The 55,520-nt window shown below is 68.2% G+C and carries 54 protein-coding genes and 1 tRNA gene (1 of these 55 running past the window's edge); 26 read left to right on the top strand and 29 right to left on the bottom strand.

The genetic code is table 11. From position 1 onward, the window contains the following. The 4 genes in view from ACZ7KI_RS38205 to ACZ7KI_RS38190 are tightly spaced (at most 33 nt apart) and all read right to left on the bottom strand, a layout consistent with a single transcriptional unit that may run on beyond the window. Positions 1–954 carry the 5' portion of an MFS transporter gene (locus tag ACZ7KI_RS38205; protein ID WP_470277888.1) on the bottom strand. Its footprint begins 393 nt before the window's first position, so the window shows 954 of its 1,347 coding nt (coding positions 1–954); it begins with the start codon at positions 952–954; its stop codon lies beyond the left edge, outside the window. Then, positions 951–1,301: a VOC family protein gene (locus ACZ7KI_RS38200; protein WP_470277887.1), complete on the bottom strand. Its 351-nt coding sequence runs from the start codon at positions 1,299–1,301 to the stop codon at positions 951–953. The genes ACZ7KI_RS38205 and ACZ7KI_RS38200 overlap by 4 nt, the downstream gene beginning before the upstream one ends. Then, entirely contained in the window at positions 1,298–1,465 is a 168-nt protein-coding gene (locus tag ACZ7KI_RS38195) for a CopG family transcriptional regulator (RefSeq protein ID WP_470277886.1), read from the bottom strand. Before ACZ7KI_RS38195 ends, ACZ7KI_RS38200 begins: the two co-directional genes overlap by 4 nt. 33 nt (positions 1,466–1,498) lie before the next feature. Then, the gene (locus ACZ7KI_RS38190) at positions 1,499–2,629 is read right to left on the bottom strand and encodes a BTAD domain-containing putative transcriptional regulator (protein WP_470277885.1); all 1,131 of its coding nucleotides are present in this window, start codon (positions 2,627–2,629) and stop codon (positions 1,499–1,501) included. 71 nt (positions 2,630–2,700) lie between these two features. Here ACZ7KI_RS38190 and ACZ7KI_RS38185 point away from each other — a divergent pair, with 71 nt between their 5' ends. After that, positions 2,701–3,738, top strand: a complete 1,038-nt coding sequence (locus ACZ7KI_RS38185) for a hypothetical protein (protein WP_470277884.1) — start codon at positions 2,701–2,703, stop codon at positions 3,736–3,738. After that, positions 3,738–4,970: a hypothetical protein gene (locus tag ACZ7KI_RS38180; protein WP_470277883.1), complete on the top strand. Its 1,233-nt coding sequence runs from the start codon at positions 3,738–3,740 to the stop codon at positions 4,968–4,970. The genes ACZ7KI_RS38185 and ACZ7KI_RS38180 overlap by 1 nt, the downstream gene beginning before the upstream one ends. A gap of 1 nt (position 4,971) precedes the next feature. On the opposite strand, the gene ACZ7KI_RS38175 is transcribed toward ACZ7KI_RS38180, so the two are convergent. From ACZ7KI_RS38175 to ACZ7KI_RS38160, 4 genes are all read right to left on the bottom strand, one after another. Beyond that, positions 4,972–6,354, bottom strand: a complete 1,383-nt coding sequence (locus tag ACZ7KI_RS38175) for a serine/threonine-protein kinase (RefSeq protein WP_470277882.1) — start codon at positions 6,352–6,354, stop codon at positions 4,972–4,974. A gap of 53 nt (positions 6,355–6,407) precedes the next feature. After that, positions 6,408–7,052 (bottom strand): DUF2238 domain-containing protein, encoded by a 645-nt coding sequence (locus ACZ7KI_RS38170; protein ID WP_470277881.1) that lies wholly within the window; start codon positions 7,050–7,052, stop codon positions 6,408–6,410. Positions 7,053–7,115: 63 nt separating this feature from the next. Beyond that, on the bottom strand, positions 7,116–8,039 hold the full coding sequence (locus ACZ7KI_RS38165) for an SMP-30/gluconolactonase/LRE family protein (protein ID WP_470277880.1): 924 nt from the start codon (positions 8,037–8,039) through the stop codon (positions 7,116–7,118). Between the two features lie 80 nt (positions 8,040–8,119). Next, complete coding sequence (locus ACZ7KI_RS38160) at positions 8,120–8,761, bottom strand: TetR/AcrR family transcriptional regulator (protein ID WP_470277879.1); 642 nt, start codon at positions 8,759–8,761, stop codon at positions 8,120–8,122. Positions 8,762–8,837: 76 nt separating this feature from the next. Between ACZ7KI_RS38160 and ACZ7KI_RS38155 the strand changes: the two genes are divergently transcribed. Then, on the top strand, positions 8,838–10,625 hold the full coding sequence (locus tag ACZ7KI_RS38155; protein ID WP_470277878.1) for an AMP-dependent synthetase/ligase: 1,788 nt from the start codon (positions 8,838–8,840) through the stop codon (positions 10,623–10,625). A 306-nt stretch (positions 10,626–10,931) separates the two neighbouring features. Here the strand turns inward: ACZ7KI_RS38155 and ACZ7KI_RS38150 are convergent, their stop codons facing one another. After that, positions 10,932–11,711, bottom strand: coding sequence for an isocitrate lyase/PEP mutase family protein (locus ACZ7KI_RS38150; protein WP_470277877.1), 780 nt, complete (start codon positions 11,709–11,711; stop codon positions 10,932–10,934). Between the two features lie 151 nt (positions 11,712–11,862). Here ACZ7KI_RS38150 and ACZ7KI_RS38145 point away from each other — a divergent pair, with 151 nt between their 5' ends. Next, positions 11,863–12,198 (top strand): effector-associated constant component EACC1, encoded by a 336-nt coding sequence (locus ACZ7KI_RS38145; RefSeq protein WP_470277876.1) that lies wholly within the window; start codon positions 11,863–11,865, stop codon positions 12,196–12,198. Between the two features lie 318 nt (positions 12,199–12,516). Here the strand turns inward: ACZ7KI_RS38145 and ACZ7KI_RS38140 are convergent, their stop codons facing one another. After that, the gene (locus tag ACZ7KI_RS38140) at positions 12,517–13,761 is read right to left on the bottom strand and encodes a PucR family transcriptional regulator (RefSeq protein ID WP_470277875.1); all 1,245 of its coding nucleotides are present in this window, start codon (positions 13,759–13,761) and stop codon (positions 12,517–12,519) included. A gap of 89 nt (positions 13,762–13,850) precedes the next feature. Between ACZ7KI_RS38140 and ACZ7KI_RS38135 the strand changes: the two genes are divergently transcribed. Genes ACZ7KI_RS38135 through ACZ7KI_RS38125 form a run of 3 tightly spaced genes read left to right on the top strand, consistent with a single transcriptional unit; the run spans position 13,851 to position 17,088 of the window. Next, positions 13,851–15,344 (top strand): flavin-containing monooxygenase, encoded by a 1,494-nt coding sequence (locus ACZ7KI_RS38135; RefSeq protein ID WP_470277874.1) that lies wholly within the window; start codon positions 13,851–13,853, stop codon positions 15,342–15,344. Further along, positions 15,341–16,240, top strand: a complete 900-nt coding sequence (locus ACZ7KI_RS38130; protein WP_470277873.1) for an alpha/beta fold hydrolase — start codon at positions 15,341–15,343, stop codon at positions 16,238–16,240. The genes ACZ7KI_RS38135 and ACZ7KI_RS38130 overlap by 4 nt, the downstream gene beginning before the upstream one ends. Next, a complete protein-coding gene (locus ACZ7KI_RS38125) occupies positions 16,237–17,088 on the top strand; it encodes an SDR family NAD(P)-dependent oxidoreductase (RefSeq protein ID WP_470277872.1) in 852 nt (283 codons plus the stop codon). Before ACZ7KI_RS38130 ends, ACZ7KI_RS38125 begins: the two co-directional genes overlap by 4 nt. Here ACZ7KI_RS38125 and ACZ7KI_RS38120 read toward each other — a convergent pair whose 3' ends face one another. Beyond that, positions 17,089–17,766, bottom strand: a complete 678-nt coding sequence (locus ACZ7KI_RS38120; RefSeq protein WP_470277871.1) for a TetR/AcrR family transcriptional regulator — start codon at positions 17,764–17,766, stop codon at positions 17,089–17,091. An 85-nt stretch (positions 17,767–17,851) separates the two neighbouring features. Next, positions 17,852–19,162 carry a lipase family protein gene (locus ACZ7KI_RS38115; protein ID WP_470277870.1) on the bottom strand — a complete coding sequence of 437 codons (1,311 nt, stop codon included), beginning with the start codon at positions 19,160–19,162 and terminating at the stop codon, positions 17,852–17,854. Positions 19,163–19,350: 188 nt separating this feature from the next. Between ACZ7KI_RS38115 and ACZ7KI_RS38110 the strand changes: the two genes are divergently transcribed. Beyond that, on the top strand, positions 19,351–19,755 hold the full coding sequence (locus tag ACZ7KI_RS38110; RefSeq protein ID WP_470277869.1) for a helix-turn-helix domain-containing protein: 405 nt from the start codon (positions 19,351–19,353) through the stop codon (positions 19,753–19,755). Positions 19,756–20,082: 327 nt separating this feature from the next. On the opposite strand, the gene ACZ7KI_RS38105 is transcribed toward ACZ7KI_RS38110, so the two are convergent. Further along, on the bottom strand, positions 20,083–23,124 hold the full coding sequence (locus ACZ7KI_RS38105; protein ID WP_470277868.1) for an AfsR/SARP family transcriptional regulator: 3,042 nt from the start codon (positions 23,122–23,124) through the stop codon (positions 20,083–20,085). Positions 23,125–23,331: 207 nt separating this feature from the next. Here ACZ7KI_RS38105 and ACZ7KI_RS38100 point away from each other — a divergent pair, with 207 nt between their 5' ends. Beyond that, positions 23,332–24,543 carry a hypothetical protein gene (locus tag ACZ7KI_RS38100; RefSeq protein ID WP_470277867.1) on the top strand — a complete coding sequence of 404 codons (1,212 nt, stop codon included), beginning with the start codon at positions 23,332–23,334 and terminating at the stop codon, positions 24,541–24,543. A 334-nt stretch (positions 24,544–24,877) separates the two neighbouring features. On the opposite strand, the gene ACZ7KI_RS38095 is transcribed toward ACZ7KI_RS38100, so the two are convergent. Both ACZ7KI_RS38095 and ACZ7KI_RS38090 read right to left on the bottom strand, forming a co-directional pair. After that, positions 24,878–26,869: a tetratricopeptide repeat protein gene (locus ACZ7KI_RS38095; protein ID WP_470277866.1), complete on the bottom strand. Its 1,992-nt coding sequence runs from the start codon at positions 26,867–26,869 to the stop codon at positions 24,878–24,880. 261 nt (positions 26,870–27,130) lie between these two features. Continuing rightward, the gene (locus tag ACZ7KI_RS38090; RefSeq protein WP_470277865.1) at positions 27,131–28,321 is read right to left on the bottom strand and encodes an MFS transporter; all 1,191 of its coding nucleotides are present in this window, start codon (positions 28,319–28,321) and stop codon (positions 27,131–27,133) included. Positions 28,322–28,375: 54 nt separating this feature from the next. Here ACZ7KI_RS38090 and ACZ7KI_RS38085 point away from each other — a divergent pair, with 54 nt between their 5' ends. Continuing rightward, positions 28,376–29,119, top strand: a complete 744-nt coding sequence (locus tag ACZ7KI_RS38085) for an AraC family transcriptional regulator (protein ID WP_470277864.1) — start codon at positions 28,376–28,378, stop codon at positions 29,117–29,119. Positions 29,120–29,172: 53 nt separating this feature from the next. Here the strand turns inward: ACZ7KI_RS38085 and ACZ7KI_RS38080 are convergent, their stop codons facing one another. Then, positions 29,173–30,330 (bottom strand): thioester domain-containing protein, encoded by a 1,158-nt coding sequence (locus ACZ7KI_RS38080; RefSeq protein WP_470277863.1) that lies wholly within the window; start codon positions 30,328–30,330, stop codon positions 29,173–29,175. A gap of 345 nt (positions 30,331–30,675) precedes the next feature. On the opposite strand from ACZ7KI_RS38080, the gene ACZ7KI_RS38075 reads away from it, so the two are divergent. Together ACZ7KI_RS38075 and ACZ7KI_RS38070 are read left to right on the top strand one after the other, a co-directional pair. Further along, positions 30,676–31,860 carry a PQQ-dependent sugar dehydrogenase gene (locus ACZ7KI_RS38075; protein ID WP_470277862.1) on the top strand — a complete coding sequence of 395 codons (1,185 nt, stop codon included), beginning with the start codon at positions 30,676–30,678 and terminating at the stop codon, positions 31,858–31,860. A 96-nt stretch (positions 31,861–31,956) separates the two neighbouring features. Then, positions 31,957–33,246, top strand: coding sequence for an SON protein (locus tag ACZ7KI_RS38070; protein ID WP_470277861.1), 1,290 nt, complete (start codon positions 31,957–31,959; stop codon positions 33,244–33,246). Between the two features lie 84 nt (positions 33,247–33,330). Here ACZ7KI_RS38070 and argG read toward each other — a convergent pair whose 3' ends face one another. After that, on the bottom strand, positions 33,331–34,779 hold the full coding sequence (gene argG / locus ACZ7KI_RS38065) for an argininosuccinate synthase (protein ID WP_470277860.1): 1,449 nt from the start codon (positions 34,777–34,779) through the stop codon (positions 33,331–33,333). Positions 34,780–35,096: 317 nt separating this feature from the next. Here argG and ACZ7KI_RS38060 point away from each other — a divergent pair, with 317 nt between their 5' ends. Together ACZ7KI_RS38060 and ACZ7KI_RS38055 are read left to right on the top strand one after the other, a co-directional pair. After that, positions 35,097–36,662 carry a molybdopterin-dependent oxidoreductase gene (locus ACZ7KI_RS38060; RefSeq protein WP_470277859.1) on the top strand — a complete coding sequence of 522 codons (1,566 nt, stop codon included), beginning with the start codon at positions 35,097–35,099 and terminating at the stop codon, positions 36,660–36,662. Positions 36,663–36,751: 89 nt separating this feature from the next. Continuing rightward, on the top strand, positions 36,752–37,429 hold the full coding sequence (locus ACZ7KI_RS38055) for a fasciclin domain-containing protein (protein ID WP_470277858.1): 678 nt from the start codon (positions 36,752–36,754) through the stop codon (positions 37,427–37,429). Positions 37,430–37,508: 79 nt separating this feature from the next. Here the strand turns inward: ACZ7KI_RS38055 and ACZ7KI_RS38050 are convergent, their stop codons facing one another. From ACZ7KI_RS38050 to ACZ7KI_RS38020, 7 genes are all read right to left on the bottom strand, one after another. Beyond that, complete coding sequence (locus tag ACZ7KI_RS38050) at positions 37,509–37,814, bottom strand: hypothetical protein (protein ID WP_470277857.1); 306 nt, start codon at positions 37,812–37,814, stop codon at positions 37,509–37,511. Continuing rightward, on the bottom strand, positions 37,811–38,218 hold the full coding sequence (locus ACZ7KI_RS38045; RefSeq protein ID WP_470277856.1) for an Asp23/Gls24 family envelope stress response protein: 408 nt from the start codon (positions 38,216–38,218) through the stop codon (positions 37,811–37,813). Before ACZ7KI_RS38045 ends, ACZ7KI_RS38050 begins: the two co-directional genes overlap by 4 nt. Further along, positions 38,208–38,777, bottom strand: coding sequence for an anti-sigma factor (locus ACZ7KI_RS38040; protein WP_470277855.1), 570 nt, complete (start codon positions 38,775–38,777; stop codon positions 38,208–38,210). The genes ACZ7KI_RS38045 and ACZ7KI_RS38040 overlap by 11 nt, the downstream gene beginning before the upstream one ends. Further along, positions 38,768–39,355, bottom strand: a complete 588-nt coding sequence (locus ACZ7KI_RS38035; protein ID WP_470277854.1) for an RNA polymerase sigma factor — start codon at positions 39,353–39,355, stop codon at positions 38,768–38,770. Before ACZ7KI_RS38035 ends, ACZ7KI_RS38040 begins: the two co-directional genes overlap by 10 nt. Before the next feature lie 158 nt (positions 39,356–39,513). Then, entirely contained in the window at positions 39,514–39,726 is a 213-nt protein-coding gene (locus ACZ7KI_RS38030) for a hypothetical protein (protein ID WP_470277853.1), read from the bottom strand. A 158-nt stretch (positions 39,727–39,884) separates the two neighbouring features. After that, positions 39,885–41,063, bottom strand: coding sequence for an FAD-dependent monooxygenase (locus tag ACZ7KI_RS38025; RefSeq protein WP_470277852.1), 1,179 nt, complete (start codon positions 41,061–41,063; stop codon positions 39,885–39,887). A 59-nt stretch (positions 41,064–41,122) separates the two neighbouring features. Next, positions 41,123–42,268, bottom strand: coding sequence for a CaiB/BaiF CoA transferase family protein (locus tag ACZ7KI_RS38020; RefSeq protein WP_470277851.1), 1,146 nt, complete (start codon positions 42,266–42,268; stop codon positions 41,123–41,125). 104 nt (positions 42,269–42,372) lie between these two features. Between ACZ7KI_RS38020 and ACZ7KI_RS38015 the strand changes: the two genes are divergently transcribed. From ACZ7KI_RS38015 to ACZ7KI_RS37990, 6 genes are all read left to right on the top strand, one after another. Continuing rightward, positions 42,373–43,521: a N(5)-(carboxyethyl)ornithine synthase gene (locus ACZ7KI_RS38015; protein WP_470277850.1), complete on the top strand. Its 1,149-nt coding sequence runs from the start codon at positions 42,373–42,375 to the stop codon at positions 43,519–43,521. 70 nt (positions 43,522–43,591) lie between these two features. Beyond that, entirely contained in the window at positions 43,592–43,858 is a 267-nt protein-coding gene (locus tag ACZ7KI_RS38010) for a hypothetical protein (RefSeq protein WP_470277849.1), read from the top strand. 15 nt (positions 43,859–43,873) lie between these two features. Then, positions 43,874–45,271, top strand: a complete 1,398-nt coding sequence (locus ACZ7KI_RS38005) for a sensor histidine kinase (RefSeq protein WP_470277848.1) — start codon at positions 43,874–43,876, stop codon at positions 45,269–45,271. Then, entirely contained in the window at positions 45,268–45,930 is a 663-nt protein-coding gene (locus ACZ7KI_RS38000) for a response regulator transcription factor (RefSeq protein ID WP_470277847.1), read from the top strand. Before ACZ7KI_RS38005 ends, ACZ7KI_RS38000 begins: the two co-directional genes overlap by 4 nt. Before the next feature lie 74 nt (positions 45,931–46,004). After that, positions 46,005–46,589, top strand: coding sequence for a DUF4956 domain-containing protein (locus ACZ7KI_RS37995; protein WP_470277846.1), 585 nt, complete (start codon positions 46,005–46,007; stop codon positions 46,587–46,589). Then, positions 46,586–47,362 (top strand): polyphosphate polymerase domain-containing protein, encoded by a 777-nt coding sequence (locus tag ACZ7KI_RS37990; protein WP_470277845.1) that lies wholly within the window; start codon positions 46,586–46,588, stop codon positions 47,360–47,362. The genes ACZ7KI_RS37995 and ACZ7KI_RS37990 overlap by 4 nt, the downstream gene beginning before the upstream one ends. 54 nt (positions 47,363–47,416) lie before the next feature. Here the strand turns inward: ACZ7KI_RS37990 and ACZ7KI_RS37985 are convergent, their stop codons facing one another. Further along, complete coding sequence (locus ACZ7KI_RS37985; protein WP_470277844.1) at positions 47,417–47,692, bottom strand: hypothetical protein; 276 nt, start codon at positions 47,690–47,692, stop codon at positions 47,417–47,419. A gap of 219 nt (positions 47,693–47,911) precedes the next feature. Here ACZ7KI_RS37985 and ACZ7KI_RS37980 point away from each other — a divergent pair. Then, positions 47,912–47,988, top strand: a tRNA-Ile gene (locus tag ACZ7KI_RS37980). 202 nt (positions 47,989–48,190) lie between these two features. Beyond that, positions 48,191–48,676, top strand: coding sequence for an NUDIX hydrolase (locus tag ACZ7KI_RS37975; protein WP_470277843.1), 486 nt, complete (start codon positions 48,191–48,193; stop codon positions 48,674–48,676). 94 nt (positions 48,677–48,770) lie between these two features. On the opposite strand, the gene ACZ7KI_RS37970 is transcribed toward ACZ7KI_RS37975, so the two are convergent. From ACZ7KI_RS37970 to ACZ7KI_RS37960, 3 genes are read right to left on the bottom strand one after another with little or no spacing between them, the layout of a single operon-like run. Then, positions 48,771–50,219: an alpha/beta hydrolase gene (locus tag ACZ7KI_RS37970; RefSeq protein WP_470277842.1), complete on the bottom strand. Its 1,449-nt coding sequence runs from the start codon at positions 50,217–50,219 to the stop codon at positions 48,771–48,773. Between the two features lie 26 nt (positions 50,220–50,245). Continuing rightward, on the bottom strand, positions 50,246–50,965 hold the full coding sequence (locus tag ACZ7KI_RS37965) for an ABC transporter permease (RefSeq protein ID WP_470277841.1): 720 nt from the start codon (positions 50,963–50,965) through the stop codon (positions 50,246–50,248). A gap of 27 nt (positions 50,966–50,992) precedes the next feature. Then, positions 50,993–51,874, bottom strand: coding sequence for an ABC transporter ATP-binding protein (locus ACZ7KI_RS37960; protein ID WP_470277840.1), 882 nt, complete (start codon positions 51,872–51,874; stop codon positions 50,993–50,995). A 162-nt stretch (positions 51,875–52,036) separates the two neighbouring features. Between ACZ7KI_RS37960 and ACZ7KI_RS37955 the strand changes: the two genes are divergently transcribed. The 3 genes from ACZ7KI_RS37955 (at position 52,037) to ACZ7KI_RS37945 (ending at position 54,241) form a co-directional block, all read left to right on the top strand. After that, on the top strand, positions 52,037–53,155 hold the full coding sequence (locus ACZ7KI_RS37955) for a sensor histidine kinase (RefSeq protein ID WP_470277839.1): 1,119 nt from the start codon (positions 52,037–52,039) through the stop codon (positions 53,153–53,155). Continuing rightward, a complete protein-coding gene (locus ACZ7KI_RS37950; RefSeq protein ID WP_470277838.1) occupies positions 53,152–53,754 on the top strand; it encodes a response regulator in 603 nt (200 codons plus the stop codon). Before ACZ7KI_RS37955 ends, ACZ7KI_RS37950 begins: the two co-directional genes overlap by 4 nt. A 154-nt stretch (positions 53,755–53,908) precedes the next feature. Then, positions 53,909–54,241 (top strand): type II toxin-antitoxin system PemK/MazF family toxin, encoded by a 333-nt coding sequence (locus ACZ7KI_RS37945; RefSeq protein ID WP_470277837.1) that lies wholly within the window; start codon positions 53,909–53,911, stop codon positions 54,239–54,241. A gap of 54 nt (positions 54,242–54,295) precedes the next feature. Here the strand turns inward: ACZ7KI_RS37945 and ACZ7KI_RS37940 are convergent, their stop codons facing one another. Continuing rightward, on the bottom strand, positions 54,296–54,574 hold the full coding sequence (locus ACZ7KI_RS37940) for a DUF3892 domain-containing protein (RefSeq protein WP_465506660.1): 279 nt from the start codon (positions 54,572–54,574) through the stop codon (positions 54,296–54,298). A 225-nt stretch (positions 54,575–54,799) separates the two neighbouring features. Here ACZ7KI_RS37940 and ACZ7KI_RS37935 point away from each other — a divergent pair, with 225 nt between their 5' ends. Further along, complete coding sequence (locus ACZ7KI_RS37935; protein WP_470277836.1) at positions 54,800–55,384, top strand: hypothetical protein; 585 nt, start codon at positions 54,800–54,802, stop codon at positions 55,382–55,384. Positions 55,385–55,520: the final 136 nt, after the last annotated feature.

Genomic DNA, 55,520 nt, shown 5'->3' with positions numbered 1-55,520 from the left:
CAACCCGGCAACGGGAAACCTTCGCGCCGCGGTGAACCGCGTGGCCACCAGGCTCGTCACCGCCCAGCAGAGCGGGGCGGCGGCCAGTACGATCGCCGCCTGCCCGAGACCCACCCCGAACCCGCGCGTCAACAGCACCGTGATCAGGCTGTCCGCACCGAAATAGCCGACCGCGAACAACACCATCGCACCCAGGGCGGCGGGAGTCCCGCGCCGCAGACGCGTGGTTCCCGGCGGCAGGATCGCGATCATCCCGGCCACCGTGATCACCGCGCCGAGGATCGCGAGCGGCCACCATCCCATGCCGAGCACGACACCCGCCGCACCCAAGGGCACCAGCAGAGTCCTGCCCAGCGGCCGCGGCCGGCCCTCCTCGGCCGGAGCGTCCCGGATGGCACGCACGACCAGCCACCGTCCGAAAAGGACGAAGGGCACCGGCAGCAGCAACGTCCAGCGCCATCCCACGAGATGTTCCAACGCGAGTGTCGCCGCCGGACCCACCAATGCGGGCAGGATCCACATCGCCGACGACGCCGCGACCACCCGGATGCGCAGCCGCTCGTCGAGATGCCGGATCGCCGAACTGATCCCGAAAACGGCAAGGAGCCCGCCGGCGAGCCCGGCGGTGAACTGTCCCAGCGCGAACATCCACGCGGCCCGGGCGCAGGCAGCCAGCACGAGCCCGCCGAGGTAGGCGCATATCCCGGCGGCCAAGGTGCCGCGCGGGCCCAGCCGCCGTAACACCCGGCTCGCCAGCGGAAGCGCGACGAACAACCCCAGCGACGAACCGGCGATCAGCAGCCCGAGATCGCTCCTCGCGTCCAGGTCGTCGGCGACGATCGGAAGCAGGCTGGAAGCGACGAAGCCCGTCACCGCCGCCGCGAACTCGAGCACTATGACGCCCGTCGCGATGGCCAGCGGTCTCGTTCGCCCCGCGAGGCGGCCTTCGGTCATGTGTAGAGGTCTCGGTCGTACCGGTTGAGCTGCACCCAGACGCCGTCGGGATCTTGAACGCGCAAAGAGTGTCCGAAGGCTTCGTCGATGGGCGGCTCCGGCTCGAATCCGGCTGACCGCAGGCGTTTCGCGACGTCCTCGAGTGGTTCTCCGACTTCGAAGGCCAATTCGCAGCGGCCGACGTCTTCACCGGACGCGCGGTGGATGGCCAGCATGCCGCCCGCCGCGGGCATTTCGATCCATCCACCCGGGCGCGACGTCGACCCGACGCGCAGGCCGAGTGCTTCGTAGAACCGGGTCATGGCCGCGACATCCGAGCTGTAGCGGATCGGCATCACTCGCATCATGATCGTTCCTCGCGGGGGGAGTGGCGCTGTCGCAGGTGGTCCTCGAGTACGCGCTCGACGAACGCCGAGAGCGATTCGTCGGCGTCCACGGACGCGTGCTTCACCCGCCTGATGAGGTCGGCCGGCAGATACACGCTGAATTGCCGTTTGGCGACCTGAGTCATGCCAGCATGCTAGCAAATGAGCATGCGTGCATCCTAGTGTTGCGAGCGTGAGCGCGTGGTCCCGTCCACGACGTCGAGCGACGCGTCACCGCGCGTCACCGCCAGCACCGTGTCGCCGCAGCGGATGAGGTCGTCAGGGGCGAGGGAGACCGGTTCCGCGATCCGCTCACCGTTGTGGAAGGTGCCGTTGCGGGAACCAAGATCCGCCAGGACGGGCCCGTCCGCGCCGACGGTGATTTCCGCGTGGTCGCGGGATACGGCACCGTCGTGGCGCAGCGCGACGTCGGCACTCGCGTCCCGGCCGACGACCAGGCGCCCCCGCGCGGGCAGCTCACGGAGCCGGGCCCGTCCAGCGCCGTCGACCCAGGTCAACGCCGGTTGTCCGGTTCCCGCGGCGCCGGGGGCGGCGACCCGCAGCAGAGTCGCCGTCCCGGCATGGGCGAGTACCGCTCGTTCCAGTTCCCGCAACGCGGGCCCCGGCTCGACGCCCGCCTCCTCGGCCAGTACCCGGCGCGCCTGCCGGAAGCGGTCCAGCGCCTCGGCTTGGCGTCCTTCCCGGTAGAGCGCGACCATCAGCTGACCCCAGAACCGTTCCCGCAACGGATGAGCCGTGACCAGTTCCTCGAGTTCCCGTACCAGTCCCGGTATTTCGCCCGAGCGCAGATCCGCGGCGATCCGCGCCTCGAGCGCCTCCCAGCGCATTTCCGCGTAGAGGGTGCGGGCGGGGTCGAAAGCGGTGTGGTCGGGCAGATCGGCGCAGAACGGACCTCGCCACAATGCGAGTGCTCGCCGGTACCCGGCCGCCGCGGCCGGGGTGTCGCGTGCCTGTTCGGCCGCCCTTGCCCGGCCGACCTCGTCTTCGGCCTCGCGGAGGTCGGCTCGGACACCGAGAAGCTGATAACCCGCCGGCCCGTGCCTCAAGGATTCTCCATACGCCCCAAGGGTTTGCCTGAGATTGTGCACATGGACCTGGACGGTGGAGCGGGACGCGGGTCTGCCGGTGTCGGAGTAGATCGCCTCGGCCAGTTTGTCCGCGCTGACCGGCGCCCCGCCGGAAGCGGCGAGCACGGCCAGTACCGCGCGCGGCCGCGGCCCGCCGGGGGTGACGGACACACCGTCGACGGTCAGCTCCACCGGCCCCAGCAACCGCACTTCAACCGTCACGGAGGCGATCATCTCAGGTTCTTCCAGCGGCTTGAAGCGATCTTGAAGCGCAATGGGCTTAACTGACCGGCATGACCACAGTGACCGCACTCGAGGACGTGGTGGACCGGCACGGACGCTCCGCGCTGTCCGACCCGATCGTGCTCACCGGCGCTTTGCGCAGTCTTCCCGACCCGCCCTCCGATGCCGAGATCAGCGCACTCGCCGCGGCGGCGGGTGCGGGCGCGGCCGAGCGGCTGCGCGCCGTCCTCGAAGAGGGTGGCACTCCGGCCGAGGCATATCGGGCCGCGACGATCGCCTGCGGCGGCGGGGCCGAGGCGGAATGGGCGTGCGGACAACTCGGCGCGGCCCTCGGCTATCTTCCCCGTGACACCGGGGCCGATGCGCCGACCACCGCGCTGACCAGCGTGCTGACCAGCGAAAAGCCGAAGCGCGGCAAGCGAATAGCCGTGCTCGCCGGTGCCGCTGTCGTGGTGGCCGCCGTCGCCGTGACCGGCGTGACGATCGCGCTCACCAGTGACGACGAGCCGAGCGCCACCGGCGGACCGTCGGCGACCCGGCCATCGCCGTCGTCCTCCGTGCTCTCCTCCGGGCCGATGGGGTCGGCGCCCCAGGCGGAACCTTCTTCGGCTCCGGTTCCCCAGGAAGCTGTCGCGGCCTTCAAGGATCCGAGCTTGCTCGCCGCGGCGAAGCCGTACCTCGATCATCCCGACGTTCGCTGCGAGGCGGCGAAGTCCATCGTGAGCGTCCGGGAAACCGTCAACTGCGAACTGGGCTCCGGCATCATCGCCAGCTTCCGCGTGCTGTTCTTCCCCAAACAGCTCACCGCGCTGCGCAAGGTCCTGCAGACCGACAACGACGGCGCGCGGCCCGGTTCGATCCGGACGCTGCGCTGGGAGTACGTGCCGGGACGGCCGGGGATCCGCGCGGGCATCCCGGTGGGCACCCCGCGCGACGGAAACGGCACCCGAATCCGTTTCCTGGAGCCGGAAAACGGTTACGCCCGGCTCTACTTCGACGAGGACGCCACCGGGGTCGCCGTCTACATGCAGGCGAGCACCGACGATCAGCAGGTGCTCCGCAAGTTCTGGGCGGATCCGGACGCGTGATGGACGACAACGACCCCCGCCTCGCCGAAGTCGCGCGCCGGTTCGGACGGCACGCGCTGGCCGACCCGGTGGCGCTGCGCTCCGCGCTGCGACAGTCCGGAAACGCCTTCAGCGCGGCCGAAATCGACGCGCTGGTGGCTCGGCTGCGGGAATCGGGAACGCTGGAAGCGGCGCTGCCTCGCGATCCCGAACCGACCGGGCCCCCGCTGAACCCGACGCTCACGGAAAACCGGCTCACCTGGGGTGGCGGGGGCCGTCAGCACCGTCCGACGCGGCAGCTTCCCTCGCGCGCACGCAAGAAGTGGCTCATCGGAGGCGCCGCCCTGCTGATGGCCGCGATCGCCACCGGGGTGGTGGTCTTCGTCCAGGGCAAGGAAGATCCCCCGGCGCCACCGCCGGACCGGTACGCGCTCGACCAGGTCGCCGTCCGGTACCGGGCACTCGGCGCCCGGCTGCTCGACGGCGCCGTCCGATGCGCGCAGCAGCCCGCGGAACCCGGTGAGACCGAACGAGTCGGCTGCGACGCCGGGCTGTACGCGCTCACCCTCGTCACCTATGACGTGCCGGGCAGGCTCACCCGGTCCAGGGAACTCGCGAGTGCCGCCGGCGCGCTGCGTTCGGCAGGCAACCTCGGCAAGGGCGCGGCGTTCGCGATGCGGGAACTCCCGTCCGGGGAATCGACGGTCTACTGGGACGTCGACAGTCCCCGTCCGGTCAGCGCCACGCTGACGGCGCGGAAGACCGGCCTTCCCGCCTTGGTGGAGTTCTACGACGCGCGGCGGTTCGGGGTGCTCGAACGCCCGGAAGTGCCGGGGGCGGCGTTCTCCTCCGGCACACTGTGGGATTTCGCGCAGGCACACGTGCTCAACGAAAAGTCGGCGAAATGCCAGGCGGTCCCCGCCACCACCGGCACGGCGGAGACGGTCAAATGTCCGCTGTCCGACGGTGCGATGCTGGTGTTCAGCACAGCCTCCGACCGCGAGGCGCTGACCAAGCTGCGCACGGAGAACGCCTCGAACGGCGGTGTGGTCCCCGGCAGTGTCGAGGTACGGACCTGGAACCGGCTCGGTGGTCCGGTCGTCGGGCAGTTCTCCCGGTTCGTCACGGCGGACGATCACAGTCCGACCATCTATTTCGACGACGACGCCAGACTGGTCTACGGCTTGTTCTTCGGCGCACCGGGTTCTTCGCCGGAGGCGCTGCTGGAGCGCTGGCAGCGCGGCTCGCGGTGAATCAGGTGAAGCGGAGCGCGGCGAAGAACTCCTCGACGGGGCGCAGATCGGCGGGATAAGGAATGCCGACCCGGCCGTCGAGCACCGACACGGTCGCGTGCTCGTCATCGGTCCAGGCGTACCGGGTGGTGGTGCCGAGCACCGTGCACACGAGCGTGCCCTGGTGCCCGTCACGCGACCAGGACTGCTTGGCGGGCAGGTCGCCGGGGCATTCGCCCGCGGTGAGCCCGGCCGGATCCGTGCCCGCGCCGGTGCGCAGGTAGGCGGCGGCCGCTTCGGCGTCGTCGAGCGCGGAGATCCGGAGTTCGCCGGTCTTGCCGCCGGTTTGGCAGACGACCTGCGCGCGTACCCCTTCGTCGGCAGCCGCCACCGGAGCGCACGTGAGTCCCGCGGGCGTGCTGCGGCCGACGCGGTCGTCGGCCGGAACCCCTGGCGAAATCAGGAAGATCGCCACGAGGACGGCCGCGACGAGCAGCGCGGCGCCGGTCACCGAGCCCGCCACCAAGCCGGTCCGGCGTCGGCGAGGAGCCTCGACGGCGACAGCGGCGCCCGGCGCGTCGGCACGCACGAGCCGGATCCGGTCGCGCACTTCACGCACCGTCGGACGGTCACGAGGATCCTTGGCCAGCAAAGACTTCAGCAGAGCGTTGACCGCCGCGGTGCGCGGGTCGTCGACCACGAGCTGCGGGATCGGTGCCCTGTCGTGCGCGACGATCACTTCAGGCTGACTGCCGCGATAGGGCAGTTCACCGGTCAGGGTCACCCACAGCAGACAGCCCACCGCGTAGACGTCCGACGCGGGCGTGGCGGGTTCGCCGCGAAGTCGTTCGGGCGCCATGTAGCCGACGGTGCCGATCACCCCGCTGGTCTCCGCGCCCGTGTCGATCTCGGCCGAGCGTGCGATGCCGAAGTCGCACAGGTAGACGAAGTCCTCGTCGTGGTGGGCGGCACGGGGCCGCAGCAGCACGTTGGCGGCTTTGACGTCGCGGTGCACGACACCGATCGCGTGCGCGTCACCGAGTGCCGAGACCACCTGATCCACCACCGCCAGCGCCCGATCCGGAGTCATCGGACCCGCTTCGAGGACCTTGGCCAGATCGGGGCCGTCGACCAGCTGCATCGCCAGGTACAGGCTGCCGTCCACGTCGCCGTGGTCGTACACCGCGACCACATGCGGCGAATCGAGCCGGGCCAGCGCCGCCGCCTCACGGCCGAACCGCTCGCGGTAGACCGGGTCTTCGGCGTAGTGCGGCGGCAGCACCTTCAGCGCCACCAGCCGTCGCATGCGGTGCTGCCACGCGCGATAGACCACGCCCATGCCGCCGCGACCGATGATCCCGTCGATCCGGAATCCACCGAAGTCCTCACCGACCCGCGGCGCCATACAGTTCCCCCGTCACCCGGCCGAAAGCTCGCGAGCCACTCTAACCCGCGCGATCATCCACGACGGGCGGAATGGGTGGACCGCTGCCGTCCGGCGAGTTGCCGGTCGTGCACCCGGCGCCAGACCAGCAGGGAAAGCACCGCGCCGCACAGGCAGAGGAACATGTCCCACTGCGTGTCCCAGACATCTCCTTGGGTGCCGAGGAAATCGTCCGCTCCCGACCCGGCGAGCACCGCGCTGAACCATTCCACGAACTCGAAACCGGCGGCGATCGTCAGACAAACGCAGACGGTCAGGAACGCCACCCAGCCACCGGGTCGCAGCGGTGTGCGGCGAAGGAGCACTTCGCGCACGGCGATCGCGGGGACGAATCCCTGGACGACGTGGGCGAACCGGTCGTAGTTGTTCCGCTGAGTGCCCAGCAGCTGCTGTACCCATTCCCCGGCAGGGGTTTCCGCGTAGGTGTACTGGCCGCCGTAACACAGCACGATCGCGTGCAGCACCAGCAGCCAGCAGAGCAGCCGCGTCAACGGGAAACGGCGGCGCAGCGCCACCACCAGCGGCAGTCCGATCAGCACCCAGACGACTTCCATGAACCAGGTGCCCGTCGATTTGGCCTGGAGCCCGGTCGCGGCGAGCACCACGACCACCACGCCGGCCAGCAGTATCCCTTCGGCCCGGCCGACTCCGCGCACCATGGGAAAACCCTACAGCGACGTGAAGATCGCCGCTGATTCGGCAAATCCGCTGGTCAGCGGCTGTCAGTCGCCAGGCGGGACGAGCCGCCGGACCGCGCCGTCGAATCCGGTGCTGTACAGGCTTCGCGGATCCCAGCCCGGCCCGGCGCCGAACCGCACGGACGACCCGAGGTGGACACCGGTGGCGATCGCGCAGGTCTCGCCGGAGTCCGGGTCGACGCGGTGGATGATGCCGTGCTCACCCGCCGTGTAGAGCCGTCCGTCGGTGCCGATGGTGAGATCGTCGATGATGTTCAGCGGCCACGGCGCCTGAAGCCGGATCTTCTTCGCGGGCGCGGAGGGATTCGCGAGGTCGATCGCGGCGATCTGGAAGTCCGGATCGCCGGTGTCGGCCACGTACAGGGTGCGGCCGTCGTTGCTGACGACCATGCCGTTGGGGCCGAGCAGATCGGGTCCGTACCGTTCCGGTGCGGCCGGATTCTCCTTGCGTACCAGCCAGAGTCCGCGCTTCGGGCCGATCAGGGTGCTGATCACCGCGTCGCCGTTCGGCAGCACGGTGCCGCCGTCGGGCATCGTGAGGCCGGTGGCCCAGGTCCGCCGTTTCCCGGTCTCGAAGTCGTAGATGTCGATGGTGCCGGTCTTCAGCCCGAGCAGGCCGTCGGTCGTCACGTGCCCCGTGTTGACGTACAACTCGTTGCCGCGCACCGAAAGCGCGCCAGGGCCGTAGACCGGCAGCAGAGTGCTGACCGCGCCGTCCGGGGTCACGCGCTCGATGGATCCGTTGCCCGCGAACAAGGTCTTGGAGACCAGGAGACCGCCTCGGCCGTCGAAGGCCAGGTTCTCCAGGGGGAGACCGAGGCCGGTCGCGACGGTGCGCACCTCCCATGGTGCGCAGCCCGGCGTGGCCGCCGCTGTCGCGCCTGGTGCGGTGAAGGCCGCCGCCATCACGATCGTCGCGGCGAGGACGCCGCGGATACGCCCGGTCATGCGAGCCTCCGCATCCACTGAACCAGTACATGTGTATCAATTTTTCTGATACGGGAGTATTGATCAGGGCCCGGAGTGTGTCAATCGGCGAGCGGGACGCTGGTCTGCCGTCGCAGGTCGCCGGGGTCCATGGCGAAGGCGAGGAAGAGTCCTTGCAGTGAGCGCTTCGTGAGTTCGAGATCGTCTTCGGTCGGCTGCGGGTTGGCCAGCCGGTGCAGGGCCAAACCGTCCAGCAGGGCCATGAACGCCTTGGCCGCGCGCCGGGAATCGGCGATGCCGAGGGAGGTGAGCAGGGGAGCGGCCGACGCTTCGAAGGCGCCCATCGCCTCGTCGACCACGGCGCGCATCGCCGGATTCCGGGCGGCTTCCATGTACAGCTCGTACTGGGCGACGGTCACGCCGAACTTGCCTGCCACCAAAGCCTGGGTGAGCCGTTCCCCGACCTCCAGCACGGATTCCGCGTCGCGCACCACGTCGGCGAGCAGCTCCCGCACGATCTCGATCCGTTCGTGGATGTGGAAGCGCAGGGCCTCCGCGATGAGCTCTTCGCTGGTCGCGAAGTAGTAGCCCGCCGCGGCCTGCGGCAGCCCGGCGCTGGCGGAAACCGCGCGGTGGGTCACCGCCTTGACACCGCCGTCGCAGATCAGCCGCATCGCCGCCCGGAGCAGCAGTTCGCGGCGCTCTCGGCTTCGCGCCTGCTGTTTGCCGCGGCTACCGGTCATTGACTTCCCCTTCGGTCGAACCGATACTAACGTCTCACTCTTAAGTGATACGTTTGTATTAATCCTGGGAGGACGGATGGGCGTCGACGCGGCCGAACTGCGGGAGATTCCCAGCCTGTGCCACGTTTTCCAACGCACCGTCGCGGAGTTCGGCGACGTCGTCGCACTGAGGACGCCGGACGACGCGGTGTCGCTGACCTGGCGGCGATACGGCGAACGGGTGCGGCGGCTGGCCGAGGGGCTGCACGCTCTCGGCGTCCGCCGTGGGGACACCGTGGCGCTCATGCTGACCAATCGGCCCGAGTTCCACCTGGTCGACGTCGCGGCGGTCCACCTCGGCGCGATCCCGTTCTCGATCTACAACACCAGCTCCGCCGAACAGATCGAGTACCTGTTCGCCAACGCCGGCAACCGGATCGTGGTCTGCGAGGAGCGGTTCCTCCCACGAGTGAGGAACGTGGAGCGCGTCGTCTGCGTTGACGGTGCCGCCGAGGGGACGATCTCCCTGGAGGAACTGGAAAACACCGAGTCACCGGACTTCGACTTCGAGGCCGGGTGGCGGGCGGCCGGTCCCCATGACGTGCTGACGCTGATCTACACCTCCGGCACCACGGGGCCGCCGAAAGGTGTCGAACTCACGCATCGCAACCTCACCTACAGCATGGGCGCCGCGCTGGAATCGCCGGACATCGCGGACGCGGTCGACAACGGACGTGTGCTCTCATTCCTGCCGGACGCCCACCTGGCCAACCGGTACTTCGCGCATTACTTCCCGATCGTCTCGGCCTCGACGGTCACCTGTGTGGCGGATCCGAAGACCGTGGTGACCACCTTGCCCGCCGTCCGGCCCACGGTGTTCCTCGGTGTGCCCATGCTCTGGTACAAGATCAAGGCGGGGATCGAGGAGGCCGTCGCGGCACAAACCGGTGTCCGGCGGTCGCTCGCCGAATGGGCGCTCGGCGTCGGACTGTCCACAGTGCACTCGGAGGCGGCCGGTGGGCACATCTCGCGATGGTCGCGGTTGCGGCATCGGCTGGCCCGGCGACTCGTCCTCGACCGGTTGCTCGTCAGGATGGGACTGGACGCCTGTGTGCTCCCGATCAGCGGCGCCGCCCCGATCGCGGTGGACACGCTGCACTATCTGATGGCCACCGGCCTGCCGATCTGCGAAGGCTGGGCGATGTCGGAGACCGCGGTGCACGGCACGATCAATCCACGTCACGCCATCCGGCCGGGTACGGTCGGGAAAGCCCAGTACGGCGCCGAACTGCGGCTCGCCGACGATGGGGAGCTGCTGATGCGCAGTCCCGCTTTGATGCGCGGCTATCGGAACGATCCCGAGCGGACGGCCGAGGCGATCGACGAAGACGGCTGGCTCCACACCGGGGACGTCGCCACCATCGACGCGGACGGTTACGTGTCCATTGTGGACCGCAAGAAGGAGCTGATCATCAACGCGGCGGGCAAGAACATGTCGCCTGCCAACATCGAGAACGCGCTCAAATCGGCGGGCGCGCTGATCGGCTCGGCCGTCGCGATCGGCGACCGGCGGCCCTGCGTGGTCGCCCTGATCACCCTCGACCCGGACGCGGCGGCGGCCTTCGCCGAACGGCACGGGCTCCCGGCCGATCCCGTCGCGCTGGCCGGGAACCCGGCACTCCGGCGAGAGATCGCCGCCGTGGTCGAACGGGCGAACGGCAGGCTGTCCCGCGTCGAACAGGTCAAGGACTTCAGGGTGCTCCCGGTTCAGTGGGAGCCGGGCGGTGCCGAGCTGACACCGACCATGAAACTCAAGCGCGCGTCGATCGCGGAGACCTACGCCGCCGAGATCGACGCGCTGTACCGCACCCCTCGTGAGGGGTAATGGCGGTTCTATTGATCCGTAAGGCAAACGTGGCGCCGGGCGAAGGGGGGTGTGTGGAAATGGAGACGTTGAGTGTCCCTGTTTCCACACATCCTCCGGAGGTGGTCGTCACCGGGACTGTCGTGCGGCACTGTGTGGATTCTGTGTCATCTAACGCATCAAAATCCACACGGTGAAAGTACCGGTCACCGGTACGCCGCGCCCGGACACGACACCTCGCCTCACCCTGGGTAACAACTCGCGCTCTCGTCGAACCGAAACTTTTGCCTTACCTCTCAATAACCGTCATTACCCCTCACGAGCCGGTCAGTTCAGCTTGCGGGTGTCGGCGGGCAGACCGCCGCCGGCGTAGACGTCCTCGGCGAGTTTGGCCAGCGCGGTGAGGGCGACGTTCTGGCTCCACGGACCGTAGGAAACCCGGGAGACGCCGAGTTCCCGCGCGGTCGCCAGCGGGATGGAGCCGGGGATGCCGATCAGGTTCACCTTGCGCTCGCCCAGCGCCTCGACCAGCCTGCCGACCTGGGTTTCGTCAAGCCTGCCGGGTACGAAGACGTTCGACGCGCCCGCGTCCAAGTAGGCGCGGCCGCGGGTGATCGCCTCGGCCAGCACCTCTTCGGGGTCGCGGTCGCCCGCCTTGAGGAAGGCGTCCGTGCGCGCGTTGAGCACGAAGTCCACCCCAGCGGACTGAGCGGCGGCGACAGCGGCCTCGACGGCCTTGACGGACTCGTCCAGCGGCTTCATCTGGTCTTCGAGGTTGCAGCCGACCGCGCCGACCTCGATCGCCCTGGCGACCGTGCCGCCCGGGTCGCCGTAGCCTGCCTCCAGGTCGGCGGTGACCGGGAGATCGCCCGCCGTCCGGACGATGAGGGCGACCTCGGCGATCATCTCGTCGCGGGGGATCTTCTCGCCGTCGGGATAGCCGCGCGAGGCGGCGATCCCGTGGCTCGGGGTGGCGAGGGCCTGGGTGCCGGGGGTCTCGGCGACGACCTTCGCGGTGATCGCGTCCCAGACGTTGACGACGAGCAGCAGATCGGGGGCGGCGTGCAGTTCCTGCAGTCGGGTGGCCTTGTCGGCGGTGGAAACCATGCCCCCAATCTAGAGCGCGAGCCCGCACGTCGCCGCCGCGAGGGCACCGGCCGGTCAACGGGGTCCAACGGTCAGATCTCAGGACGGGATTCTTGTTACGCCTCGAGTCCAGGCCGCGATCTGTAGGGGGTCAGGTTCGAGTGGAGGTCTCGTGGAACTAACCATCAACGCCGGCGGTGACGAACAAGCGCTGAAAGAGTTCTACGACTGGCTTCGCGACGACGTGGACGTGGTCCGGTGCGCGACGATCGAGACCGCGGTGTCACGGGAGTCGGAGGAGATGGGGGCCTTCGAGGTCATCTGCATGTCCATCGGCTCCCTCACCGGCCTGGCCAACCTCGGTCTCGCTTGGGGCAATTTTCTCCTCTCCCGCAAGGAAACGCCGCCATTCACCATCACAGTGGAGAGTGAGTTGACGGAGGAGCAACATGCCATGCTCCGGAACCTGGACCTCCCGCGGGTCGTGAGTGGCGATTCGGGTTATTGAGAGGTAACCCAAACGTGGCGTGGTGGTAAGTCCGTGAAGGCCTCCTTGAGGGACTCTGGGGCCCTCAAGGAGGCCTTCACGGACTTCAAGACGGGACGTTGATGTCACAGCCGTCCCACTGTCACCAGGGATCACGCCTGACGGTAGTGAAGGGCTCCTTCACTACCGTCAGCGTAGGCAAGGAAGCCTTCACCACCAGGGAAACGCGTAGGCAGCAGCGACCACAGCCCGCGACACGACACGTTTGACTTTCCCCTCAATAGAACCCGAATCGCCACTCACGACCCCCTGCACCGAACGGCCACCGCGGCACTCCCCTCAAGCCCCGCTTCCCAGCCACCGCAACGTCTCCAGCGCGACGGCCACGTTCACCGCGTTCTCCGCCAACGGCCGGGGCAGCAGCTCGTCCGCCCGCGCCAGCCGCCGCACGACGGTGTTCCGGTGGGTGTAGAGCCGTTCGGCGGTCCGCGTCGTGTTGCCCAGTTCCCGCACATAGGACCGGACGGTCTCCCGCGTTTCCGCGTCGGCGTGCCGGAGTTCGCCGAGGGTGTCGGCGACGAATTCGCCCGCCTGCGCCGGATCGCCGGTGAGCAGGGCGAGCAGCTGGATGTCCTGGTATCGCGCGATCTGCTGCGGCGAGGTGAGCCGGGCGAGCATCCGCTGCGTGGCGGCGGCGTCGAGATGGCTGCGGCGGAAGCCGTCGATACCGCTGCCGGGCCGTCCCAACGCGACCCGGACGTCGGGGTGCGGCGCGAGTTCTTCGGCGAGCCGGTCCGCTCGCGGCGGGGTCCGGCCGGGCAGCCAGACCCACAGGGCGGCGGCGCTGGCGACAACGGTCAGCCGGTGCGAAGCGCCGCTGGCCCGCATGAGCGTTTCCGCGGCGGTTTCGAGCTGCTGGGACGACGGCGTGGCCGAGCCACTCCAGACGATCGCGGCCGTATGGGGCCCGGAGAGCGGGTAACCCAGTTGCGCTTCCGCCCGCGATCGGCTGATGGGCGCGCCTTCCAGCAGCAGGGTGACCGCGGCGCGCCGTTCGGCGTGGGCGCCGCGGGTCAGTTCGGTGCGTTCGGCGGCCATCCGCTCGGACACCGCCGCCACGGTGTCCTCGATGAACGTGGTGATCGACAGCGACGAGACGTCCAGCAGCTCACGGAGCAGGACGGGATCGGAGGTGAGATCGAAGCAGATCTCGATCCACCGCCGCCAGGCCACGCCTTGGGCTCGCCGGTAGGCGTCGAGGCCGCCGGAGTCGAAGCCCCGGCGCACCATGTCGCGGGCGCCGTCGAGCACTTCCTGGTTCAGGTTGGCGGGGACCCGCCTGCCCGGATGCTGCACGTTGGCGGCCGCCCAGTGCAGGAGGTTCGCCAGATTCGCGCGTTTGGTCCCCTCCGTGAGCACGGGATCTTCGGCGACCGCGCGCATACTGTCTCCGCCGAGCGAGGCTTCGTGCAGCTCCTCGATCCATTCGGCGCGTGGATGCAGGACGATCTCCGCCCCGCGCCGGAAGAGATCCCGCGCCTCCGGGGACAGGGTGGGCCATCGCGCTGCGGCACTTTGCACCATGGGTCCATGATGGTGATGCAGATAGCACTAGCGCAATCCCTCGGTGAACCCGCATCGTGGAGGGAACCGAGACGAGGCTGGAGTACCGCATGACGACGAGCACACCCGTCGAGCACCTCGACGTGGTCATCATCGGTGCCGGGATTTCCGGGATCGGGGCCGCGCGCTACCTGAAGACCGAGAACCCGGGCAAGAAGTTCGCCATCCTGGAGGCCCGCGGCGCGTCCGGCGGCACCTGGGACCTGTTCCGCTACCCCGGCATCCGCTCGGACTCCGACCTTCACACCTTCGGGTACGAGTTCAAGCCGTGGCGGGACAAGCAGTCCATCGCCGACGCGCCGCGGATCCTGTCGTACCTGCGTGAGACGGTCACCGAGAACGGTCTCGAACCCAGCATCCGGTACCACCACAAGGTGGTCTCGGCCGACTGGTCGAGTGACGAGGCCCGCTGGCTGCTCGAGATCGAACGGACCGACACCGGCGAGCGCACCCGGCTGAGCGCGGGCTGGCTGTTCAACGCGGGCGGCTATTACCGCTATGACGAGGGCTTCACGCCGGACTTCCCAGGCCGGGACCGCTTCCAGGGCACGATCGTGCATCCGCAGCACTGGCCGCAAGACCTCGATTACGACGGCAAGCGCGTCGTCGTGATCGGCAGCGGCGCCACCGCGGTCACCCTGATCCCGGCGATGGCCGGAACCGCCGCGCACGTCACCATGCTGCAGCGCACCCCGACCTACGTGATGCCGGTACCGCGCGAGGACAAGATCGCCAACGGTCTCCGCAAGATCCTCGGTGAGGAGCGGGCTTACGCCCTGACCCGCCGCAAGAACATCCGCAAGGGTCTCGCGGTCTGGCAGTTCTGCCAGAAGTTCCCCAAACTCGCCCGCTCGCTCATTCGCTACGTCAACAAGAAGCAGCTTCCCGAGGGCTATCCGGTCGACGAGCACTTCAACCCGCCGTACGACCCGTGGGACCAGCGGCTGTGCGCGGTGCCCGGCGGTGACCTGTTCGCGGCCATCCGCAAGGGTGACGCCGACGTGGTCACCGACAAGATCGCCACGTTCACCGAAAAGGGGATCCTGCTGGAATCCGGGCGGGAGCTGGAGGCGGACGTCATCGTCACCGCCACCGGGCTGAACCTCCAGGTGTTCGGCGGTGCCTCGTTCAGTGTCGACGGTGAACCGGTCGTGCTCTCGGAAACCGTCGCCTACAAGGGAATGATGCTCTCGGGCGTGCCGAACCTCGCCTTCGCGATCGGCTACACGAACTCGTCGTGGACCCTCAAGATCGGCCTGCTGTGCGAGCATTTCTGCCGCCTGCTCGCGCATATGGACGCCCACGGCTACGACGTCTGCCGTCCCGTCCTCGCCGACCCGGACATGCCGACGCGGCCGTTCCTGGACTTCGCCGCCGGATACGTCCAGCGCGCTCTCGACCAGCTCCCGCGCCAGGGTGACCGCATGCCGTGGCTGACCTCGATGAGCTACCACTCCGACATCAAGCTGTTGCGCGCGGACGACATCACCGATCCCGAGCTGCACTTCTCCCGCGCCGAGGTCCGGGAATCGGTGAGCTCGTGACCGACCACTTCGCCGACCTTCCCGGCGGCCCGCGCATCTGCTACCGCCTGGACGGGCCCGCCGACGGCACGCCGCTGGTGCTCATCGCCGGTCTCGGGCTCGACCTCACCTCCTGGCCGCGGCGGATGATCGACGGTTTCACCGGCCAGGGATTCCGCGTCATCCGATTCGACAATCGGGACGCGGGATGCTCGGATCGCATCAAGGCGCCGAATCCCGGCAAACTCCGGCAACTGCTGGCCAAACCCCTTCCGGGTGCCTACGACCTGGGCGACATGGCCGCCGACACCGTCGGTCTGCTGGACCATCTGGGCATCGAGAGCACGCACCTGGTCGGTATGTCGATGGGCGGCATGATCGCGCAGACCGTCGCCGCCAGGAATCCCGGCCGTGTTCTGTCGCTGACGTCGATCTTCTCCACCACCGGGCACCGCAAGGTCGGGCAGCCGGCACGGTCGACGTTGCTGCGCATGGCGAGGCGGCCCGCCCGGACGGTCGAGGAATCGGTGGTCGGCCATCTGGCGATGATGGGCCACCTCGGCTCGGCCACGTTCCCGCTGGACAAGGACGTCGAAACGGCCTGGGCCACCGGCCTGTGGGAACGGGCGGGCGGACGGAGGGCCCGCAGCGGCATCGCCCGCCAGATCGGCGCGATCCAGGCCAGCGGCGACCGGACCGCCGAACTCGGCCGCATCACGTGCCCGACGATCGTCGTCCACGGCGACAGCGACCGGATGGTCCACCACAGCGGCGGGCGCGCGACCGCCGAGGCCGTGAACGGTGCCCGCTACGTCGAAATCGCCGGGATGGGCCACCACATCGCCCCCGACCTCGTCGATCGGCTCGTCGAACTCACCACCGAACTGGCCTTGAACCCGGCAGGAGAATCCCGATGAACGCCGTTCGTGGCAAGGCCGCCGTCGTCACCGGCGCGGGCTCCGGAATCGGACGGCAGCTGGCGCTGGAACTGGCGAGGCGCGGTGCCCGGCTCGCTGTGTCCGATGTGGACGAAGCCGGTCTCGCCGAGACGGTCGCCGAAGTCAAGGCCCTCGGCGCGGAAGTACAAGGCGCGGCGCTCGACGTCAGCGACCGGGCGGCCGTCGAGGACTACGCGGCCACGGTCGCCGGCCAATTCGGTGTGGTACACCAGATCTACAACAACGCCGGAATCGCGGGCGGCGGTCAGACGATCCTCGAAACCGACTGGGAGAGCTACGACCGCACCTTGGCCGTCAACCTCTTCGGCGTCATCAACGGCACCAAGGCCTTTCTGCCGCACCTGATCGACTCCGGCGACGGACACGTCGTCAACGTCTCCAGCCTCAACGGTTTCATGGCCCAGCCGACGCTCACCGCGTACTGCGCCAGCAAGTTCGGCGTCCGCGGCTTCACCGAGGCGCTGCGCACCGAGATGATCCGCGACCGGCATCCCGTGCGGGTGACGGTGGTGCACCCCGGCGGGGTCAAGACCGGTATCGCCTCGTCGGCGCTGAAGGAAGCCCAGGCTCGCGGTATCGAGCCCACCGCCGAGCAGCTGGAGCGGGTCCGGCTGTACAACGAAAAACTGCTCAAGATGCCTGCCGAACGGGCCGCCCGCATCATCGTCGACGGCGTCGAAGCCGGGAACCCGCGGGTTCTCGTCGGCAACGACGCCAAACTGGTCGACAGGCTCGTCCGGTTGCTCCCGCGGCTTTACCCGAAGCTGATCGTCGACTTCGAACGGCGGCGCTTCGCCCGCTCGTGATCAAGGCCGGGAGGCGTCGATACCCTGGTGCCCGAACAAACCGAGCAGCCAGGTGTAGCGGACGGCCTCCCGGGCCTGGCCGTAGGCGTCTTCGGTGGCGTTCCAGATGGCCTGTGTGATCAGCTCGATCGTGGCGGCGACGACCGTCCGCGCGGTGAACGGCGGCGGCGACGGCAGCGCGGGATCGGTGGCACGCAGCCATTTCGCCGTCCGGTCGAAGACGGCTTCCCCCGCACGCAAGGTGGTTTCCCGCGCTTCGAGCCCGGCGTCGCCCAGAGCGTAGATCTCCAGCAGGACGGCGCGGACGGCCGTCGGGCGGCGGTGCACGTAGTCGACGAGGAAGTCGCAGCAGGCGGTGACCGCTTCCACGGGGGTCGCGGCCTCGGTGGCCACGGCGACGCCCTGCGCGATGAACTCGGCGGTGGTCTGGCGGTAGGCGGCGAGGAACGCGTCCTGCTTGCCGGTGAACTGCTCGTAGAACGACGTTCGCGACACGCCCGCGGTGGCGGTGATGTGGCCGATGGTGGTGGCGACGTAGCCGCGGGTTCCGGTGTTCTCCAGGACCGAGTCGATCAGCCGGGCGCGCTGGGTGCCCGCGACCTCGTCGCGGCTCAGATTGTGCGGCCCCTTCGGCAGCTTGCGGCGTGCCGGAAGGGCGGCGGGGTCTCGCTCGGTCACCCGCAGAACGGTACCGGTCCGTGAAGGCCTCCTTCCCTACTTTCAAAGTAGGGAAGGAGGCCTTCACGGACATCCGTGCGCGCGATCAGCCGACCGGCACCTCCGGCGCGAGGGAGTTGCCGGGCGCGATCTTCCCGCAGCTGGACGGCGCGGTTTTGCCCGCGAACCGGTCGTTGAGCCAGCCGATCGCCAGGGGCGCCCAGACGACGGCCGCCCCGACGTGGCTCAGCGTGTTGTACTGGTCGTACTTGATCGACTTGTTGCCGGTTTCGCAGTATTGCCGGGCGAGCGAGCGCACGTCACCCGCGACCATCACACCGTCGCCGGTCCCGATACCCGGCGGATTGCCGAAAGTGCCTTCCAGGACGCCGTTGTTGCCCTGCGCGATGAAAGCCGGGACGGTGGGCGTCGGCGCGGAACCGATGTTGACCTTGTTCACGGCTTCGACGTAGGGCAGCACGGTATTCGGGTTGGCGTATTCGGGTTTGACGAACTTTTCCCACGTCAGCCCGGGATAGCGGCCGATCGCGTCGACGATCGACGCCTTCTCCATGTCCTTGAGCACCTGGAGACCGTAGGAGTTCGCGTACGGCTTGAGGTCGATTTCGAACGACCGGGCGATGCCGATGAGCGCCATCGGGATGACACCGGTCCACGCGACACTTCCGTTGACGTACTTGAGATTGTGCGAGGGTTTGACGAGCACCCCGCCCTCGGTGAAGCCGACGAGATTCTTGTTGACCTCGGGCGCGTAACCGGGCGCGAGTGCCGCCGCCCAGCCGGTCGCGATGGCGCCTCCCGAATAGCCGAGGAGACCGAAGCGCGTTTTGTCGTTCATTCCCGTTTCCGGTGCGCGGGTCGCGGCGCGGATGGAATCCAGCGTGTTGGTGCCGTATTCCGGCCCGGCCGCGAAGTTCGCGTCCTGTCCTTCGGTGTCGGGAATGACGACGTTGTAGCCCTGCAACAGGGAGGGCGCGATGAGCAGCGACTCCGCGTTCGCGATCAGGCCACCGAGCGAGACGTCACCGGCGATCGCCCGCGACGGCCCGTGCTCGGGATTGAGCGAGTCGTAGAACGACTGGTAAGAAACGGCTTTGGTGCTGTCTCCGGTGAGGCTGCGGAGCACCGAAGTGACGTTGGCGGACGGTTTCCCCAGCGCGTCGGTGGTCCGGTAGAGCAACTGGGTCACCTTGAGCGGCGTGGAAATGCCGATGACGTGGTAATTCAGCGTCCGGGTCTTCAACACGGTTCCGGGACTGTACGACGACAGCGGCTCGCTGCCGTCGTAGCGGTAGAAGGAATCGGTTCCGGAAGCGGCGGTGGCGGCGGGCGCGGCGACGAAAGCGAGGACGAGAGCGATCGCGACGGCCAGCAGGCGTGCGGGCTTGTGGATCATGACTCCCCTTTGAATCATGAAGTGGATCACAGTGGGATGATCCGGAACCTACCAGCCGGTAACTCATGATGTACAGATGCGTACATGATTTCTTGTCGCGACCTTGATCCCTCTCCGCCTGGTGACTGCAAAACAGAACCTGCATGGGGGCTGGATTTGCGAAGGTGGTCGTACGACTGTGGTGAGGGATGGGGTCGTACCAAGAGCGGGGTGGTGGCCTTGAGATGATGAACCCGGGCGATTCCGGCGCCCGCGGGGAAGAACGTGAACTCGAGGGCGACGCAGAGTTGGTGCGAGCATATGAAGGTGGCGCCACGATCACGGAACTGGCAGCGCGCTTCGGAATGACCTACTACAAGACGCGAGCTTCGCTCATTTCGGCGGGTGTGGAACTGAGACAGGTGGGGCCGGTGACACCACCGGCCCCACCGGGCCTCGTCCAGGCATACCTCGACGGGGCGAATATTCATGATGTCGCCAAGAGATTCGGGCTGAGTTTCGGTGTCGCCAGACGAATGCTGCTGCAGAACGGCGTCCGGCTCAGACCCAAGGGGGGAGGTGCCCGGGGTGGCACACCCGGTGGCCGGACCTAGTTCACCGTCCGGCTGTATCGGGTCAGTACGTCCGCCACCAGTCGCTGGTCATCAGCACAAACGTGGTGACGAAAAGCGTGGTCATGGCAGGGGTGGACAGCAGGTACTTTTTCAAGACTCTCCTTGTGCGGGGTTGGGGAGGCGCGCACCCATCAATCATCCTGGATATGCGTGCTGAAGGGTATGGCCAGGCCGTGCCTTGAGCAAGAGGCAAACTGGGCCCCGCTATCGCTGACGATCTACTTCTGGTAGCACGCGCGGGGGCGCGGAGCAGCGACTATCCACCCAAGCGGAGGATGAGAGTTGCCTCCGTGCAAGGTGTCGAAATCACCAAATCGAGTGGTCTTTGACGACACGCCGGGACGGCGGCAGCATGGCGACGGTGTCCTCATCGCCCCTCCGTCTAGCGGCAGGAATCTCGAGCATGCCTTCCCCGAGTTCCGCGATCCGCGGCTCCAATTCGGCGGCTTTCGAGTGCCGCCCGCGGTCGCGGTAGAGGCTCGCCGCCCACTGCAGGACTTCACGGGCGTCATGGGAATTCCCGCGGTCGGCGAGGATGTGCCCCAGGGTGGCGAGCGCTCGAGCCTGCCCGGTCGCGTGGTTGGTGCGTTCCGCCAAATCGATGGCGTGGTCCGCGTACTGGAGTGCTTCGCGGTCCTTGAGCTGTGCATGGGCTAGGGACGCCAGCACGGTGTACAGCTTCATGGTCGCCGGAAGATGGTGGATCTCGTCGGCCAGCAGCAACGCCTTATTGCCGTGCAGGGTGGCTTCGTCGTATCGGCCCAACAGGGTCAGTGCGCCTGCCAACGCCGTATGGACGGCCAGTTGCCCAGAAGTGTCGCCGGTCTCCCGGCGAAGTCCCAGCGCGCGCCGGTAGTGCTCCACGGCGATGCTGCGCTCCCCGGCTACTTCGAGGGCGTTGCCCAAGCGATATTCCGCGGTGCCGAGGTGACCCGGGTCCTGTACGACGTGTGCGAGCGCGAGGCATTCACGATACCGGGTGATCGCCTCGTCTTTGCGCCCCGCGTGGTGGTGCCGCCGTGCCATGTTCAGGAGGACGGTGAGCCTGCCGAAGTCATCACCTTGCTCGCGGACGAGGTCGTATGCCGCCTTGAGGTAGCGGTCCGCCGCTGGGTCGTTCCCGAGGAGCATGTGGACCTGGCCGAGGTCGTTGAGCGTGCTCGCCTCGGCGACCGGATTCCGGGCGGCCGCGGCGGATCTGGCGGCGATCATCAGCCCGTTCACGATGTCTTCGTAGAAGCCATATCGGTCGTAGATGTCGCTCGTGACATGGGGGATTCGCCACGCGTACTCGTGGAGGCCATGGGCATGTGAGTCCTCCAGGAGAGCGTTGAGGTTGCTCCGTTCGTTCAAGCACCACTGTCGGGCAGCGGCAGGGGAATCGAAGTCCAAAGGCACCGCGCCCGGCTCGGCGGTAGGCATCGGCGGGCGAGGTTTGTGGGGATATATCGTCGCGTGCGCGTTGAAGGCGGTGAACAAGTAGAACGACAGCAGCCGCCGCCGCGGGCTGTCTCCATCGCTTTCACGGCCGGCCAGGCTCGCCGCGTAACGGTGGAGGATGTCGTGCATACGATAGCGTTCGAGGTCTCCGGGGTGCTGGATCAGATGCGCGGCGAAGAGTATGTCCAGTGATCTTCGCGCCGCCGGGATGCTGATCGCCCCCGCCGCAGCGAGCGCCGGTGGACTCATCTCGGTACCAGGATGTAGCCCGAGCAAGCGGAACATGCGTTGTTCGGGCTCCTCGAGCGCGTTGTAGGACCACGAGTAGGCGGACTGCAGATGGATCCCGGCGCCGTCCCCGTCATCGCCGATCGTCAGGAGGGTTTCCGTGTCCTTCAGCTGAGCGGCCAAAGTTTGGAGGCGCAAACCACTGCGGGTGGCAGCGCGGTCGGCCACGATGCTCAAGGCGAGTGGGATGCCGTCGCACAGCCGCGCGAGCGTGTCGAGGACTTCGGGCTCATGTCGAGCGCGTTCCCGCATGCGGTGCGTCAGAAGCTCCCGTGACTCCGACGGCGACAACGGGGTGAGATCGACCGACGGGACATTGTGCAAGGCCGTCAACGGGGTTAAGCGTCGTCGCGAAGTAAGGATCACCGTGCACGAGGTCAGAGCGTCCAGGAGCGGCTGGATGTGCCCGAAATTTTCGACGTTGTCCAGCACGACGAGCGCAGGCCTCTGGGAAAGGAGTGTCGCCAGTTTCGTCATCCGGCCGGCCGGGCTCACGATGTGGTCGACTGGGAAGTCGAACGCCGACAGCATGACGTCGACGACGTCGGTGGCTTCCAGACGCGGAGTCCGGCTGAAGCCGTGGAGATCGATCATGATCACGCCGTTGGTGAATCGCTCGGCGGCGCGGTGGGCCCAGTGTCCGATGGTCGTCGTCTTGCCGACGCCGGGTGGCCCGGTCACACAAACGATCGTCGCCGAAGGTGTGCTTGCCCGGACGGCCGTCAAGGAATCGAGCCTTTCCAGGATGTGTTCCCGGCCGACGAAACGATCGATATCGCGCGGCAGCCGTCGTAGCGGAGCGACGCTTTCCTCGACTTGCTTCAGTTTTCTGTCCGCAATGGTTCGAGTGACCTGAACTTGCTGTGGTACACGTGTGGTGAGTGCGTCGTGGAATCGGCGCAGTTCGTCGGCTGCCTGTCCGTCCCCATCGTCTCGGAAGGACTTGTACTTCCTCAGGAAGAACGCCGGGACCTCGCCGTGACGGCCAGCCGAGATCAGCGCCTTGAGCCGGAGTTTGGCGAAACCGATTTCCTCCGGGTGGTCACGGTCGAGGTCCTCCAAACGGCGCAGTGCGGTGAGCGATTGTTCGATGGCGATCAGTTCGTCGACAAGAAACGTGTTCGCGGGAATCCAGTCCGTCTGAATGAACGATGTGCGCCAGTCCTCCGCCGGTCGGGTCGTGAGGTCGGCCAGTGGATGCTCCCGCCACAGCGCCACCGCGGTCGTGGCAGCCTCGCACGCGCGTCGGTGTTCTCCACTGTCGCTGAGGGCTCTGGCGTCCGCCATGGCTGTACGGAAAGCTACGTAGTCGATCAGTGAGGGGTCGACTTCGAGGGTGTACCGACCGTTCGCGGTGACCAGTGTGGCGGGTGCGTGAACTTCCCGGAAAAGTTGGCGAAGCCGCGTCACATATTGGTACATCGTAGATCTTGGGTCGCGTGGGCGTTGTTCTTGTTCGTCCCAAACCCACTCGACTACGTTTTCTATCGAAAGGCGACGTCCGGGCCGAGTGAGTAGAGCCGCGAGTATGCCCTGTTCGCGCGGTCTTCCCCAATTCACGGCCATATTCCCGTGCATTCGCACCGTAGTCTGCCCGAGAACTCCGAAGGCAACTTCCATGGCGTCCCTCTCCCCATCGACAGTGCACACTGCCGCCCCTCGCCTCGCTCTCCAGTTTCACATTCTTTTCCGTTTCGAACCAGGGTGACCAGTGCGGACCGGACGCACGGTGATCGTTTGTCAGGATTTTCATCGAATGGCCGAAAGGCCGGTGTCAGCCGGTGGAGCCACTCTCGTTCCCACGATCACCGACGAGAGGGGAAGTTCGTGAGCAGGGAACTGTGGATCCGGGGGCCGGTCGGAGCGGGGGCGGAAGCACGGGTGACACGAGCCGGGTGTCGAACAGCACTAGTCGTGGTCCCGACGATGACCGCGGGCACACGATTGCTGGACATCGTGCCATTGCTCGAATCGGATCACCGGGTCCAGGTGGTGTTCACTGTCCCGCACACGACGGACCACTGGCCGGGGGTCGAGGATTTCGTCCGCGCGCAGCACGGGCTCCTCCTGCCGTGGGAACAAGCGGTCCAGCACACGTTCGACCTCGTCCTCGCGGCGAGCCATCGGCATCTCGAGCAACTCCGAGGGCCGATTCTTCTGGTCGGGCACGGGGCGGGGACGATGAAATCACAGCGATACAGTCGGAAGGCGGAGACACCGGTACTGACGGCCACGGGCCTCGATCGAGAACTCCTGACCTATCGCGGCCGGATCTTGCCCGCCGTCCTCGCACTGGCCACCGAGGACGAGCGGGCGGCGCTCGGTTCTCTGTGTCCGGAAGCGCTGCCTGCCGCGATCGTCGCCGGCGACATCTGCCTCGACCGGATGACCGCCGGGGCGCAATTCCGTGAACACTATCGGCGGGAGCTGGGGCTGAATCCGCGGCGACGGCTGGTGACGATCAGTTCGACCTGGTCGACTGACTCGACCTTCGGTCGCGTGCCGAGTCTGTGCCGGGCGGTTCTGGACGCCCTCCCGCCTGCCCGGTACGCCGTCTCGGCGGTGCTGCACCCGAATGTATGGACCGTCCACGGACGCAGGCAGGTCACGGCTTGGCTGTCCGACTGCGTGGAGGCGGGGCTGCGGCTCATTCCGCCCGATCGCGGCTGGCAGGCGACCATGATCGCTTCGGACTGGGTGATCGGCGATCACGGTTCGACCACCGCGTACGCCGCCGCGATCGGACGTCCGGTCACCCTGGCCACCGATTCGGGAGACCGGCTACGCGAGGGCAGCATCGCCGACCTCATCAGGGAACACGCTCCACGTCTGGACACGAGGTCATTGCTGGAGCAGGAAGCCGAGGCGGCTCGACACAGCGATCGGCTGTCAGCGGTGGCGGCGCGAGCTATCAGTTCCAGACCGGGGCAGGCTGCCGAGATCCTGCGTTCTGCGATGTACCGGCTCCTGGGGCTGCCACGGCCGGAGTACCCGCCGTCCGTCCCGATGTTACCCGCCCCTGTGCCGATCGAGGTGTGACGATATGACCATCGTGTACGCGATTCACAGCCATGCGCCGGGTGTGGCACGGATTCGCTTGGGTATCAACGGTTTGGAGGGCGATGTCCTCGCTGTCGCGGTCGACACCGTATCGAGGGGGTGGTCGTCGGCAGGAGACGTGTTGCTCCGGGAGGACAGCGAGAACGCCATCCAGGCGCAGATCGCGGCCGAGGCCGCGTTGAGACGGCATCCCGGTGCCACTGCCGCGATCGCGGCTCACCCGCGGGGCCATGTCATTGTCAGCCGTACCAGGACGTCGGTGGTGGAAACGAAACCACGACGATCGCCGCAGCGCTGGAGCAACCGGCTGAGATCAGTCGCCGAGTTCGGTGGCGCGGGGATCACCCATTTCGGCGTAGAGGGTTCGAGCTTCGGCGAGATGGCCGGCGCCCTCCTCCTCACGGCCGCTCTCCAGCTCGATCCGTCCGAGAGCAGCGAGGATCTCGGCTGTGTAGTAAGGGGAATCAAGGGCCCGCACAGTGCGAAGTGAGTCGGCAAGCCGGACGATCGCGTCTCCGGCGCGCCCTTCCGCGGCGTGGATCTTGGCGAGCGCCATGACGGATCGCGCGTGCTGGGCGGCATCACCGAGTTCGGCCATCATGGTCGCCGACGCGGTCAGCTCGATCATGGCTTCGCTGTACCGGTTGAGCTTTGCCAGGACCTCACCCTGCCGTCGGCGGCACAACGCGACACCGCGAGGGATACCCAGTCGCTCCTGCATGTCGGCCGCCTGACGGTAGAAGTCGAGCGCGCCGTCGAGGTCTCCCTGCCCTCGTGCGGATCTGCCGAGCTGGGAGAGTGCGGTCGCCTGGGTGGGGCCATCGTTTTCCCGCTGCCCCAGGCGAAGCGCGACCACATTCTCTTCGGCTGCCTTGTCGTACCAGCCGAGTTTGGCGTACGCGAACGCGAGCTGGGACCTGAGCCGCGCTTGTACCAGGGGCAGACCCACCCGCGTCGCGGCCAGAACGCCGCGTTCGAAGGTCGAAATCCACGACGAATAGTCCCTGTGATGCAAGAAGAAACCCCACGATGCCTCGCAGAGCTGCCAGACTATGTCGTCCCATTCCTGTTCTGCCGCCAGGATGAAAACCGCGCGGATCACCGGCAGGTGGTCCCGCCACCAGGCGAGTCCCTCGGCGCGTCCCGCGAAGTCTTTCGACCGTGGTTCGCGTGCGGCGTACCTGGCTCGATGAGGATGGATGACCTCATCGGCGGCCAGAACCCGGTCGAGATACCACTGGGTGAAGGAGTGGGCCAGCCGATCTCGCTCATCGGCGGACAACGAGTTCGCGGCGCGCGTACGTGCGTCACTGCGCAACACCATGTGCTGGCTGAGTCGGTCCTCACCGGTTTCGGAAAGGAGGTTCGCCTCGATCAATTCGTCGATATCGTCGTCGACCGCGTTGGCCTGACGGCCGAGTGCCGCGGCCAAGGCTTCGGTGGAGAAGAACGGGCCCGGGTGCACGCCGCACGCGAGATATACGCGCGCCGCGCTCGCAGAAAGCCCGCTATAGACGACCTCGAAGATCGCGTTCAGCGAAAGTGCCTTGTCCGCTGCCCGTTCGGCCAAGGAAATCCAGCGGCCGTAGGCGGCGGCCTCGCGTGCCAGGCTTCGCCGTGGGCGGGTTCGGAGCCTCGCCGCGACTATCGACAAAGCGAGGGGGAGACCACCGCAGAAAGCCGCGATCTCGCGTGCCGCGGACGGATCCGTGCGGACACGCTCCGATCCGGCATACCGCTCTAACAACCCTCTGGCCTGGGATTCAGTAAGGGGTGGGAGGTCGACGAACTGTGCCCCGTCGATGGCGAGATCGGTGAGCCGCCACCGGCTGGTCACCACGACGACGGCTGCCTGCCCGGCGGGCAAGAGCGGGCGGACCTGCGCGACGGACGCGGCGTCGTCGAGCAGGACGGCGATCCGGCGCGACGCGGTGGCGGTGCGGAACGCGGCTGTTCGCTGATCCAGGCTCGGCGGGATTTCCGCGGGCGAAGTCCCCAGCGCAGTCAGGAAGCCGTATAGGACTTCACCCGGGTCTTCAGGCGGCTGCTCGCGGGAGCCACCAAGGTCGCTGTACAGGATGCCCTGGGGGAACTCGTTCGCCTCACCGTAGAGCCAGTCGAGGGCGAGCGAGGTCTTGCCGACTCCGCCGACCCCGCTCACCACCACGAGATGGCGTCCGGCCCTTTCACGCCAAAGCAGGTCGAGTTCTGCGGTGGAGTGCTCCCTCGCTTCGAACACCGCGGGGGCAGCGGGAATCTGCCAGGGCCGCTCTGCGGGGACACCGGGCCCGGCCTGGCCGGTCACGATCTGATCCCACCGCTCTTCCTGGTTGCTGCCGGTCGCCGCTGGCGCTTTCCCAGGATGTTCATGCGGTGTCCCCCCATTTGGTGTCAGTAGGCCAGTGTCTCCAATGGTGCGGTTGCGGGCGAGGAAGTGTGGGAGCGACCATATTCTAGCCACCTGGTCGGTGCACGTGCGTTAGCACGGGCACTTCACCAGCAGCTGCGAAAACCGCAGTTTTCCTATAGAGAAGCGACGAATCCGCTGTTCTCGCCATGATTTTGACTATTGGCGAGCTTTCGTGCCTTCGAGCGAATTCGAATCCTCGGTGTTCCTCGGTGGGCTCGGTTCCGGCAGTGAACGGGTCACGAGCCAGCAGAAGAGCGGCAGTGCGATCAACGGGATCAGCGCCGTTCGTAGCGACGTGTGATCGGCGATCGTGCCGATGACGGGACTCGCGAGGCCGCCGATGCTGACCGTCAGGCCGAGGGTGACGCCGCTGGCGGTGCCGACCCGGGTGGGCAGATAGTCCTGCGACAGCGTGATCTGCAGGGAAAAGGGGATGTACAGGCCCACCGCGGCCAGTAGGACGAACGGGAAGAAGCCCGGCCCAGGGACCAGCACGACGCCGGCGACCGCGACGATCGTGCCCAGATACGACCAGCGCACGAGAGTGACCCGTCCCCAGCGGTCCGCCAGTCTGCTGCCCAGCAGGGTGCCCACGGCCCCGCCGAGGTAAAGCAGGAACAGTGCGGCGCTGCCCGTCGTCGTCCCGCCGCCGATCCGCTCCTGGGCGTAAAGCGAGATGAAAGTGCTGAGCCCGATGAAGACGATCGAGCGGAAGACGACGGCCAGCGACAGCTTCCCGAACGACTTCCAGTCGTCGGATCCCGCCTCCTCACTGTCGCCGCGGCCGCCTGTCAGGGAGGGCTTGGCGAGCGCGCGCAGGACGGGCAGGCAGAGCACGGCGCCGGCCAGGGCCGGTACGACGAGCAGGGGAGACATCGGCAGCCCGCCGATCGCCATGACCGCCGCGACGAGGACGGGGGCGGCCGCGAACCCGATGTTCCCGCCGAGCGAGAACCAGCCCATCGCGGTATGGCTGCCGCCGCTCGCACTCCTCGCGGCCCTGGCCGCTTCGGGGTGGTAGGCGGCCACGCCGATCCCGGACACCGCGACGAAAATCAGCGTCAGCGCGTAGGAATCGACGAACCCGCCGAGTCCGATGCCGACACCGCCGAGGATCGTGCTCGAGGGCAGCAGCCACGGCATCGCCCATCGGTCGGTCAGCGCGCCGAACAAGGGTTGTGCCACCGAAGACAGCAGTGACGCGGCCAGCACGATGCCCGAAACCGCGGCGTATCCGTAGGCGCGCTCGGCGGCGAAGAACGGCACCAGCGCGGCCACCGAACCCTGATACACGTCAACGCAGGCGTGGCCCGCCGACAGGAGGATGATCGTTTTGTGCTTCGGCATGTGGCCATGCTCGCCGCGGGGGGCCGTGTCGCGCTTCCGATAAAATGACAAACGATGACGGAAATCCGCCACTTGCCCGCGGCGCCGACGCAGGTCCGCTCCTTGGCCTCCGGTACGACGGTCGACGCGCATCGCCACGACGAGCACCAGGTCGTCTACGCCGCCCGCGGGGTACTGGCCGTCACCACCGACAGGGGCTCCTGGGTCGCTCCGGCCACGAGGGCCATCTGGATACCCGCCGGAACCGTGCACGCCCATCAGGCGCACGGCGACCTCGAACTCCACCTCGTCGGCCTGCCTGCCACCGAGAACCCGTTGCGGCTGACCGAACCGGGTGTGCTGGCCGTCGGCCCGCTCCTGCGCGAGCTGATCCGCGCCTACACCGGCCCGCCGCGCGCGGACACCCCGGAACGGCGACGGCTGCGCGCCGTCCTGCTCGATCAGCTTCGTGCCTCACCCCAGCAACCTCTGCACCTGCCGACGCCCGCTGATCCGCGGTTGCGTGCGCTGTGCGAGATCCTGAGCGCCGACCCGGCCGACAACCGGACGCTGGCCGCACTGGGAGCCCGGGTCGGGGCGAGCGATCGCACCCTCGCCCGGCTCTTCAAGGCCGACCTCGGCATGACGTTCCCACAATGGCGAACCCAGCTGCGGCTCTACCGCGCGCTGGTCCTCCTTGCCGAGAACACCCCGGTGACCGCGGTGGCGCATGCCTGCGGCTGGGCGTCGACCAGCGCGTTCATCGACGTCTTCCGCCGTGCCTTCGGGCATACGCCGGGCACGCATTACGACCGGTGAACGAAGAAGGGGCCGGTCCACAGTGGACCGGCCCCTTCTTCGATGAGACTTTGTTACGCCTCGCTACGGCGACGACGCACCAGCAGCACCATCAGCACACCCGCGCCGAGGAGCGCGCCGCCGATGGTCAGCGGCAGGGCCGCGGAAGCGCCGGTGTTCGCCAGCTCGTTGCCGCCACCCGACTCGGCGCCACCGGGGGTGGTGGGGGCCGGGGTGTCGGTGGCGGGCGCGCCGCCCTGCTTCCAGGTCGCGGTGGCGTTCGCGACGACCGAGGTCTTCTCGGACTCCGCGACGATCAGCGACTGGGCGGGGACCTTGGCGTAGTTCTCGCCCACGAACAGACGGCCGGTGTCGAGGTGACCGCTGACCTTCAGGGCGAACGAACCGGAGCCGTCCTTGGCGTCCTTGGGAACGTCCACGTAGACCTTGGTGCCGTCCTTGATGGCGCCGGCCTTGATCTCCTTGCCGTCGGTGTCGGTGACCTTGACGCCCTCGGGCAGCTTGCTCGTCAGCTCGGTGATGTCACCGGTGGTGGCGACGCTGAACGGGCCGATCCGGGTACCGGTCGCGCCCGAAGCCTTGGCCGGGCCGATGTCCAGGGTCGGCTTCGGCTGCTGCCCGATACCGGCGTTGTCCTTGCCGGTGAGGTAGTCGTAGAGGGCCAGCACGTCGGCCGACGATTTGGCGTCGGCGTCCATCAGCGGCTTCTCGCGGTCGAGGTTCTTGCCGTCGCTGAAGTGCCAGACGGCGGCCTGGGTCGCGGTGACGGCTTCACCGGCGGTCAGACCGTCGTTGAGCTTGACCGAGTTCTTGCCGAGAGTGCCTTCGAGCGCTTTCAGGCCGACCACCGGGTAGCCGTGGTGCAGGACCCAGTTGATCTTCGCGTTGTTCTTGTTGAACGGCGAGGCGGCGTCCGGATACTTGTTCCACGGGCGCTCGATCATGTCTTGGTCGGTGCGCATGCCGACCTCGACCTGGACGCAGTACATCTTGAGCTTGCTGCCGTCGGAGAGCTTGAGCTCGAACAACTGCGGGACGTAGTGCTTGGGGTCCCCGAAGTTGACGCTGTAGCCCCTCTGGCCGACGCCGTCGACGACCCGGCCACGCGCCGCGCCGTCTTCGGCGAGGGCGGCCGGAGCGGCCATCGTCAGCGCGACGGCCGCGGAAGCCACCGCGATCCCGCCGCGAACCAGAACTGACCTGCCGTGCATGTGTCTCCCATCCGAATACGGACCACGAATGCCAGTGCCGTGTGCGACCACAGGCCCCGACCGCAACGGCTCGCCCGAACAGGGGATGACTAATCCCATCGAGCGAGAGCGGAGCATACAGAGGTCACACAAGTGGCTACTCCAGGGCATGGGCTATGTCCGAATTGCCCCGAAAGAAGGATGAACGCACCGGAAACGATCTTGGGCGAGTAGATGACCGACGCGCGGATGCCGCGAAGAACGACGGGGGAAACAAACCGACAAGAAGCTCGCATCCGGAGGTACCACTGCTGCTCCAGCCGCTGTTGAATTGGACCAGACCATTCAACGGTGATTGGAGTCCACATGACGCGATGGCACCTTCGCCGGGGGTTGTCCCTGGTGGCAGGGCTCGCCTTGGCCGGAGCACTCCTTCCGACGGCGAGCAGTGCGGAACCCCAGGTAGCCGGGGGAGTTCCACTCGGCGAGCTGACCGCGACGGCGACCAAGGTCGCGTCCGGGCTGGTGAATCCGACCGCGATCACGGCGCTCAACGACGGGAGCGGCCGGATCCTCGTCGTGGAGAAGAGAGGCGTCGTCCGGGCCTACCATCCCCGCACCGGGCTCGCCGCCAAACCGGTACTGGACATCAGCGACAAGGTGAACGGCGCGGACGTCGAACGCGGGCTGCTCGGGCTGGCCGTCGCCAAGGACAAGCGGGTCTACGTCGCCTACACCCGCAAATCCGACAGCGCGGTGACGCTGGGGCGGGTCCGGCTGGACACCGGCGAACTCACCGAACTGCTGACTCAGCCGCATTCGGAATTCCCCAACCACAACGGCGGTCAACTCGCGTTCGGCCCGGACGGATACCTGTACTGGGGGATCGGCGACGGCGGCGGCGCGGCCGATCCGCTGGCCAGCGGGCAGCGGCTGGACACGCTGCTCGGCAAGATCCTGCGCATCGACGTCAGCCGCGCGTGCCGTCCGCTGCGCTACTGCGTCCCGGCGGGCAACCCCTTCGTCGGGGTCGCCGGCGCGCGGCCGGAGATCTGGTCGTACGGGCTGCGTAATCCGTGGCGGTTCTCCTTCGACCCGGTAGACGGCTCGCTGTGGATCGGTGACGTCGGCCAGGGCCGGTTCGAGGAGGTCGACCACATCGCCGCGGGCAAGGGCGGCGCGAACTTCGGCTGGTCCTGCAAGGAGGGCCCGGTCGTGTTCGACCAGGAGCGGTGCAAGGACGGCGCGAGCTACACCGATCCGGTCTTCCACTACGTCTCCGGCGCCGAAGGCTGCGCGGTGATCGGCGGGTACGTCTATCGCGGCAGGAAACACGCTTCGCTGGCAGGCGGGACCTACCTCGCCACCGACTTCTGCCAGGGCACCGCCTGGGCCGTGCGCAAGAAGGCCGACGGGAGCTACGAAAGCGCCCGGATCGGCGAGTTCCCGCTCGACGCCACCACGTTCGGCACCGACCAGAACGGCGAGCTGTACCTGGCCGACGAGCAGCCCGGCGGGCTGCACCGGATCTCGTTCGCCCGCAAGGGGTGAACCCGGCGCGGCCGAGGATCCGGCCGGCGTTTCATCAAGTTTTCATCATTCCTCCATAGCGTGATGCCGTCTGGTGAATTCAGCGATGGAGGCGACGTGGAGCACACATTCCCACCCGAAGGCGCGCAGTGGCCGCCGCAGGGCTGGGTCCCCCAACCGGCCCCGGCGCCGCCCGCCCGGAAGTCCCAGCGGTGGCTCCTGTTCGGCGGCATCGCCGGACTCGTGGTCGTGCTCGTCGCCGGATTGACGACCTGGCTGCTGTGGCCTTCGAAAGCGGGCCGCGAACCCTTCGAACAGGCGCTCTCGGGACTCGCTTCGGCGCCCGCGGTCCGCAACAACACCTCCGCCGTCGGCGGGATGATCAAGACCGACGTCAAGACGACGGCGTTCGGCGAGACGTCCGGCACGATCTCCTTCCAGGGCCGGAACATCGAGATCCTCGTCGTCGGCGGCAAGGTCTACTTCAAGGCGCCCGACGGCATGCTGCCCGGCTCGCAAGCGGACTCGTCGGCCGCCGAAGACCTCAAGGATCGCTGGATCACCGGCGAAGAAGCGCTGTTCGGCCCGGTGCTGCAGCAGTTCGAAGCGCCGGAGAAACTCGCCGCCCGGTTGCGCGAGGCGCTGGAGCGGGCAGGCGAGATCGACGGCGACCAGAACGAGTCGGTCCGGGACGTCCCGGCGATCAAGGCGAGCACGCCCGCTGGAGACCTCTACGTCTCGAAGGAAGCACCACATCGTTTGCTCCGGTACACGGTGAAGGTGCCGGGAGGGATGCCGTCCGTCCCGAAGCTGCCGACGATGCCAGGACCGGAATCGCGACCTCAGCTCCCCTCGGGCGCAGGCATGGGCGAGTCCGATGTGGACGCTCTGTCGCCGCAGGAGACCGACGCCGTCTACGAAGATCTGGTGTCGAACACCAAGAAGCTCTCCGGCGCGGTCGACACCGGCGTGCGGTTCGACATGGACGGCGCGGCCACGGTCGCCTGTAGCACCTCGGGGTGCACGGTGACCGCCAACGTGTCGAACTCCGCGTCGGCGAACAGCGGCGGGAAGGTCACCGGCCAGGTCAACGCCACCATGACCGCGAACGTGACCATCGAGGGCCGCGGTGCCGGGAGTTGCCGGAACACGGCGACCTTGCCGCTGAACGGATCCGGTTCGATCAGTTGTGTCAACGGCGGCGCCGGCGGTGTCTTCGCCTCCGTCGAAGCGGAGAAGAAGGCGGACGCCGAGGCGCGGTCGCGGGCCTCCGGTGGAGTGCCGGTGCAGTATCAGATCCAGAGCATCGCGGCGGTTTCCGTGCTGGCCGAAGCGATCGGCGAGGTCGAGATCACCCGGCTCGTCGACGAACTGGCGGAGCGGCGGTCCAAGGTCGGCGGCAAGTAGCCCCTCGACCGGAAAACGAGACAGCGCCGGGCGAACGGCTTCGATGCCGCGCGCCCGGCGCTTTCGCGTCCCGTTGTTTTCGGGTCAGTCAGTGCCGAATTCGATGGCGGCGTGGTCGAGCAGTTCGTCGTCGCCCGAAGCCTTGCCGCGCGAGGCGATCGCCTGTGCGCCGCCCGCGTCCATCGCCCCGATCAGCCCGGTCGACGCCGCCTGCGCGGCGCCGATCAGCGTCGGGTGCGTACCCCCGACCATGCCGAGCTCGGCGTACTGCTCGAGCTTGGCGCGTGAGTCGGCGATGTCGAGGTTGCGCATGGTGAGCTGGCCGATCCGGTCCACCGGGCCGAACGCCGAGTCCTCGGTGCGCTCCATCGACAGCTTGTCCGGGTGGTAGCTGAAGAACGGGCCGGTGGTGTCGAGGATCGAGTAGTCCTCGCCGCGCCGCAGCCGCAGGGTGACCTCGCCGGTGACGGCCGCGCCGACCCAGCGCTGCAGTGACTCGCGCAGCATCATCGCCTGCGGGTCCAGCCAGCGGCCCTCGTACATGAGCCTGCCGAGCCGCCGTCCCTCGTTGTGGTAGCTGGCGAGGGTGTCCTCGTTGTGGATGGCGTTGACGAGCCGCTCGTACGCCGCGTGCAGCAGCGCCATCCCCGGCGCCTCGTAGATGCCGCGGCTCTTGGCCTCGATGATCCGGTTCTCGATCTGGTCGGACATGCCGAGACCGTGCCGCCCGCCGATGGCGTTGGCCTCCAGAACCAGGTCGACCGCGGTGGCGAACTCCTTGCCGTTGATGGTCACCGGGCGGCCCTGCTCGAAGCCGATCGTGACGTCCTCCGGCGCGATCTCGACCTCGGGGTCCCAGAACCGGACGCCCATGATCGGGTTCACGATCTCGATGCCGGTGTCGAGGTGCTCCAGCGACTTGGCCTCGTGGGTCGCGCCCCAGATGTTCGCGTCGGTGGAGTAGGCCTTCTCGGTGCTGTCCCGGTACGGCAGCCCGTGGGCCTGCAGCCACTCGGACATCTCCTTGCGGCCGCCGAGCTCGCTGACGAACGCGGCGTCCAGCCAGGGCTTGTAGATCCGCAGGGACGGGTTCGCGAGCAGGCCGTAGCGGTAGAACCGCTCGATGTCGTTGCCCTTGAAGGTGGAGCCGTCGCCCCAGATCTGGACGTCGTCCTCGAGCATCGCGCGCACCAGCAGGGTGCCGGTGACCGCGCGGCCGAGCGGGGTGGTGTTGAAGTAGGTGCGACCGCCGTTGCGGATGTGGAAGGCGCCGCAGGCCAGCGCCGCGAGCCCTTCCTCGACCAGCGCGGCCTTGCAGTCGACGGCACGCGCGATTTCGGCGCCGTAGGCCTTCGCCCGGCCGGGGACCGAGGCGATGTCGGGCTCGTCGTACTGGCCGATGTCAGCGGTGTAGGTGCACGGCACTGCACCCTTCTCGCGCATCCACGCGACCGCTACCGAGGTGTCGAGGCCGCCGGAGAAGGCGATCCCGACGCGTTCGCCGACAGGCAGAGAGGTGAGTACCTTGGACATGATGGAAGTATATGCATAGGTGTGTATGACCATGCAAGCCGGGGTGAGCAGGGCAACTCGAGTGGGTGGTGGCGGGCAGGACGACACGGCTGTCGTGGGTCGAGGCGCGGGCGCCGTACCCCTTCGATAAGGGCTTGGGAGGCTGGTCACCCTGAACGAGCCGGGAACGCGCACCGCAGGCCGGCCCGTGTCTGTTTCGTGACCTGTCCGCGGGCGCGCTCGCTTCGAATACTCCACGAGGTGTTCTGCGGATTCGCGTTTTTCCTTGTATTCCAAGAAAAACCAGTCCGCGACCGGGTCGGCCGCGAATACCTCACATGAAGACTTCGCGAGCGAGCCAGGATCGACGCCTCCCCCTGTTCGGGGCGGCGGCGCTCGGCGTCGTGGCCCTCGCCGCGGCACTGGCGGCCGGGCATCTGGTCGCCGGCTTCATCAACGCCAACGCCTCGCCGTACCTGGCGGTCGGCAACGGGGCGATCGACCTGACGCCGGTGGAGCTGAAGGATTTCGCGGTCCGCACGTTCGGCGTCTACGACAAACTCGTACTCCTCGGCAGTATGGCCGTGGTGATGGTGCTCGCCGCCGCGGCGGCGGGGGTCGCTTCGCGCCGGTCGCCCGTTCCGGGGCTCGTGCTGATCGCCGCGTTCGGTCTGCTGGGCGGGTTCGCCGTCTCTCAGCGGCCTGACCTCTCAACGGTCGCGCTGGTGGCGCCGCTGGCCAGCCTGGTCGCCGGGGTGGCCGTGTTCTTCTGGCTGCACCGCCTGGCCATGGCGAGGGTGCTCGCGGTGGAAGAGGCGCCGGAAGGCGGGGCCTCCCCGTCACGCCGGTCGGTGCTGCTGGCGGGGGCGGGTGCCGTCGTCGCCGCGGGTGCGGCGGGAGCCGGCGGACAGCTCCTCGCCGGAAGCCGTGACGCCGAGTCCTCGCGGGCGGCCGTCGGGCGGCTCGTGCCGGTCCGCGCGGCGCCGCCGATCCCGGCCGACGCGGATTTCGCCAAACTGGGCACGCCGACGTTCCTCACTCCGAACCGCGACTTCTATCGCGTGGACACGGCCCTGTCCGTACCGCAGGTCCGGACCGAGGACTGGAGTCTCCGCCTGCACGGCATGGTGGCCAACGAAACGCGGTACAGCTATTCCGACATCAGGGACCGGCCGCTGATCGAGCGCACGATCACCATGACTTGCGTGTCCAACGAAGTCGGCGGTACCTATGTGTCCACGGCGAACTTCATCGGCATCGATCTCGGGGATCTGTTGCGGGAGGCCGAAATCCTCCCCGGTGCCGAGCAGATCTTCTCCACCAGTGTCGACGGCTGGACCTCCGGCAGTCCGGTCGCCGCCGCGCTCGATCCGGAGCGGGGCGCGATGCTGGCGATCGGGATGAACGGGGAACCGCTGCCGGTCGAACACGGTTTCCCCGCCCGCCTGGTCATCCCCGGTCTCTACGGCTACGTATCGGCGACTAAATGGGTCAAAGATCTCGAGATCACGACCTGGAAAGCGCGCCGGGCGTACTGGCTCGACCGCGGCTGGGGCGAACAGGCCCCGATCAAAACACAGTCCAGGATCGACAGTCCGAAAGGATTCGAAACGGTATCCGCCGGCAAGGTCCGTATTTCGGGTGTCGCGTGGGCGCAGCACACCGGCATCGACCGCGTCGAAGTCCGTGTCGGCTCCGGAAACTGGCAGCCCGCAACGCTTTCCCGCGAGGTGGGCCGCAACACCTGGCGGATGTGGTGGACCGAATTCGACCTCCCGGCCGGCAGTCATCAGGCCGTCGTCAGGGCGATCGACAAATCCGGCTACACGCAGACCGACGCCCGCGCCGGAACGGTTCCGGACGGGGCGACGGGCTGGCACACCATCACTTTCACCACCCGGTGATCGGGGTCACTCGAAAGAGGGGCAATCCGATCCCGTGACAGATCCGAATACCCGGTAAGAACCCGAAAAAACAAATGGAGTGATTTTCCGTGAGCAAGCTTCGCGTCGCAGGAATCGGTTTCACCGCGGTCACCGCGCTGGCCCTGGCCGCCTGCAGCAGCAACGACAGCGCTTCGTCCGGCAGCTCCAGCAGTGCCCCCGCGCCCGCCCCGTCCTCTTCGATGTCGGCCCCGATGTCGAGTGCCGCTTCCGGTGACGGGGTCACCACCAACGCCGACGTGTTCGGCCCGGCCTGTTCGAAGCTGCCGCAGGGCAACGAGCCCGGTTCGCTGGACTCGATGGGCCCGCAGCCGGTCGCCAGCGCCGCCTCGACCAACCCGCTGCTGACCAAGCTGGTCGCCGCTGTCAAGGCCACCAACCTGGTCGACACCCTCAACAGCCAGCAGGCCATCACCGTGTTCGCGCCCGCCGACCCCGCCTTCGCCGCACTGGGTGACGCGAAGTTCGCCGAGCTCGCCGGCAAGCCGGACCAGCTGGCCCCGATCCTGCAGTACCACGTCGTCGGCAAGCGTTACGACGCCAAGGGCCTGGAGTCCACCAAGTCGGTGGACAGCCTGAACACCGCGGGCGGCCCGGTCAAGATCGAAGGCTCCGGCGAGAACATGACCGTCAACGGCGCCAAGGTGCTGTGCGGCAACATCCCCACCAAGAACGCCACCGTCTTCGTCATCGACAAGGTGCTCACCCCCGGCACCAACAAGAACTGACCTCCTCCCCACACTGATCGCGGTGGCCACGCCCTCGGGCGCGGCCACCGCGATCGTCGTGAGTCAGTACCTCAGTAAGTCAGGGAGTCAGCGCGGCGGCGTCCACATCGGTCACGACGAGCCGCAGGCTCGCGTTCTCCCACGGGGTTCCGGCCAGTACGGCCCGCAGGACGGCGCCCGCGGTCTCCGTCAGCGGCGGGATCGGCACGCTCAGTGCGACGACGCGGATCTCGACGACGTCCTCGGTGATGTCGACGGCCATCACGTCGATGTCCCACGGCAGATTCGCCGCGACGGCCGTTGTGGACGGCGTCGCCGCGCGCAGTCCCGGTATGTCGCGGAGCGCGCTGAGCAGCGACGCGGTCAGTTCGGCACGTGCGGTCACAACAGTCCTCCACGGATTTCGATGTCCAAAACAGTCACCGAGACGGCGGAGGGGGTGAGCCCCGTGGCCTCGGTGACGGCGCGGCTGACCGCGCGCTGTACCGCCTGCGCGGTCGCGGCGGTCTGGTCCAGCCCGGTGACCGAGAGATCGATCTCCACCCGCACGTCCGGCGGATCGTGTTCGACGAACGCGCGGACCCCTTCGGTCGGCGCCGGGTCGAGACCCTTGATCCGCTGCCGCGCGATCCGGGTCAGCGAACCGGCCAGCCCGCGCAGGCCGGGTTCCAGCCGGGCCACACCGGGGACCTTCGCCGCGGCGTGCGCGGCGACCGCCGCGATCACCGGCGGGGCGATCACCGTTTCCGCCAGCTGCCCGGCCGGGGCCGTCGGCTGCTCACGCGTCATAGATGTCCTCCACCACCAGATCCAGCCGGGTCAGCCGGATGCCGACGCGGGCGCCCGCGGCCGCGGTGACCCGTTCCCGGACGACGTCCAGCGAGTCGCCGTCGAAATCGTGCGCTATCGCGAGGCTCAATTCCACGTCCACGCCCGGCGCGTCCGAGGGGTCTTCCGCCGATCGCCGGACCCGGCAGTGCCGGGCACGGACGCCGTCGACGGTGTCCGCGGCGAACCGCAGCACGGCGGCGACGGCCTGGTCGCTCACCTGGACCTCGCCCGGTTCCGGGCTGGCCAGCGGCACCAGGTCGCGGCGCCGTACCTCGGCGCGGACCGCGGACATGATCCGGCCGACGAGATCGGGTGAAGGCTCGGTGTCGTCGTCGGCGAGTTCGTGGGTCAGCCCGCGCAGCACCCGGAGGCTTTCGCGGGTGGCCCGGCAATGCGGGCAGTCGAGTTCGTGCGCGTCCGCCCGTCCGGCGTCGACCTCGTCGAGCCGTTCCCAGACCTGTTCCACATCACGGCCGCACGGCAGAAGGTAGTCCTGAGTCGCGTGGTTCATCGCCATGGCGCCATCACCTCCGCCAACTGTGCTCGTGCTCGTGCGATGCGTCCGCGCACCGCGGTGGTGGTCGCCCCGATCGCCTTCGCGATCTCCTCGTAGGATCTGCCGTGGACCTCCCGCAACAGCCAGCAGGCCCGTTGCTCGGCGGTCAGCTGGTCCAGCGCCCCGGTCAAGGCCGCCATCTGCGCGCTCGTCTCCGCGGCGCGGTCCGGCCGCCCGGCGGAACCGGCGGACTCCTGCTGGTCGAGTTCGACGTCGGCCACCGGTTTCCTGGCGCGGATGACGTTCAGGCACCGGTTGGTCGTCATCCGGTAGAGCCAGCCGACGAACGCCGCGTTCTCCTGCAGCTGGTCGAGCCGTCTCCAAGCGACGAGGAACACCTCCTGGACGACGTCCTCGGCGTCGCCCTTGTTCCCCAGCATCCGCAGTGCCAGCCGGTACATGTTCCCCTGGAACCGCAGGACGAGCTGCTCGTACGCGCGGATCTCGCCGTCGCGGGCCCGCGCGACCAGCGTCACGTCGTCCAGCACCGTCTCACCGGCGGCGGGTGCGGTCACGTCCTCTTTCGCCGACGTCGTCATCCAGCACACCTGTGCAGTGCCGCCATGCCGAAGCTCCCTTCACGTCACCCACGTCCGGTGACACCCGTAAGACACGGCTTCCCCGGAAACGTCACGCGGGAAACCCGGATGTCCCGATGACCAGCCGAACACGGCGGAGGAGATCGCGCACCCGGAAGTCAGGTGACCGCCCGGCGGCGGAACGCCCACAGACCCACGGGGGTGAACACGAAGAGCGCGACGGTCAGCGCGGCTCCGCAGAGCCAGCCGGGCAAATGCGGGACCTGCGGGGTCAGCGCGCCACGCAGGCCCTCGCTGACGTAGGTCATCGGATTGACCGCGCCCAGCGGATCGCGATCACCGACGCCGGTCGCGCCGCGTTGCGCGCCCACATGCGCGACGGCAACCGCTGGCTGGCCCCGTGCCCTGGAGGAGACGCTGACCCCGGCCGAACGGGAGATCGTGCGGGTGGCGGCGGGGCTCCTCCTCCAGGTCGCCGAGCACGGCGACGAAGGCACCCCGGGCCTGGGAGCCGCGCCGCCGTTGTGAATCAGTCCTGCCTGGCGAGCGCGGGATAGTCGTCGAGGACGATGTCGGTGGCGAACTTGTCGGTCAGCCACAGCATCCCGCGCAGAACGGACCGGCGGCGGAACATCTGGTTGCGCAGGCTGATCCGCAGGTTCGTCGACGGCGCGAGGAACTGGCCGGCGGAGGCGCCGCGGGCGATCTTGGCGTAACCGTGGAGCTTCTCGTCGTAGCGGCGGAAGGCCACCTCGTGATTCCCGTCCGCCGCGGCGAGTTCACCCGCGAGGACGTATGCGCCCACGACGGCGAGGCCGGTGCCGAAGCCGCCCAAAGTGTTGCCGTAGGCCGAATCCCCGACGAGCGCGACCCGGCCGGAGGAGTAGCCGTCCATCGTGACCCGGCTGATCGAATCCAGGTAGACCTCGTCCGACCGCTTCACCGCCTCCATCAGTTCGGGCAGCCGCCAGCCGCCGCCGTCGAACGCGGCGAGGAGGATCTCCTTCTGCTGAGCCAGGTCGTAGCGGTCGTAGGTGAGTTCGGGGGAGGCGAACACGAAGAAGGCGGAAGCCTTGGGCCCGCCGGTGGCCGCCATGCGGCCGGGTTCGTTGTACATCAGGGAAATGCCGCCGGCGCCGCGGAAGTCGTCCTGCTCGCCGGTTTCGACCAAGGCGTAGTAGTGGCCGAGGTGCCGCACGTAATCGGCCTCGGGACCGAACGCCAGGCGCCGCACGGCCGAGTGGATGCCGTCCGCGCCGAAAACGAGATCGAACCGCCTCGGGGCGCCGCGTTCGAAGGTGACGTCGACCCCGTCCGCGGTCTCGGTGAGCGAGGTGACGGAGTCGCCGAAGACGTACTCGCAGTCCTGAGCCGTCCGTTCGTAAAGGAGCTCGGCCAGATCGCCGCGCCGGATCTCGACGTCGCCGCCGGTGAACTCGCCGGGCATGACCGCGAGCGGTCGTTCCCGGGCGTCGATGATGGTCTGGTCATGGCCGCCGGTCTGGCGACGGTAGACCTCGTCGAGGATCCCCATCCGTTCCAGCACGGTGCGGTGCGTGGCGCCCTTGAAGTCGACCGCCTGGCCGCCGGTGCGCAGCGCCGCCGACCGTTCGACGACGGTGACCGCGTAGCCCTGGCGGGAAAGCCAGAAGGCGAGTGACGGCCCGGCGATGCTGGCACCGGAGATGAGGACTGTCTTGTTCGTCATGACCGGGAGCTTCGCTGCCGTCGTTGACGAAGTGCTGACGAACCGCTGACCGTCGCCCGTCAGCCCCAGCCGGGCAGGGGAAGGGTGAGCTGCCCGGGGTCGTCCGGCGGTGCCGTCTCGTACCGGGGCGGTGTCGCCGACAGCCCGATCGGGTTGCGGGTCAGCCGCACCGACGTGCCGTCGGGCCGGGGGAGATCGACCGTCGGGTTCAGGCCGAGCCGCTCCGCGAGAGCGAACGCGCCCGCGACGTCGTTGACTTCCCCGGCGGGCACCCCGGCCGCGCTCAGTTCCGCCGCCCACTCGGCGGCCGTCCGGCGGCTCAGGTGCTCTTCGAGCAGCGTGCGGAGCTCGGCGCGATGTTCGACACGAGCCGGATTGGTCGCGAACCTGGCCTGCCCCGCCAGCCCCGGCAGGCCGATGACCTCGCACAGCGCGGCGAACTGGCGGTCGTTGCCGACGGCGAGGGCGATCTCGTGATCAGCGCAGGGGAGGAGTTCGTACGGCGCGATGCTCGGATGCCGGTTGCCCATCCGCGCCGGGACCGCGCCACCCGAGGTGTACGCGCTGCCCTGGTTGACCAGCGCGGCGAGCAGGCTGGACAACAGGTCGATCTCGACACGCTGTCCCTCGCCGGTCCGGTCGCGGTGGCGGAGGGCGGCGAGGATCCCGACACTCGCGAACAGCCCGGCCAGCACGTCGACCAGCGCCACGCCGACCTTCTGCGGTTCGCCGTCCGGGTCGCCGGTGATGCTCATCAGCCCGCCGACGGCCTGGATCAGCAGGTCGTACCCGGGCAGTGCGGCACCGCCGCCGGAACCGAACCCCGTGATGGAGCAATAGACCAGCCCGGGATTGGCGGCGCGGAGCGCGTCCGGTCCCAGCCCGAGCCGGTCCATCACGCCGGGCCGGAAGTTCTCGACCACGACGTCGGCCTCCAGCGCCAGCGCCCGGGCTTTGGCGAGGTCGTCCGGATCGCCGAGGTCCAGCGCCACACTCGTCTTGTTGCGGTTCACCGACTGGAAGTAGGTCGCCTGGCCCGCCGCGTCGTAGGGCGGCCCCCAGCTGCGGGTGTCGTCGCCGGTACCCGGCCGCTCGACCTTGACCACCTTCGCGCCGAAATCGGCGAGGAGCATGGTGGCGAACGGCCCGGCCAGCACCCGGGAGAAATCGAGGACGCGCAGCGGGCCTAGTGCGGTGTCGGGCATGGGCCGACCCTATGCGGCCGCGACGGCCGGTGGCGCGAATGGGCCTGACCTGACGTCGTAAAAAGCGCGTATGTTTAAATCAAGGTCTATTTAAGGGGCCCCACGTGGACCAACTCACTCTCGGCGTAATTTCCCGCTCGCGCAAAGAAAACGAGCGACGAATTCCCATCCATCCGCGCCATCTCGAACGGATCGACCCCGCGCTGCGGCGAAATATCCACCTCGAAAACGGGTATGGAGAGCGATTCGGCATCTCGGACGAGGAGTTGACGCCGCTCGTCGCCGGCCTGTGGTCCCGTGAACGACTGATCGCTGAATGTGACGTCATCCTGCTTGCCAAACCACTCGCGGAGGATCTGGCCGACCTGCGGGCCGGGCAGATCCTGTGGGGCTGGCCGCATTGCGTCCAGGACGACAAGCTCACGCAGCTGGCCATCGACAAGAAGCTGACGTTGATCGCCTTCGAAGCGATGAACCACTGGCGGAGCGACGGTTCTTTCGGGCTGCACGTTTTCCACAAGAACAACGAGCTGGCCGGTTATTGCTCGGTACTGCACGCACTCCAGCTGATCGGCTCGACCGGTGATTACGGCCGCCGTCTCCGTGCCGTCGTGATCGGCTTCGGGGCGACGGCGCGTGGCTCGGTGACGGCCTTGAACGCGCACGGGATCCACGACGTGCACGTGCTCACCCACCGAGGTGTCACCGCGGTCGGTTCGCCGATCCATTCGGCGAACATCGTGCATCTCGACCACGATCTGAAGGGCCCGGCCGATCTTCGCCGCAGTCACGCGATCACGGAAGAGGGCCGGGTGCCGCTGGCGGAGTTCCTCGCCGGGCACGACATCGTCGTCAACTGTGTCCTGCAGGACCCGAAGGCGCCCTTGACGTTCCTCAACGAGGAGGACCTCGCGGCGTTCAAACCCGGCAGCCTGATCGTCGACGTTTCCTGCGACGAGGCCATGGGGTTCAGCTGGGCGAAGCCGACGACGTTCATGGAGCCCACCTTCGAGGTCGGCGGCACCACCTACTACGCCGTCGACCACAGCCCGTCCTACCTCTGGGATTCGGCCTCGTGGGAGATCAGCGGCGCCCTGCTGCCGCATCTGGAGAAGGTGCTCGACGGCCCGTCCGCCTGGGCCGCCGATCCGACGCTGGACCGGGCCGTGGAGATCAGCGAGGGCACGATCCGCAACACCGACATCCTGGCGTTCCAGGATCGGGTGCCGGAGTATCCGCACGCCCGGCGGTGAACTCGCCGGATGAGAAAGTTCTCATCCGGCCCTCATCGACGGCTCACCCGCACCGGGCACGCTGAACCTCATGCGATCCCGAATTCTCCTGCTGGCCGGCGCCGCCACCGTCGTGGTAGCGGCCGCCGGCACGTTCGCCGTGGTCGCGGCCACCGCCGCCTCGCCGCCCGAGCTCGGACCGGCGGTCGTCGCCCCCGCGGGACAGGCCGTCAACGGCCCCGTCGAGGGCGGGGCCCCGCCGGCGGTGGTGCCGCCCCGGCTGGCCGGGCACGACGACGACCCCGATGATGACCCGGATGACGTGGACGATCATTCCGACTTCGACCTCGACGACTGAGCGGGGTCGCCGTCGATGAGCGCCCGCGCCCGGATCCTCGCGTGGGTCCTGCTGGTCGTGCTGCTGGCGCTCGCCGGATCGCTGCTGGCGACCCGCACGGTGCTGCACAACCAGCTCGACCAGCGGCTCGACAACGAGATCGCGCACGAGGCAGGCAAGCTCCGCGTCTTCCTGGCTTCCCCGGACGCCCGCCCGGCGGGCGGGACGGTGACCGTCGAGGCGGTCCTCGGCCGTCACCTCGAACGGAACCTGCCGGAGAAGTACGAGACCTTCTTCTCGATCATCGACGGCACCGCGTCGAGGCGGAGCGCCATCGAGCCCCCGGTCCGGCTCGACACCGACCCGAAATTCGTCGCCGAGCTGGCACGAGCCACCACTCCCGCGTACGGCACCGTCACCACCGCCGTCGGCTCCGCCCGCTACGGCGTGGTCCCGGTGACCATCGAAGGCTCACCCGGACGCGGTGCCTTCGTGATCGTCGAGTTCGTCGACCACGCGGCGGGCGAGATCAACGACGTCATCGGCGTCATGGCCGCGATGTCCGGCGCCGCGCTCGTACTGGCCGGGCTGATCGGCTGGCTGGTCGCCGGCCGCATCCTCGCCCCGGTCCGCGAAGTGCGCCTGGCGGCCGAACAGATCGGCGAAACGGATCTGTCGCGCCGCATCGAGGTCCGCGGCTCCGACGACGTCGCCGCGCTCGGCCGCACCTTCAACACCATGCTGGACCGGCTCGAAAGCGCCTTCGCCGGGCAGCGCGACTTCATCGACGACGCCGGGCACGAACTGCGCACGCCGATCACCATCGTCCGCGGTCACCTCGAACTGATGGGTGACGATCCCGGGGAGAACGCGGCCACCCGGCATCTGGTCCTCGACGAACTCGGCCGGATGCAACGGATCGTGGACGATCTGCTGGTGCTCGCGAAATCCGGCAGCCCCGATTTCGTCGCGTTCGGCGACGTCGACCTCGCCGACCTCACCGTCGAGACACTCGCCAAATCCCGGCCGCTGGCCGAACGCGCCTGGCGGCTCGACGCGGTCGCGGAGGTGGCCGTCCGCGCGGACGGCCAGCGGCTCACGCAGGCCTTGCTGCAACTGGTCTCCAACGCCGTCCGGCACACCGAGCCCGGCCAGGAGATCGCGCTCGGCTCGGAGGTCACCGCGGCGACCGCGCGGCTCTGGGTCCGCGACACCGGGGAAGGCGTCCCCGCCGATTCGCGGAGCCGGATCTTCGAACGCTTCAAACGCGGCAGCAATTCGAGCGGCGACGACGGCGCCGGACTCGGTCTGCCCATCGTCGCCGCGATCGCCGAGGCGCACGGCGGTCGCGTCCTGCTCGACACCGTGCCCGGAGAAGGCGCGCGGTTCAGCATCGAAATCCCCGTCTCCGTCGAAGCAGGTGAAAACCGGTGACCAGTGTGCTGGTGGTGGAGGATTCCGCCCGGATCGGCGCGTTCGTCGAGAAAGGCCTGCGAGCGCAGGGATTCGCGACCCGCTGGGCCCGGACCGGTTCGGAAGGGCTGACCGAGGCGCTGACCGGCGCGCATGATCTCGTCGTCCTCGACCTCGGGTTGCCGGACCTCGACGGTTCGGATCTGCTGCGGGCGCTACGGGCGGCGGGCCGGACAGTGCCGGTGATCATCCTGACCGCGCGCGACAGCGTCGTCGACCGGGTCGCCGGGCTCTCCGGCGGCGCGGACGACTACCTGGCCAAACCGTTCGCCTTCGAGGAACTCCTCGCCCGGATCCGGTTGCGGCTGCGCGGGAACCCGGAGACCGAAGCGGCGGTGCTGCGCGCCGGAGACCTCACGCTCGACCTCCGCACCCGGAAGGTTTCGGTGGCGGGAGCGGAAAAAGACCTCACCGCGCGTGAGTTCGCATTGCTGGAGACGTTGCTGCGCAATCGTGGGCAGGTGCTGTCGCGTGAACAGTTGCTCGGTGGTGTCTGGGGCTTCGACTTCGATCCCGGATCGAACGTCGTGGACGTCTACATTCGCTACCTGCGCGGGAAGATCGGCGCCGAGCGGATCGAAACCGTCCGGGGGATGGGGTACCGGCTCGGCGAGTCCTGACTCCCGAGTCCTGATGAGACGGTTCTCATCCGGCTCTCACGGTGCTCTCTTTTCGAGGCGGCACAGTGGTTTCCATGACCACGACACTGCTTCATCTCGCCGTCGACCTCGTCGTCGCCGTGATCCTCGCCTACGGTATCTACGCCCGTCGTCACCACCGCGGTGACCTCGCCTGCGCCTACCTCGCGTTGAACGTCGGCGTGTGTGTTTCGGTCGCCGTGCTGCTGTCCGTGTCGACCGCGAGCGCGCTCGGCCTCGGCCTGTTCGGCGTGCTGTCGATCATCCGGCTGCGGTCCGACTCGATCACCCAGCAGGAGGTCGCGTACTACTTCGTGGCGCTGGTGCTGGGGCTGGTGAACGGGCTGCCGTCCGCGGACTGGCGGATCGTCGCCGTCTTCAACGTTCTGTTGCTCGCCGTCATGTACGTCGCGGATCACCCGTCCCGTACCCGCGGGCCGCAGTGGCGGACGGTCGTGCTCGACACCGTGTACCCCGACGAGCAGACCATGCTGATGGAGCTGCGGGCCCGGCTGGGCGGAACCGTGGTGCGGCACACCGTGTCCGAAGTGGACTATGTCCGCGAGGTCACCGTCGTCGACGTCCGGTTCCGGCCGGACGCCGCGCCGGTCGTCCACGGCGCCCCGGTGGGTACCCGATGAGCGCGCGGGGAACGGCCACCGTCGCCGCGGTGGCCAACGGCCTTCCGCCGCTGTCGCTCACCGAGGTCGTCGCCACGAGCGGGCTGATGAGCCGGACGGACCGCAAGTACGTGGTGCGGCTCAACGATTTCCTCGCCGTCGCCCAGGCCATCGGCCCGTCGTTGCACTGCCTGGAGATCGACGGGCGACGGGTGTCCGGCTACTCGTCGACCTACTTCGACACCCCGGATCTGGCGATCTACCGCGCGCACCGGCAGGACCGGCGGCGCCGGTTCAAGATCCGCACCCGCACCTACACCGACTCGGCCGACACCTACTGCGAGCTCAAGGTCAGCGGCCGCCGGGACGAGACGGTGAAAGTACGCCGCCCGTATCCGGCGGAGTCGGCGCACGGCCTGACGGCGCCCGCGCTGACATTCCTCGACGACGCCCTCAGCGCCGCCTACGGCCGCCCCGCGCCCCGGCCGCTGCACCCGGCGCTGATCACGGACTACCGGCGGACCACCCTCGTCACCGCCGACCGCCGTACGCGGATCACCTGCGACACGTCGCTGGTCTGGCGCTCCGGGCCGCGAAGCCTCGCCGCCGGGAGCGACCTCGTCCTGCTGGAGGTGAAGTCGGCGACCGAGCGCAACAGTGTCACCGAGGCGCTCGCGAAACTGCGGATCCGGGAGCAGTCGGTGAGCAAATACTGCGCGGGCCTGGTGGCGCTGGGGCTGGCGACCGGCGGTAACCGGTGGCGTCCGGCGCTGCGGCGGCTCGGCGTGGTCTGACGCTCGCGGCCGCCGGTGGACGGTGACTGTCCACAAAAGGAGCGAGTGATCCCGCTAGCGGGGCCGCGGCGACGGCCGGTCGCGCAATTCCTCGGCGAAGATCGCGTCGATCCGCGAACCGGCTCGCCGCAGTACCCGCACGCTCGCCCTCAGTAACAACGCGGCGCCGAGGACGGCCACGACACCGAGCCCGATGGCGACGGAGTTCGCCACGAGCGCCTCCCTGTACCGATGGGCGAGATACCCCAGGCCCATCCCGATGGTCAGCGTGTCCCCGAGCGCGAGCCACCAGATCCGAAGCACTCGTGGTGCGGCTGGAAAGGCAGGCATGGATCTCACCATCCCCGCCCGCACTCGGCGTTGGTCCTTGCAACCTAGACGAGTGAACGCGCCAACGCGGGTGAAACCAGCTGATTGGTCTAGGGCGCGGCCTGGACGATCGCGGCTGGTGAGCGCTGTGATAACTTGGAGCGAACTGGGACTTCTGTGCGTTAGCAAACCCGCTGGCGGGCCGGTGACGGCTCTCGTGGAGGACCCGGGACACCGTTGGGGCCGGTAGCTCAGTTGGTTAGAGCAGGGGACTCATAATCCCTTGGCCGTCGGTTCGAGCCCGACCCGGCCCACCACCTGGGGTTCCCCAGGAATACAGTCCCTTGCAGTGGTTGTTGGCCAAGGGATTCGGCGCGTAGCCTCATCAGAACGAAGGCCACAGACGTCCCGAATAAGGCTCCCCGGTGTGCCGATAGCAGGAAAACTGCTCTGCGGAGCCGGTCGCTGCGCGCCTGAGTGACTCGTCGCGCATGCTTCTGACGGTGTTGGATCGAAGGCATGGCCGCACTTCCAATCCGTGATCGTTTTGGCAACGCCTTGGCCGGCTTTTGTTTCGTCACGGAAGAGGAGCCGGCTCGTCTGGTCAGGCGGATGGCCGCGTCGGCCTCGTTGGTCGTCGTCTCCCACGCGGACGCTGTCCTGATGATGTTCGACAGCTGGCGGAAGCAGTGGGAGCTTCCCGGGGGAACGCGGGAGCCAGGTGAAACCCCGCGCCAGGCCGCCGTGCGGGAGTTGCGCGAGGAGACTGGCATCCCAGTGTTGGATCTGGCCTTCGCCGCGGTCGCCGAGTTCGATCTCACGAAGCCGATGCGCAGGGAACTCCTTGCGGTTTATCGGGTTCGGCTCAAGGCCGTGCCGCAGCTGACGGTGAACGACGAGGCGCTGGACTTCTGCTGGTGGCCGCCATCGCAACCGGTGAGTAAGGACATGAGCCCGCTGGACGCGGAAATCGCCAGGCGCGTGGTCGGCTCGTCGACCACCTGAACGCCAGGCAGTACTCCGCGTAGCCGGTGCTTGGGAAAACGATCTGACGGCAGACGGTGGAGACGTACGGGGTCCGGCAGCAGCTCTTCGGCGATCAGCATGCCGTCCCCTTCTGCGGGCGTTCCCCGGTGACGAGGAACTTCGTCGAGAGGTCGTGGACGCACGGGTTGTCCAGGTACAGGTAGGCCAGGTGGCCGCCCTGGTCGGCGGTGACCAGCCGGGCGCGGTCGCCGAAGGCCTGCCGCAGCTGCCTGGCCCCGGACAGCGGGGTCGCCGGGTCGCGGAGGTTGTGCACGATGAGCACGTTGGACGGGCCGCGGTCGCTGATCTTCACCGGCGGCTCGACCGGCTCCGACGGCCAGAACGCGCACGGCGTGATGTTGGCCGCGGCGGCGCCGAACATCGGATGCCGGATCCGGTCGATGGCGACGTTGCGCTGGTAGGTCCCGACCGACTCCGGCCAGTCCGAGTCGTTGCAGATCACGTGCAGCTGGCTGGCGAGGTAGTTGTCCGAGGGCACCTGAGCGGCAGGCGCCGCGGTCCCGGTGGGCACCGGCACCGGCTTGCCGGTGTCCAGCGCGTGCCAGGCCTCGGCCAGCGACGGGAATTCCGCGTCGAAGTAGAACTTGGCGAAGGTGACCTGGCGGAACACCTGGCCGTTGACGCCTTGCGGGCTCGGCTTCGCATCGAGGCGCGCGGCGAGGTCGAAGTACTTCGCGGTCACCTTCGCCGGGGTGTCGCCGAGGCCGTACTCGGGCCGCGCGGCGGCGAACTCCGCGAAGTCCGGGAACCGGTCCTCGAAGCCTTCGCCGAACTTCCGGCTGAACGAAGCGTCCCAGCCGCCGGGACCGGTCGCGCTGTCGAGCAGGAACCGGTCACTGCGGTGCGGGAACAGCGTGGTGTAGACCGAACCGAGGTAGGTGCCGTAGGACCGGCCGAAATAGGACACTGTGGACTCACCCAGCGCCTCACGGACGCGGTCCAGGTCGCGGGCGGTGTTCGCCGTGGTGAGGTGCGGCAGCAGCGGTGCCGTCGCCGACTTCCCGCACTGCTCGGCGACGAGCTTCGCCTGCTCGGCCTGCGCGCCGACGTCGGCCGGGTTCCGCGCGTGCAGGGGAATGTTCGTGAACCATTGCTCCGGCTTCAGATCGCAGGTCACCGGCGTGCTGTGGGCGACCCCGCGCGGGTCGATGCCGATCACGTCGTAGCTGTCCAGCACCTCCTGCGGCAGCTCCAGGGCGTCACGCAGGGCGGCCGGGTAGGCCAGGCCTTCCCCGCCCGGCCCGCCGGTGTTGGTCAGCAGCACACCGCGGCGCTTCGCCGGGTTCGGGCTGGCCAGCCGGGAGATCGCGATCTCGATCTGTGGCCCGTCCGGGTTCCGGTAGTCCAGCGGCACTTCGAGCGTCGAGCACTCGAGACCGGCCCCGGTGATGCCTTCGGGGCACGGGCCCCAGTCCACTGTGTCCACTGCCGCCACCGCGGGGAGCGAAGACGCCGTCAGCGTCAGCACGGCGGCGAAAACGACCGGGATGAACTTGCGCATGCCATTTCCTCCTCGTGGGGTGTTCGTCACCGGCGTGGTTCCCAGCGGAACATCCGGGAGGCCAGCGCGACGGCGACCACGACCCAGCTCAGCGTGGGCGCCAGCAGGATCAGCGAATCCGTCACGGCCGCGCCGCCGTTCCAGGCGTTGATGGCCAGTTCGGTCGCCGAGCCGCCGGGGAGCAGCCGCTTGAGCAGGGTGAGGTCCTCGGTGCCCGTGATCCCGACCCAGCCGGCCACCGCGATCACCCCGAGGCTGACCGGCAACGTGGTCACCTGGGCGTGCTCGGGCGAGTTCGTCAGGCCCGCGGTGGCCAGGCCGAGCCCGATCATCATCGCCACCGTCGCGAGCACCGCCGCCACCAGCAGGAGGACGTTGTCCGGCGCACCGGCGACCACGGCCAGCACGGTCATGATCACCGCCACCTGGACCAGCGCGATGACGGTCAGCGGCAGCAACAGTCCGGAAAGGATGGTCGCGTCAGCCGCCGCCGTGGACCGCAGCCGCTTGAGGAACAGGTTCTGCCGTCGTGAAGCCAGCGTGGTCACCGCGGTGGTGTAGAGGCCGAAGGCGCCCACGGTGAACATCACCACCGCCGCGATGTAGCCGAGGCTGGCCACCGAGGCGAAGAGCTCGTGCCGGTAGATGAAGAACGCGCTGACCGCGGCGGGCATGATGAAACCGGTGACCAGCACCAGCCGGTTGCGCAGGATCTGGATCAGCTCGCTCATGGCGATCGAAAGCATGGCGGGTTTCCTTGTCCGGTAGGGGTTTCAGGCGTTGCCGATGGCGCGGAAGACGTCGTCGAGCCGCGTCGGCCCGGCCTGGAGGTCGCGTAGTTCCACCGCGTGGTCCTGGGCCCAGCCGAGCAGGGTGTACAGGTCCTTCTGCAGGCCGAAGGTCTCGATGACGAACTTGCCGTCACCCCCGCGGGTGGCCCCCAGCGGTAGCGCCGGCGCGGGGGCCGGCAGCGAGAAGGCGATCACGGACGGCAGGGTCCGCGTCAGCTCGGAGACCGTGCCTTCCTGGTGGAAGGTGCCCTGGTGCATCAGCCCGATCCGATCGGCGTGCTGCTGCGCCTCTTCCAGATAGTGCGTGGTGAGCACGATGGTGGAACCGTCCTCGCGCAACCGGTCCACCGCGGTCCAGAGGTCGTCGCGGGACTGGATGTCCAGGCCGGTGGTCGGCTCGTCCAGGAAGATCAGCTCCGGCGCACCGTAGACGGCGGTGGCGAAGTCCAGCCGCCGCTTCTCCCCGCCCGAAAGCTGGGACACCTTCGTGCCCGCCTTGCGGGTGAGGTCGACGATGCCGAGCACGCGCTCGGGCCGGTCCACGCGCTGGGCGAGCTTCCCGATCAGCCGCACCGATTCCAGCACCGTCAGATCCGGCGAGAAACCGCTCTCCTGCAGCATGATCCCCATGCGCGGCCGCACCGCGCGGCGGTCGCGAGGGCTTTGCCCGAACACGCGCACGGTGCCCGAGGTAGCGGTGCGGTGGCCTTCGACGGTCTCCAGGGTCGAGGTCTTGCCCGCCCCGTTCGTGCCGAGCAGAGCGTAGAACTCCCCGGCCCGTACCTGGAAGGAAAGGTCCTTCACGGCGTGGAAATCGCCGTACTTGAGGTTGAGGCGGTCAACTTCGATGACTGGTGTGGACATGCCCTGATTCCACCCGTCGCCGCACGTTCCGGGCAGTGCGCTCACGTCACGTCCTCGCCATGACATTCCTTGGGGTGAACATGTGACGCGGCGTCACTGGTGCCGCGGCGGGCGCGGAAGAATACTGGGCGACATGCATCCCCGACCACAGCGTGCGGACCGGTGACGGCGCACACCCCGGAAACCCAGCGACGGCTGCGACGGCTGAACCTCGTCACGATCTCCCCGGTGCTCGTGACCGTCGGGGCACTGATCATGGTGGTGGACGCGCGGTCCTGGTTGGACGCCTTCGTGCTGGCCCTCGGCGTGGTGTCCGCGCTGCTGGCGTTCGAACGGTGGACGGCGAACGACATCTTCCGCGTCGCGATCCCCTGTCTGCTCGTGAGCGCGGGGGTATGGGTCTACGGGGCTTTCGTGGCCGGCGCCGGAACGGCGTTCTTCGGCCTCTCCATCGTGGGCTCGCACGTCGTGCCCCAGCTCGCCCGCCTCCGTGGCCTGGCCGCGGCCTGCTTGGTCGCCTTCGTCGCCGTGGTGGGCGCGACGAGGCTGCTGCTGTTCCACGACGCCCTACCCGAAGGGCTGATCAGCTGGCTCATCGTGCCCGCCGGGATCACCGCGATGGTGACCGGGGTCATGTTCCCCAACAAGAGGTTCTACGGCGTGGTGAAGGATCTGGAGGAGGCCAGGGATCGCGAAGCCGAACTGGCCGTGGTCCGGGAGCGCATGCGGTTCGCCAGCGACCTGCACGACATCCAGGGCCACACGCTGCACGTGGTGAAGCTGAAGATCGCGCTGGCCCAGAAGCTGGTGCGCACGGACGCCGGGCGAGCCGAGGAGGAGCTGCGCGAGATCCACGCGCTGGTCGCCGACACCATCGCCCAGACCAAGGAACTCGCCCACGCGCAACGGCGGCTCAACCTGTCCGCGGAGCTGGAGAACGCGAAGAACCTCTTCGAGGCCGCGGGCATCGACGTGCGCGTCGACCGCGAAGCCGAGGTCGACGCCCAGGCGAGCGAACTGCTCGGCCAGGTCCTGCGCGAGACGACCACGAACATCCTGCGGCACGCACAGGCCGGGCAGGTGCGGATCACGCTGTCGAAGTCCGGCATCACCATCCTCAACGACGGCGCGCCTGACGCCCCGCTGCCCGAGCTCAGCGGGCTCTCCACGCTACGCGAACGGGTGGCCGGTGACGGCGGGGAGCTGACCGTGGCGCAGAAGGACGGCACTTTCCTCACCGCCGCGGCGTTCCCGCACCTTCGACCGCAGGAGGCCCGATGACCACCGTGGTACTCGCCGACGACGAAGCCCTGCTACGCAAGGCACTCGCGTCGTTGCTGCCGCTCGAAGGGGAGATCACCGTGCTCGCCGAGGCGGAGGACGGTGAGACGGCCGTGGAAGCGACCCTGCGGCACCAGCCCGATGTACTCGTCATCGACCTGGACATGCCTGGCGTGGACGGACTCGGTGCGGTCGCGCGGATCCGCCACACGCGGCCGGACCAGGTGATCCTCATGCTGACGCGCCACGCCAAACCCGGCGTGCTGCGCAAGGCGCTGAAGCTGGGCGTGCAGGGTTTCGTCAGCAAGTCGGCGGAACCCGCGCACATCACCTCGGTCATCCGGACCCTGCACGAGGGCAAGCGCTGGATCGACCCGGACGTCTCGGCCCTCGCCGTCGTCGACGACTGCCCACTGACCGAACGCGAACTCGACGTGCTGCGCGTGACCGGCGACGGGTACTCGGTGGCCGACATCGCCAAGCAGCTGCACCTCGCCGAAGGCACCGTGCGCAACTACCTCTCGAACGCGATGCAGAAGACCCAGACCCGCACCCGCCACGAAGCCGCCCGCTACGCCCGCGAACACGACTGGCTGTAGGCGGGGTTCAACCCGGGCAGAGGTCTACGCTGTGACCTGCGGCCACCGCATGATCGTTTGTCTTCACGCACCGATGAGCAACGGTGGCCGCGCCCTTTTCCACAACGCGTCAGGGGCGCGCAGATCCGCCTGCCGTCCTGAGCCAGGAGGACATGTGCGGCGTGGCGAGGTCTGGTGGGTGGAGTTCGACGAGCGGCGGCTGGTCGTACTGCTGGCGGCAGACGACGCCTCCAGGATCCGGGCGATGCAAGTCGTCACTCCTGCGGGCGTCGACATCAGCGGTCTGGGTGTCGAAGTGCAAGTCGGCGCCCTGGAAGGACTGCCCTTCGAAGGCGTGCTGCGGTGGGCGTTCCCACGCCCGGGCTTTACCCCCTGCACGTGGCTGACCACCTTGTCCCGGGACGACCTGATCGAGCGAGTGGCCGTCCTGTCCTCCGCGAAGCTCAGCGAGATCGAGGACGCCCTCCGTCTCGGTGAGCTCGGATAGACGGAGAGGCGCCACGCCCTCGTACTGGTCAGTCCATTGTGGACATGGCTCGGCTCAGAAGTGCTCGAGTTCCAGCAGGTTGTTCTTCCAGATCCCGTCCGCCCGCGTGCGGAGGAACTTGGGGCCGAAGGTCGGCTTGATGATCTCCACCGCCACCCGGTGGATCCCCTCGTCGACGTAGGCTTTCCCGTCGTCGTCCTCGATCCACGCCACGATCGCCGAGACCAGGCTCTCGCCGGTTTCGCCGCTGCCTGGGTTGATCCAGCGCAGTTTCGTGATGTTCTCGTGGAATTTCCCACCTTCGAGCCGCGATGCGATGATCTTGATGGCCATGGCGCTACCTCTTCGGCTGGGTGCCCTCGCAGTGAACAGGGGTAATGCTGTACTCGCCGCCCGTCCGCGCCCTGTTACGCCATCCGGGCGCCGGTGCTTCGAACGTTACGAGTTCGAGCGCGGGCCGTCCGTTCTGCGTCAGATGACGCAGACCGCGCCCGTTCCGGCGTGTCAAAGTCCTCCCGCCGGTAGGGAACACCCGACCGGAGGAAAGGGGAAACAGACATGTGCGCTGCCCACAAGACATCGGCCGGGCTCCTGGGTGCGGCGGGAATCGTGATGCTCCTCGCCGCTTGCGCGCCGGACCCGGCACCGCAGGCCGCGCCGGCGCCCCCGCCGGTGACGTCTTCGTCCGCCGTCGCGGATCAGGCCGCGGCGGTGACCTGGATGAACGGATTCTGCGGCACGGTCAAGGATTTCGTCGACGGTAACAACAAGATGCCGTCGGCGGGCGGGGAAACCATCGAGGCCATCAAGAAGAGCACGAGCGCCCAGCTCGGGCATTACGCGACCATTCTGGCCAAGACGGTCGACGGCCTCACCGCCCTTCCCGCCGCGCCGGTTCCGGCCGGAGAGACGGCGAAGCAGGACTTCCTCGCGAAGTACACCGCGGCCCGCGACAAGACCGTGAAGGCGAAGGCGGACCTGGACGCGTCGAAAAAGGACGACACCGCGGCGCAAGGCCGTGCGGTCGAGGGGCTCATGGCCGCCCAGAAGGACACGCACGGCGCACTCGACCCGGTCGCGGCCATCCTGGGGGCCCCGGAATTGAAGACGGCCGCGGCGACGGCCGAACGCTGCCGCCCCTGACTCGTGAGTGGCGAGTGACGTTAGAACGAACCCTCTCTCAGGTACCTACTCGTGGCCTGCGGGCTTGCTCGCGTGAAGTACATGATGGCCTCCTTGCTTGCGCCTGGCGCAGTGATGGGGGCCTTCATGTACTGGG

The organism is Amycolatopsis sp. NPDC039088 (assembly GCF_055598845.1).
This window is presented reverse-complemented; position numbering and strand designations above follow the sequence as displayed.

Coding starts and splice junctions, on each gene's coding strand:
- ACZ7KI_RS38045 (WP_470277856.1), bottom strand. CDS start 38,218: ATGACGCGTGAGCAGCCGACGGCCCCGGCCGGGCAGCTGGCGGAAACG.
- ACZ7KI_RS38105 (WP_470277868.1), bottom strand. CDS start 23,124: ATGGAAGTTGCCTTCGGAGTTCTCGGGCAGACTACGGTGCGAATGCAC.
- ACZ7KI_RS38165 (WP_470277880.1), bottom strand. CDS start 8,039: ATGACCGGGCGTATCCGCGGCGTCCTCGCCGCGACGATCGTGATGGCG.
- ACZ7KI_RS38085 (WP_470277864.1), top strand. CDS start 28,376: ATGACGGAAATCCGCCACTTGCCCGCGGCGCCGACGCAGGTCCGCTCC.
- ACZ7KI_RS38200 (WP_470277887.1), bottom strand. CDS start 1,301: ATGATGCGAGTGATGCCGATCCGCTACAGCTCGGATGTCGCGGCCATG.
- ACZ7KI_RS38180 (WP_470277883.1), top strand. CDS start 3,738: ATGGACGACAACGACCCCCGCCTCGCCGAAGTCGCGCGCCGGTTCGGA.
- ACZ7KI_RS37970 (WP_470277842.1), bottom strand. CDS start 50,219: ATGCGCAAGTTCATCCCGGTCGTTTTCGCCGCCGTGCTGACGCTGACG.
- ACZ7KI_RS38155 (WP_470277878.1), top strand. CDS start 8,838: ATGGGCGTCGACGCGGCCGAACTGCGGGAGATTCCCAGCCTGTGCCAC.
- ACZ7KI_RS38080 (WP_470277863.1), bottom strand. CDS start 30,330: ATGCACGGCAGGTCAGTTCTGGTTCGCGGCGGGATCGCGGTGGCTTCC.
- ACZ7KI_RS38010 (WP_470277849.1), top strand. CDS start 43,592: ATGCGATCCCGAATTCTCCTGCTGGCCGGCGCCGCCACCGTCGTGGTA.
- ACZ7KI_RS38170 (WP_470277881.1), bottom strand. CDS start 7,052: ATGGTGCGCGGAGTCGGCCGGGCCGAAGGGATACTGCTGGCCGGCGTG.
- ACZ7KI_RS38115 (WP_470277870.1), bottom strand. CDS start 19,162: ATGATCCACAAGCCCGCACGCCTGCTGGCCGTCGCGATCGCTCTCGTC.
- ACZ7KI_RS37940 (WP_465506660.1), bottom strand. CDS start 54,574: ATGGCCATCAAGATCATCGCATCGCGGCTCGAAGGTGGGAAATTCCAC.
- ACZ7KI_RS38160 (WP_470277879.1), bottom strand. CDS start 8,761: ATGACCGGTAGCCGCGGCAAACAGCAGGCGCGAAGCCGAGAGCGCCGC.
- ACZ7KI_RS38090 (WP_470277865.1), bottom strand. CDS start 28,321: ATGCCGAAGCACAAAACGATCATCCTCCTGTCGGCGGGCCACGCCTGC.
- ACZ7KI_RS38125 (WP_470277872.1), top strand. CDS start 16,237: ATGAACGCCGTTCGTGGCAAGGCCGCCGTCGTCACCGGCGCGGGCTCC.
- ACZ7KI_RS37935 (WP_470277836.1), top strand. CDS start 54,800: ATGTGCGCTGCCCACAAGACATCGGCCGGGCTCCTGGGTGCGGCGGGA.
- ACZ7KI_RS38020 (WP_470277851.1), bottom strand. CDS start 42,268: ATGCCCGACACCGCACTAGGCCCGCTGCGCGTCCTCGATTTCTCCCGG.
- ACZ7KI_RS38185 (WP_470277884.1), top strand. CDS start 2,701: ATGACCACAGTGACCGCACTCGAGGACGTGGTGGACCGGCACGGACGC.
- ACZ7KI_RS37960 (WP_470277840.1), bottom strand. CDS start 51,874: ATGTCCACACCAGTCATCGAAGTTGACCGCCTCAACCTCAAGTACGGC.
- ACZ7KI_RS38035 (WP_470277854.1), bottom strand. CDS start 39,355: ATGACGACGTCGGCGAAAGAGGACGTGACCGCACCCGCCGCCGGTGAG.
- ACZ7KI_RS37950 (WP_470277838.1), top strand. CDS start 53,152: ATGACCACCGTGGTACTCGCCGACGACGAAGCCCTGCTACGCAAGGCA.
- ACZ7KI_RS37985 (WP_470277844.1), bottom strand. CDS start 47,692: ATGCCTGCCTTTCCAGCCGCACCACGAGTGCTTCGGATCTGGTGGCTC.
- ACZ7KI_RS38150 (WP_470277877.1), bottom strand. CDS start 11,711: ATGGTTTCCACCGCCGACAAGGCCACCCGACTGCAGGAACTGCACGCC.
- ACZ7KI_RS38005 (WP_470277848.1), top strand. CDS start 43,874: ATGAGCGCCCGCGCCCGGATCCTCGCGTGGGTCCTGCTGGTCGTGCTG.
- ACZ7KI_RS37965 (WP_470277841.1), bottom strand. CDS start 50,965: ATGCTTTCGATCGCCATGAGCGAGCTGATCCAGATCCTGCGCAACCGG.
- ACZ7KI_RS38060 (WP_470277859.1), top strand. CDS start 35,097: ATGAAGACTTCGCGAGCGAGCCAGGATCGACGCCTCCCCCTGTTCGGG.
- argG (WP_470277860.1), bottom strand. CDS start 34,779: ATGTCCAAGGTACTCACCTCTCTGCCTGTCGGCGAACGCGTCGGGATC.
- ACZ7KI_RS38110 (WP_470277869.1), top strand. CDS start 19,351: ATGGGGTCGTACCAAGAGCGGGGTGGTGGCCTTGAGATGATGAACCCG.
- ACZ7KI_RS38135 (WP_470277874.1), top strand. CDS start 13,851: ATGACGACGAGCACACCCGTCGAGCACCTCGACGTGGTCATCATCGGT.
- ACZ7KI_RS38195 (WP_470277886.1), bottom strand. CDS start 1,465: ATGACTCAGGTCGCCAAACGGCAATTCAGCGTGTATCTGCCGGCCGAC.
- ACZ7KI_RS38040 (WP_470277855.1), bottom strand. CDS start 38,777: ATGGCGATGAACCACGCGACTCAGGACTACCTTCTGCCGTGCGGCCGT.
- ACZ7KI_RS37990 (WP_470277845.1), top strand. CDS start 46,586: ATGAGCGCGCGGGGAACGGCCACCGTCGCCGCGGTGGCCAACGGCCTT.
- ACZ7KI_RS38075 (WP_470277862.1), top strand. CDS start 30,676: ATGACGCGATGGCACCTTCGCCGGGGGTTGTCCCTGGTGGCAGGGCTC.
- ACZ7KI_RS37995 (WP_470277846.1), top strand. CDS start 46,005: ATGACCACGACACTGCTTCATCTCGCCGTCGACCTCGTCGTCGCCGTG.
- ACZ7KI_RS38025 (WP_470277852.1), bottom strand. CDS start 41,063: ATGACGAACAAGACAGTCCTCATCTCCGGTGCCAGCATCGCCGGGCCG.
- ACZ7KI_RS37975 (WP_470277843.1), top strand. CDS start 48,191: ATGGCCGCACTTCCAATCCGTGATCGTTTTGGCAACGCCTTGGCCGGC.
- ACZ7KI_RS38140 (WP_470277875.1), bottom strand. CDS start 13,761: ATGGTGCAAAGTGCCGCAGCGCGATGGCCCACCCTGTCCCCGGAGGCG.
- ACZ7KI_RS38175 (WP_470277882.1), bottom strand. CDS start 6,354: ATGGCGCCGCGGGTCGGTGAGGACTTCGGTGGATTCCGGATCGACGGG.